Source organism: Paenibacillus qinlingensis (genome assembly GCF_013204845.1).
Classification (GTDB): Bacteria; Bacillota; Bacilli; order Paenibacillales; family NBRC-103111; genus Paenibacillus_E; species Paenibacillus_E qinlingensis.
Window position 1 is genome coordinate 519,044 of record NZ_JABMKY010000004.1, and the last position, 57,671, is coordinate 576,714.

53 protein-coding genes (2 of these 53 running past the window's edge) are annotated in these 57,671 nt (G+C 46.2%); 37 read left to right on the forward strand and 16 right to left on the reverse strand.

Annotation, left to right across the window (positions count from 1 at the left end; genetic code table 11):
• Positions 1-924, reverse strand: the 5' portion of a protein-coding gene (locus HQN88_RS11825) for a ThiF family adenylyltransferase (protein WP_274318805.1). It extends 141 nt beyond the left edge of the window; only the first 924 of its 1,065 coding nucleotides appear in the window; its start codon is at positions 922-924; the stop codon falls past the left edge of the window.
• A gap of 22 nt (positions 925-946) precedes the next feature.
• The gene (locus tag HQN88_RS11830) at positions 947-1,651 is read right to left on the reverse strand and encodes a molybdenum cofactor biosynthesis protein (protein WP_173111364.1); all 705 of its coding nucleotides are present in this window, start codon (positions 1,649-1,651) and stop codon (positions 947-949) included.
• Positions 1,652-1,775: 124 nt separating this feature from the next.
• Between HQN88_RS11830 and HQN88_RS11835 the strand changes: the two genes are divergently transcribed.
• The 11 genes from HQN88_RS11835 to HQN88_RS11885 all read left to right on the forward strand — a co-directional run bounded on the left by HQN88_RS11835 (position 1,776) and on the right by HQN88_RS11885 (position 13,197).
• The gene (locus HQN88_RS11835; protein WP_173111367.1) at positions 1,776-2,246 is read left to right on the forward strand and encodes a molybdopterin-binding protein; all 471 of its coding nucleotides are present in this window, start codon (positions 1,776-1,778) and stop codon (positions 2,244-2,246) included.
• A 67-nt stretch (positions 2,247-2,313) separates the two neighbouring features.
• Positions 2,314-3,780, forward strand: coding sequence for a bifunctional metallophosphatase/5'-nucleotidase (locus tag HQN88_RS11840; protein WP_173111371.1), 1,467 nt, complete (start codon positions 2,314-2,316; stop codon positions 3,778-3,780).
• An 87-nt stretch (positions 3,781-3,867) separates the two neighbouring features.
• The gene (locus HQN88_RS11845) at positions 3,868-4,686 is read left to right on the forward strand and encodes an undecaprenyl-diphosphate phosphatase (RefSeq protein ID WP_173111374.1); all 819 of its coding nucleotides are present in this window, start codon (positions 3,868-3,870) and stop codon (positions 4,684-4,686) included.
• Between the two features lie 118 nt (positions 4,687-4,804).
• Positions 4,805-5,938, forward strand: a complete 1,134-nt coding sequence (locus tag HQN88_RS11850; RefSeq protein ID WP_173111377.1) for an HD-GYP domain-containing protein — start codon at positions 4,805-4,807, stop codon at positions 5,936-5,938.
• Positions 5,939-6,010: 72 nt separating this feature from the next.
• A complete protein-coding gene (locus tag HQN88_RS11855; protein ID WP_173111380.1) occupies positions 6,011-8,236 on the forward strand; it encodes an MMPL family transporter in 2,226 nt (741 codons plus the stop codon).
• Between the two features lie 128 nt (positions 8,237-8,364).
• Entirely contained in the window at positions 8,365-9,492 is a 1,128-nt protein-coding gene (yfkAB, locus tag HQN88_RS11860; RefSeq protein ID WP_173111383.1) for a radical SAM/CxCxxxxC motif protein YfkAB, read from the forward strand.
• A 26-nt stretch (positions 9,493-9,518) separates the two neighbouring features.
• Positions 9,519-10,856 carry a hemolysin family protein gene (locus HQN88_RS11865; RefSeq protein ID WP_216855693.1) on the forward strand — a complete coding sequence of 446 codons (1,338 nt, stop codon included), beginning with the start codon at positions 9,519-9,521 and terminating at the stop codon, positions 10,854-10,856.
• A 14-nt stretch (positions 10,857-10,870) separates the two neighbouring features.
• Positions 10,871-11,917, forward strand: a complete 1,047-nt coding sequence (gene ytvI / locus HQN88_RS11870; RefSeq protein WP_173111386.1) for a sporulation integral membrane protein YtvI — start codon at positions 10,871-10,873, stop codon at positions 11,915-11,917.
• A 195-nt stretch (positions 11,918-12,112) separates the two neighbouring features.
• Entirely contained in the window at positions 12,113-12,349 is a 237-nt protein-coding gene (locus HQN88_RS11875; RefSeq protein WP_173111388.1) for a spore coat associated protein CotJA, read from the forward strand.
• The gene (locus HQN88_RS11880; protein ID WP_056624138.1) at positions 12,346-12,612 is read left to right on the forward strand and encodes a spore coat protein CotJB; all 267 of its coding nucleotides are present in this window, start codon (positions 12,346-12,348) and stop codon (positions 12,610-12,612) included. The genes HQN88_RS11875 and HQN88_RS11880 overlap by 4 nt, the downstream gene beginning before the upstream one ends.
• 15 nt (positions 12,613-12,627) lie before the next feature.
• The gene (locus tag HQN88_RS11885) at positions 12,628-13,197 is read left to right on the forward strand and encodes a manganese catalase family protein (RefSeq protein ID WP_173111391.1); all 570 of its coding nucleotides are present in this window, start codon (positions 12,628-12,630) and stop codon (positions 13,195-13,197) included.
• Positions 13,198-13,516: 319 nt separating this feature from the next.
• On the opposite strand, the gene nagA is transcribed toward HQN88_RS11885, so the two are convergent.
• Positions 13,517-14,689: an N-acetylglucosamine-6-phosphate deacetylase gene (gene nagA, locus HQN88_RS11890; RefSeq protein WP_173111395.1), complete on the reverse strand. Its 1,173-nt coding sequence runs from the start codon at positions 14,687-14,689 to the stop codon at positions 13,517-13,519.
• Positions 14,686-15,414, reverse strand: coding sequence for a glucosamine-6-phosphate deaminase (nagB, locus tag HQN88_RS11895; RefSeq protein ID WP_173111399.1), 729 nt, complete (start codon positions 15,412-15,414; stop codon positions 14,686-14,688). The genes nagA and nagB overlap by 4 nt, the downstream gene beginning before the upstream one ends.
• 258 nt (positions 15,415-15,672) lie before the next feature.
• On the opposite strand from nagB, the gene HQN88_RS11900 reads away from it, so the two are divergent.
• The 3 genes from HQN88_RS11900 (at position 15,673) to HQN88_RS11910 (ending at position 17,867) form a co-directional block, all read left to right on the forward strand.
• A complete protein-coding gene (locus HQN88_RS11900; RefSeq protein WP_173111402.1) occupies positions 15,673-16,344 on the forward strand; it encodes an HAD family hydrolase in 672 nt (223 codons plus the stop codon).
• A gap of 76 nt (positions 16,345-16,420) precedes the next feature.
• Positions 16,421-16,645 (forward strand): spore germination protein, encoded by a 225-nt coding sequence (locus HQN88_RS11905; protein ID WP_173111405.1) that lies wholly within the window; start codon positions 16,421-16,423, stop codon positions 16,643-16,645.
• Between the two features lie 181 nt (positions 16,646-16,826).
• Positions 16,827-17,867 (forward strand): cation diffusion facilitator family transporter, encoded by a 1,041-nt coding sequence (locus tag HQN88_RS11910; protein WP_173111408.1) that lies wholly within the window; start codon positions 16,827-16,829, stop codon positions 17,865-17,867.
• A 142-nt stretch (positions 17,868-18,009) separates the two neighbouring features.
• On the opposite strand, the gene HQN88_RS11915 is transcribed toward HQN88_RS11910, so the two are convergent.
• The 5 genes from HQN88_RS11915 to HQN88_RS11935 all read right to left on the reverse strand — a co-directional run bounded on the left by HQN88_RS11915 (position 18,010) and on the right by HQN88_RS11935 (position 24,235).
• Entirely contained in the window at positions 18,010-19,116 is a 1,107-nt protein-coding gene (locus HQN88_RS11915) for a YheC/YheD family endospore coat-associated protein (RefSeq protein WP_173111411.1), read from the reverse strand.
• A 6-nt stretch (positions 19,117-19,122) separates the two neighbouring features.
• Positions 19,123-20,250 (reverse strand): YheC/YheD family endospore coat-associated protein, encoded by a 1,128-nt coding sequence (locus HQN88_RS11920; RefSeq protein ID WP_173111414.1) that lies wholly within the window; start codon positions 20,248-20,250, stop codon positions 19,123-19,125.
• Positions 20,250-21,614: a YheC/YheD family endospore coat-associated protein gene (locus tag HQN88_RS11925; protein ID WP_173111417.1), complete on the reverse strand. Its 1,365-nt coding sequence runs from the start codon at positions 21,612-21,614 to the stop codon at positions 20,250-20,252. Before HQN88_RS11925 ends, HQN88_RS11920 begins: the two co-directional genes overlap by 1 nt.
• Positions 21,615-21,719: 105 nt before the next feature.
• The gene (locus HQN88_RS11930) at positions 21,720-22,826 is read right to left on the reverse strand and encodes a YheC/YheD family endospore coat-associated protein (protein ID WP_173111421.1); all 1,107 of its coding nucleotides are present in this window, start codon (positions 22,824-22,826) and stop codon (positions 21,720-21,722) included.
• A gap of 20 nt (positions 22,827-22,846) precedes the next feature.
• A complete protein-coding gene (locus HQN88_RS11935; protein WP_173111424.1) occupies positions 22,847-24,235 on the reverse strand; it encodes a YheC/YheD family endospore coat-associated protein in 1,389 nt (462 codons plus the stop codon).
• 502 nt (positions 24,236-24,737) lie between these two features.
• On the opposite strand from HQN88_RS11935, the gene HQN88_RS11940 reads away from it, so the two are divergent.
• The 8 genes from HQN88_RS11940 (at position 24,738) to HQN88_RS11975 (ending at position 31,815) form a co-directional block, all read left to right on the forward strand.
• Positions 24,738-25,073 carry a hypothetical protein gene (locus HQN88_RS11940; protein ID WP_173111427.1) on the forward strand — a complete coding sequence of 112 codons (336 nt, stop codon included), beginning with the start codon at positions 24,738-24,740 and terminating at the stop codon, positions 25,071-25,073.
• A 29-nt stretch (positions 25,074-25,102) separates the two neighbouring features.
• Positions 25,103-26,068 carry an FAD:protein FMN transferase gene (locus tag HQN88_RS11945; protein ID WP_173111430.1) on the forward strand — a complete coding sequence of 322 codons (966 nt, stop codon included), beginning with the start codon at positions 25,103-25,105 and terminating at the stop codon, positions 26,066-26,068.
• Positions 26,065-26,637, forward strand: a complete 573-nt coding sequence (locus HQN88_RS11950; RefSeq protein ID WP_246320173.1) for a ferric reductase-like transmembrane domain-containing protein — start codon at positions 26,065-26,067, stop codon at positions 26,635-26,637. The genes HQN88_RS11945 and HQN88_RS11950 overlap by 4 nt, the downstream gene beginning before the upstream one ends.
• A 186-nt stretch (positions 26,638-26,823) precedes the next feature.
• Positions 26,824-27,879 (forward strand): acyltransferase, encoded by a 1,056-nt coding sequence (locus HQN88_RS11955; RefSeq protein WP_173111433.1) that lies wholly within the window; start codon positions 26,824-26,826, stop codon positions 27,877-27,879.
• A 73-nt stretch (positions 27,880-27,952) separates the two neighbouring features.
• On the forward strand, positions 27,953-28,120 hold the full coding sequence (locus HQN88_RS11960; protein WP_173111436.1) for a hypothetical protein: 168 nt from the start codon (positions 27,953-27,955) through the stop codon (positions 28,118-28,120).
• A gap of 1,073 nt (positions 28,121-29,193) precedes the next feature.
• The gene (nfsA, locus tag HQN88_RS11965; protein WP_173111439.1) at positions 29,194-29,922 is read left to right on the forward strand and encodes an oxygen-insensitive NADPH nitroreductase; all 729 of its coding nucleotides are present in this window, start codon (positions 29,194-29,196) and stop codon (positions 29,920-29,922) included.
• Between the two features lie 100 nt (positions 29,923-30,022).
• Positions 30,023-30,310 carry a hypothetical protein gene (locus HQN88_RS11970; RefSeq protein ID WP_274318810.1) on the forward strand — a complete coding sequence of 96 codons (288 nt, stop codon included), beginning with the start codon at positions 30,023-30,025 and terminating at the stop codon, positions 30,308-30,310.
• Positions 30,311-30,486: 176 nt separating this feature from the next.
• Entirely contained in the window at positions 30,487-31,815 is a 1,329-nt protein-coding gene (locus HQN88_RS11975) for a DRTGG domain-containing protein (protein WP_173111445.1), read from the forward strand.
• Here the strand turns inward: HQN88_RS11975 and HQN88_RS11980 are convergent.
• The 3 genes from HQN88_RS11980 to HQN88_RS11990 all read right to left on the reverse strand — a co-directional run bounded on the left by HQN88_RS11980 (position 31,812) and on the right by HQN88_RS11990 (position 33,011).
• Positions 31,812-32,105 carry a YtpI family protein gene (locus tag HQN88_RS11980; protein WP_173111448.1) on the reverse strand — a complete coding sequence of 98 codons (294 nt, stop codon included), beginning with the start codon at positions 32,103-32,105 and terminating at the stop codon, positions 31,812-31,814. The genes HQN88_RS11975 and HQN88_RS11980 overlap by 4 nt on opposite strands.
• Positions 32,106-32,190: 85 nt before the next feature.
• The gene (locus tag HQN88_RS11985; protein ID WP_173111451.1) at positions 32,191-32,592 is read right to left on the reverse strand and encodes a sporulation membrane protein YtrI; all 402 of its coding nucleotides are present in this window, start codon (positions 32,590-32,592) and stop codon (positions 32,191-32,193) included.
• 86 nt (positions 32,593-32,678) lie between these two features.
• On the reverse strand, positions 32,679-33,011 hold the full coding sequence (locus tag HQN88_RS11990; protein WP_056624073.1) for a YtrH family sporulation protein: 333 nt from the start codon (positions 33,009-33,011) through the stop codon (positions 32,679-32,681).
• A 122-nt stretch (positions 33,012-33,133) separates the two neighbouring features.
• Between HQN88_RS11990 and HQN88_RS11995 the strand changes: the two genes are divergently transcribed.
• From HQN88_RS11995 to HQN88_RS12030, 8 genes are all read left to right on the forward strand, one after another.
• Complete coding sequence (locus HQN88_RS11995; protein ID WP_173111454.1) at positions 33,134-36,736, forward strand: DNA polymerase III subunit alpha; 3,603 nt, start codon at positions 33,134-33,136, stop codon at positions 36,734-36,736.
• Between the two features lie 401 nt (positions 36,737-37,137).
• On the forward strand, positions 37,138-37,638 hold the full coding sequence (locus HQN88_RS12000) for a phosphatidylglycerophosphatase A family protein (protein ID WP_173111457.1): 501 nt from the start codon (positions 37,138-37,140) through the stop codon (positions 37,636-37,638).
• Positions 37,639-37,808: 170 nt separating this feature from the next.
• Positions 37,809-37,997: a hypothetical protein gene (locus tag HQN88_RS12005; protein WP_028554922.1), complete on the forward strand. Its 189-nt coding sequence runs from the start codon at positions 37,809-37,811 to the stop codon at positions 37,995-37,997.
• 66 nt (positions 37,998-38,063) lie between these two features.
• The gene (accD, locus tag HQN88_RS12010) at positions 38,064-38,930 is read left to right on the forward strand and encodes an acetyl-CoA carboxylase, carboxyltransferase subunit beta (RefSeq protein ID WP_173111460.1); all 867 of its coding nucleotides are present in this window, start codon (positions 38,064-38,066) and stop codon (positions 38,928-38,930) included.
• Complete coding sequence (locus HQN88_RS12015) at positions 38,920-39,900, forward strand: acetyl-CoA carboxylase carboxyltransferase subunit alpha (protein WP_173111463.1); 981 nt, start codon at positions 38,920-38,922, stop codon at positions 39,898-39,900. Before accD ends, HQN88_RS12015 begins: the two co-directional genes overlap by 11 nt.
• Complete coding sequence (gene pyk / locus HQN88_RS12020; protein WP_173111466.1) at positions 39,893-41,647, forward strand: pyruvate kinase; 1,755 nt, start codon at positions 39,893-39,895, stop codon at positions 41,645-41,647. Before HQN88_RS12015 ends, pyk begins: the two co-directional genes overlap by 8 nt.
• Before the next feature lie 133 nt (positions 41,648-41,780).
• Positions 41,781-42,224 carry an acyl-CoA thioesterase gene (locus HQN88_RS12025; protein ID WP_173111468.1) on the forward strand — a complete coding sequence of 148 codons (444 nt, stop codon included), beginning with the start codon at positions 41,781-41,783 and terminating at the stop codon, positions 42,222-42,224.
• 4 nt (positions 42,225-42,228) lie between these two features.
• Positions 42,229-42,624: an FxsA family protein gene (locus tag HQN88_RS12030; protein ID WP_173111471.1), complete on the forward strand. Its 396-nt coding sequence runs from the start codon at positions 42,229-42,231 to the stop codon at positions 42,622-42,624.
• A 32-nt stretch (positions 42,625-42,656) separates the two neighbouring features.
• Here HQN88_RS12030 and ytvI (HQN88_RS12035) read toward each other — a convergent pair whose 3' ends face one another.
• A complete protein-coding gene (gene ytvI, locus HQN88_RS12035; protein WP_173111474.1) occupies positions 42,657-43,793 on the reverse strand; it encodes a sporulation integral membrane protein YtvI in 1,137 nt (378 codons plus the stop codon).
• A 186-nt stretch (positions 43,794-43,979) separates the two neighbouring features.
• On the opposite strand from ytvI (HQN88_RS12035), the gene HQN88_RS12040 reads away from it, so the two are divergent.
• Positions 43,980-46,121, forward strand: coding sequence for an RNA degradosome polyphosphate kinase (locus tag HQN88_RS12040; protein ID WP_173111477.1), 2,142 nt, complete (start codon positions 43,980-43,982; stop codon positions 46,119-46,121).
• Here the strand turns inward: HQN88_RS12040 and HQN88_RS12045 are convergent.
• Positions 46,087-47,628 carry a Ppx/GppA phosphatase family protein gene (locus HQN88_RS12045; protein ID WP_173111480.1) on the reverse strand — a complete coding sequence of 514 codons (1,542 nt, stop codon included), beginning with the start codon at positions 47,626-47,628 and terminating at the stop codon, positions 46,087-46,089. The genes HQN88_RS12040 and HQN88_RS12045 overlap by 35 nt on opposite strands.
• A 299-nt stretch (positions 47,629-47,927) precedes the next feature.
• On the opposite strand from HQN88_RS12045, the gene citZ reads away from it, so the two are divergent.
• The 4 genes from citZ to HQN88_RS12065 all read left to right on the forward strand — a co-directional run bounded on the left by citZ (position 47,928) and on the right by HQN88_RS12065 (position 52,198).
• Positions 47,928-49,040, forward strand: coding sequence for a citrate synthase (citZ, locus tag HQN88_RS12050; protein ID WP_056624039.1), 1,113 nt, complete (start codon positions 47,928-47,930; stop codon positions 49,038-49,040).
• 156 nt (positions 49,041-49,196) lie between these two features.
• A complete protein-coding gene (gene icd / locus HQN88_RS12055) occupies positions 49,197-50,495 on the forward strand; it encodes an NADP-dependent isocitrate dehydrogenase (RefSeq protein WP_056624036.1) in 1,299 nt (432 codons plus the stop codon).
• Positions 50,496-50,553: 58 nt separating this feature from the next.
• A complete protein-coding gene (gene mdh, locus HQN88_RS12060) occupies positions 50,554-51,495 on the forward strand; it encodes a malate dehydrogenase (RefSeq protein ID WP_173111483.1) in 942 nt (313 codons plus the stop codon).
• Positions 51,496-51,757: 262 nt separating this feature from the next.
• A complete protein-coding gene (locus tag HQN88_RS12065; RefSeq protein WP_173111487.1) occupies positions 51,758-52,198 on the forward strand; it encodes a hypothetical protein in 441 nt (146 codons plus the stop codon).
• A 372-nt stretch (positions 52,199-52,570) separates the two neighbouring features.
• On the opposite strand, the gene yfbR is transcribed toward HQN88_RS12065, so the two are convergent.
• Together yfbR and HQN88_RS12075 are read right to left on the reverse strand one after the other, a co-directional pair.
• Positions 52,571-53,167 carry a 5'-deoxynucleotidase gene (yfbR, locus tag HQN88_RS12070; RefSeq protein WP_173111490.1) on the reverse strand — a complete coding sequence of 199 codons (597 nt, stop codon included), beginning with the start codon at positions 53,165-53,167 and terminating at the stop codon, positions 52,571-52,573.
• Positions 53,168-53,750: 583 nt separating this feature from the next.
• Complete coding sequence (locus HQN88_RS12075) at positions 53,751-54,896, reverse strand: polysaccharide deacetylase family protein (RefSeq protein ID WP_173111493.1); 1,146 nt, start codon at positions 54,894-54,896, stop codon at positions 53,751-53,753.
• 117 nt (positions 54,897-55,013) lie between these two features.
• On the opposite strand from HQN88_RS12075, the gene HQN88_RS12080 reads away from it, so the two are divergent.
• Both HQN88_RS12080 and pnpS read left to right on the forward strand, forming a co-directional pair.
• Positions 55,014-56,564 carry a fumarate hydratase gene (locus HQN88_RS12080; protein WP_173111496.1) on the forward strand — a complete coding sequence of 517 codons (1,551 nt, stop codon included), beginning with the start codon at positions 55,014-55,016 and terminating at the stop codon, positions 56,562-56,564.
• A gap of 134 nt (positions 56,565-56,698) precedes the next feature.
• Positions 56,699-57,671: the 5' portion of a two-component system histidine kinase PnpS gene (pnpS, locus tag HQN88_RS12085; protein WP_173111499.1), read on the forward strand. Its footprint extends 824 nt past the window's final position; the window shows 973 of its 1,797 coding nt (coding positions 1-973); the start codon lies at positions 56,699-56,701; the stop codon falls past the right edge of the window.

Genomic DNA, 57,671 nt, shown 5'->3' on the forward strand with positions numbered 1-57,671 from the left:
AACTAGACCAAGCGGTTGTAGTCGTTCCTCCCAGTATTCCAGTGGTTGCGTGCTGGGAATAATCGGATGGATTTGCACCGAGTTGCGCCCACATAAGGATTGAATGGTATCACTTTCAAGATGGGCATCTAAGTACTCATATTGCTTTTGGGCACATGCAGGACAATCCGACTTCTTAGCTCCAGAGACCCGTATTGCGGAGTTCTGATTGAACCATAAGTCCCATTGCTGCATGCTAAGATTGAGCTGCTCCGTGGCGCCGACGAGCAACTTAAGAGCCTCTGTGGCTTGAAAAGAAGCAACAACATGGATAATCCCACCAATGACACCAGCAGTGTCACAAGTATCCGTGGTACCCGCAGCGGGCGCTTGCGGGAAGAGGCAGCGCAAACAAGGTGTTCGATCAGGGATAATCGTCAGTGAGACACCTCGCGAAGCCACAGCACCGCCATAGATCCATGGAATCCCTAATTTCATGCTGACATCGTTGAGCAGGAAACGAACGGCAAAGTTATCGGTTCCATCCAGAATCACATCGACATCATGAAGCAATTGTTCGGCATTCGTAGCATTAAGATCACAGACATGAGGATCAATAACGACATTGGAATTCACTAGCTGCAGACGTTTCGCAGCGGCGATTGATTTGGGAATCGTGGCAGCAGCGTCCTCTTCATCGTACAGCATTTGTCTTTGCAGATTGCTTTTATCAACAAAATCACGGTCAATGATCCGAACATATCCAACGCCTGCTCTCACCATATGATTGGCAAGAACGGTGCCTAAAGCACCCATACCAACAATAGCAACACGACCAAGGCCAAGTTTGCGTTGACCTTCCATACCAATTGGGGGGAAAAGAATTTGTCTCGAATAACGCGGGTCAACATCTGACGCAGTTTCTGTATGTAAATGCGGGTCCAAGTAAAGTCATCTCCGTTTCAAATCAGTTATCAGCTTGCGGTGCTTGTAGCGGGTTCCAGGGTCCTGTTTGATTGCCTTTCCATTCGGCCCCATCCTCCCATATTTCTTTTTTCCAAATGGGTACGATTTGTTTCAAACGCTCAATGGCATATCGACTAGCGTCATAGCAATCAGCGCGGTGAGGAGAAGATACAGCGATCACGACACTCGCTTCTGCAATTGCAACCTTACCCAATCGATGGGTGATGGCACATAAGGTGCCAGGCCACTTCGCATCGATTTCTTCGCCGATGCTTGCCATCGTTTTCAAGGCCATAGGAACATAAGCCTCATACTCCAATAGGACAGTTCGCTGTCCGTACGTCATTTCTCGCGTCGTGCCGATGAAGGCAAGTGATGCGCCATGGTTGGGGTGATTTACTTTAGAAGTCACGGAAACGACATCAATCGTTGAATCGGTGATTTCGTAAAGAGAAGGCTGTCCTCCAGAAACAGGTGGGATAAGCGCAAGCTCGTCAGAAGCGGAAATCGTGTCCTGATCACCGGCATATTCTTGATTTTTGGCGAAAAAGCATATAGGGAGCTGCGCAGAGGCAGCAGGATAATCGGTGATAATTTTATCCTTCAATTGTGCAATGGTAATCGAATCTTGTTCGACTGAAATCGTTAGAACCGAAGTACCGAATAGGTCTACAAGACCTGCGAAGAGTTGGATGTGTAAGTTCAATTTGTTTCTCCTTGCGATAGATGTTAGAATCCCTTACAGCATATCATATTTTGCCCTGAAAATGGTATAATGGAGTGATCCTTTGGCAGGAGATGGAATTTGAATTAACGGAGGAGATTTAAGTATGGAAACCAATTCACGCATAGAAGTGTCTGACTTACATAAGAACAAAGAAACCTTTACCGTTGATGAAATGGTGGCCTTAGCGGATCTGCGGTTGAATATTCAAGATCGCGTTCCGTCGGTGGTGGGGGAGGCATTTGATCTTAAATCGTGGTACCGAAACTGGCACAACAAAGGGCAGAATCGTACAAGTGAAGAGCCTACTCATGTGAGGGTGGAAGCAGTTGATGAGTTCCAAGCGCTAATTCCATGGGGGCAAGCGGATCTTGCTTTATTCCTATATGCACAAGAGGGACAAGCACTGAAGAAAGGATACCCCATTCGACTATACGTGCCTGATGGAAGCAGTGAGTGTCTTAATGTAAAGAGTATTGTAAAGGTATGGTTTCTGAACGATCCAGCTTTAGGTGAAGAAGCAACTTATGGGTTTAAGAACAAAGTTACCCCGGATGAGCTCAAATTCAAGAAATGAGGAAGGGGATACTTGCATAATATAGAGACATGCTAGGATCTACTTGTCATGAAGAGAGGTGAACGGGATGTCAGCCCCCTTGCAACGGCTAGTCATATTACATACGAATGACATTCATAGTCATTTTGAACAAATGCCCAAAATAAGTGCCTACTTTGATCGTGTCCGCCGCCTCTGGCCATCAGATCAAGTATTGACACTTGATATTGGCGACCATATGGATCGGATGTTTCCAGAAACAGAAGGAACGAATGCGATCGCCAATTTAGAAATCATGAATGCAACGGGCTACGAAGCCATGGTTCTAGGTAATAATGAAGGACTCACCTTCACACCGGATTGGCTCAGAGCTGTTGTGCTGGAGCATGCGAAATTTCCAATTATCGGAAGCAATATTACGGATGTTAACACGAAAGAAACGCCGGATTGGATGCTGCCGTCACTTACGCTTGTGAAATCTGGTCTTCGTATTGGTTTGATTGGGGTTACGGCTGCCTATCAAGATTACTATGAGTTGCTTGGTTGGGATGTAAGTGATCCTATGAAGGCTGTAAGCGCCCATGTGAGCCTATTGCGTCCTGAGGTGGATATTATAATCGTTATGTCGCATTTGGGCCTGAGAACGGATCAGCGGATGGCTGAGGAGTTGGATGGCATCGACATCATCCTTGGCGGTCACACCCATCATTTACTCGAAGAGCCGCTCCTACTCAGCGGCACTTATATTGGTGCGGCCGGCAAGTTCGGGCAGTATGCCGGCCATATTGAACTTGCCTACGACCCGGCGCAGCGCCGGATCGTAGAGCTGAACGGCCGCGTCGTCCCGATGACCGACGCGAGCGAAGAGGACAGCAGCGTGATGACGCTGCTGGAGCACTACCGCATCGCCAGCAGCACCTCGCTGGCGGTGGAAGTGGCGCAGCTGCGGCAGCCGCTGCGCCTGGATTGGTACGGCGAATCCCCGCTCGGCAACTTGCTTGCCGCGGGGATTCGCCGCTGGACCAGCGCCGAGATCGGGCTGGTCAATAGCGGGCAGCTCCTTCAGGGACTGAAGGAGGGGGGCTTGACCCGGGGCCGGCTGCTGGAAATCTGCCCCGGCCCGATCAATCCGTGCCGCATGCAGCTCAGCGGCGCGGATATTCGTCAAGCGCTCGAAGAGTCGCTGCTTGACGAGTTCATGGAGAAGCCGATACGCGGGTACGGCTTCCGCGGGGAGGTGCTAGGCGTCCTCTGTGTGGACGGGATAACCGTCCACGTGGATGCTACGCGCCCTCCCTACGAGCGTATCGTCGCCGTGTATGTCGGCGAAGAATTACTAGATCCAGAACGTTCCTACCTCGTGGGTACGATCGATATGTTTACGTTCGGCTCAGGCTATTTATCGCTGAGCCGAGGCAAGCAGATCGTTTACATGCTGCCGGAATTTATCCGTGACGTGCTAGCTGATCAACTGCAAGATGAGGCTGCGATTGCAAACAGCCACAACCTTCGATTCATAGATGTTGTCAGACCTAGTCCTAAACAGGTAGAATAAGTACCGGAGCAAGATTCCTGATAAATGTTGTCAAAAAGTCAATCGGACTTTTTGAACACGCAATGAATCAGAATATAGGGGGCAATTATGCATACAATTTTTGAGGCGATCATTATTGGGATCGTTGAAGGTTTGACTGAGTTTTTACCCGTATCCTCAACAGGGCATATGATTTTAACTGAAAGCTTGTTACACATTGATATGGAGAATGACCCAGTCATGAATACGTTCAATTTTGTCATTCAATTGGGCGCTATTCTGGCCGTTGTACTTATCTATTGGAAACGGATCCTTTCCTTATTTGGACTTGTGAATCGGAAAAGCGAAAGTAAAACAGGGAAAAAGCTGAATTTAATACACATTTTAATTGGTATCATTCCTGCTGGTGTGATCGGTGTTTTATTTAATGATCTTGTGGATGAAAAGCTATTCAATACAACAACCGTCTTAGTTGGACTCGTGCTCGGCGGTATTCTATTAATCATTGCCGAGAAGAAAAAGGAACAACCCAAAACGACCGTCCTTGATGATTTGACGTATCGACAAGCTTTCGCTATTGGATTGTGGCAGCTCGTATCGATTTGGCCTGGATTTTCGCGATCGGGTTCCACGATTGCCGGTGGTATGCTTTCTGGCGTAAGCCGTGCAGCTTCAGCGGATTTCACCTTCATTATGGCGATTCCAATTATGTTTGGAGCTTCAGGTGTCTACTTTTTGAAAAATTATGATGCACTGTCATCCGATGATTTGACTTTCTTTGTGGTAGGATTTCTAGTGGCTTTCGTTGTGGCCTTACTGGCTGTCGTAACCTTCATTAAACTTGTACAAAAAATGAAGCTCACTTACTTTGCGTATTATCGTTTTGCCGTCGCGATAATTTTCGCGCTTTATATGTTTTTAAAGTAAAATATTTATGGAACAATAGCGAATCGCGTCGAAAGACGCGGTTTTTTGTATTGAACTTTTCATTAAAATCTATTACATTTAAATAGAACGTAATGCTCACCTATGCGGGGGTTCTGAAATGCTGTTTATGCCGATCAACATGTGTCAACCTGGGATGAGGCTGGCTAAGAATATATACAACGATGATGGTATGGTCCTTCTGGCCGTTAATGTTGAGCTTACACAGAGACTCCTTGATCGCTTGTTTAGTTATGGGATTGATTATATTTACATAGAAGATGCTAGAACGAATGATATTATTCAAGAGGATGTCATTCAGGATGAAACAAGAAGCAAAGCGGTTATCGAAATTCGTAATACGTTTAAGAAGGTCATGGAAGATTCGAATAAACGCGGGGCAGTGAACTATTACGACATCGGTCGTAATTTTCGTGATGTCATGAAGATGATTATTGATGATCTGAGTGCTCATGAGGGTGCAATGGTCATGCTTAATAATATGAATGTGAAAGATAATTACTTATTTCAGCATTCAGTTAACGTGAGTATATATGCGATCATGCTTGGGATCAGTTATGGGTATAGTCGAGATAAGCTCGAGACTCTTGGTTTGGGTGCTTTACTGCATGATATTGGGAAAACAAAAGTGCCATTAGGTATTCTTCGCAAGCCTTCTCAGTTAACTCCGCAAGAGTTCAACGAGATGAAAAATCATACGACCTATGGCTTCAATCTATTGAAGGATGAGCCGAATATTCCACTTCTTTCCGCTCACTGTGCCTTGCAGCATCATGAGCGGATTAATGGCAGCGGATACCCACGGGGAATTCAAGGGGGCGAAATAAATGAGTTCGCCAGATGGATTGGACTTGTTGATTCCTATGATGCCATGACGACGACACGCGTGTATCGCAGACCATTATTGCCACATGAAGCCATGGAGCAGTTATTCGCGGGATCTGGTACGATGTATGATCAAAGTCAAATTGCCTTGTTTCGAGACAAAATTGCTATATACCCACTAGGAATTACAGTACGATTGAATACTGGCGAATATGGGCTCGTATCGAAATTGAACATGTCTGTTCCGCACAGACCGACTATCCGTGTGCTTCAAGATGAAGCAGGAACTGTACTTAAGGAACCTTACGAAATTGATCTTTCCAGCAAGCTATCGATATTAATTTCCGAAATTGGGGAAATTAAAGTAAATGATTCGATATTAGATGCAAGTATGCCTACAATTTTATAGAATAGATACAGCACATATGAGATAAAGAACCTGGGAAACCAGGTTCTTTTTGTAGATTAAGGAGGAAATACGATGCGGGAGTCCATGGATAAAGGTGTGTTTTGGAAATGGGGGCACGCCATGTTTCGGTTCCGATGGTTAGTGCTAACGATTGGGATTAGCTTGATGCTGATCTTTGCTATTTTCGCTCAAAAAGCGCCAGAGATGCTGAAAGACAACGGGTTTACTCCGAAAGGGAGCGAATCGGATCTCGGGTTGATTCAAATGAGAGATGAGCTTGGTGTACCTCGAACACAGCTGAATTTGGTATATTCGGGGCATAATGGGCTTGATATCTCCGTGAAAGATCAACAAGAGGCGATTATGGCCTCACTTACGAAACTGAAAGAACTGCCCTATGTGGAAGATGTGAAATTCGTAACTACGCCTCGTAATGAGGGACATCTAGATATTCAGGCTGTAAGTGTATCGCTCACGTTGGATACAGATCCCGCGCTAGAGGTATACCCAGAGCTTAAGTCGCTCGTACATCCGCCAGCAGGTATGGACGTGTATGTAACGGGGGGGCCTGCGATTCTATATGACATGCAAGTAGCCAGTAAACATGATATTGCCAAGTCGGAAGCGATTGGTTTACCAATTGCACTTCTCGTGTTGTTAATTGTTTTCGGTACATTGGTCGCAGCATTCCTACCCATGGTCGTGGGATTGATGAGTGTGACGCTCACTCTGGGAGTTACCTATTTTATCGCACAGCATCAATCATTATCGAATTTTTTGCCGAATATGGTTACGATGCTGGGGCTTGCTGTCGGGATTGACTACGCGCTCTTTCTGGTCAGCCGGTTTCGTGAGGAGCTCAAAGTACAGAGTAATGTTGCTGCTGCCGTGGCCATGACATGTCAAACCGCAGGAAGATCAATTTTCTTCTCGGGTATCGCTGTTCTCATTGGTTTGTTGGGGATGCTGTTTGTGGATTTGACCTTCTTCCGGTCTCTCTGTCTTGGGGGAGTTATCGTTGTTTCAATTTCCGTTATTGTGGCTAATACAGTGCTGTTAGCGCTTCTAGGTATTTTAGGTCATCGGATTAACTCCTTACAGGTCGTTCCGAAACGATTCCGCAAGCAAGAAACATCGAAATTTTGGGAGAAAATCGCTTATACGGTGATGAAACGTCCAGTCGTTTTAGTTGTGGTAGTAGGTGGTGTATTGATCTACAGTATGACGCCGATCTGGCATATGAAATTAGGTGTACCGAATGCGGAGGTCCTCCCTCCGAGCTATGAATCCCGTTATGGAGCGGAACTGCTCAAAACCGCCTATGACCCTCGCATGACAGGACCGATTCAGATTGTGATACATACGAAAGAAGAGATCTGGTCAGCAGGTTCGATTGGTGAAATTCAAGCCTACGGAGAACAGGTCAAAGCTGTCGCTGGTGTAAAAGAAGTGCAGAGCTATCTAACCGTCTTAGGGCAGCATTCGAATGCTGAGCTTGCGGGTATGTTTACAAAGTCTGATGTTCAAAAGCAGTTAGAGGAATCGCAATTAGCGAAAGGGCATACGGCTTTGATGGTTGTTATCCCTGAGAAGGACACGGATGATCCTGCGACGGATCAGTTAGTTCGCGAGCTCCGCAAGTTGAATAAAGAAGGATTAGAGACTGCCGTTACAGGCGGACCAGCCTATCGATTGGACATCATTGATCGCATTCAAAAGGAAATTCCTGAAGTTCTCATTTTCGTAATGGGAATTACCTATCTCGTTCTCTTATTGGCATTTCGCTCCGTCCTGCTGCCGCTTAAAGCTGTGCTGATGAATATGCTTAGTTTAGGCGCTAGTTTAGGTATCGTCGTTGTAGTATTCCAACATGGATATATGGCAGATATGCTGCACATTACGTCAATCGGATATGTGAGTGCAACGCTGCCAGTCATTATCTTCTGCGTCGTTTTTGGGATCTCCATGGATTACGAAGTGTTCCTCATTTCACGTATCATGGAAGAGTATGAGGCAAGTGGAGACAATGATCAGAGCACAGCGGAAGGTTTGAAAAAAACAGGAAGCTTAATTACAAGCGCAGCTTTCATTCTTGTTGTTGTGGTTGGCTCCTTTATTTTCACGGATATAGAAATTATGAAAGCATTGGGACTTGGCCTCGGACTCGCTGTATTGATTGATGCCACTATCGTACGGGTTATGCTTGTTCCTGCGCTTATGAAACTGCTCGGTGACGCAAATTGGTGGGCACCAAGGTGGCTGCGTGTGAAGCCTCAAGCAAAAGTGGAGAAGCGGTAGCGCCATCTGAAGTTCCTGTCTCTGTTTCCTTTTTTGTGAATCATAAGTTACAATAAAGGGCATAGGTATAGGCATAATAGGTAGTAACATGTTCTTGAATAGGAAATGATAGGTCAGGTGTAAACAGCATGAATAGGAATGTAACACACTCCATCTTACCGGAGTTAACTCCCCATTATGATCCTTGGGACCCCATTCGGTCGTATCGGAAATACGGGAAACATGTTTTAACCAGTATAGAGCTTACCATCACCAATCTGTGTAATATGCGTTGTGAGCATTGTGCAGTTGGGGATTCACTTACGATGTCAGAAGGACCCCGTATTCCATTGCCAGTCATTTTACAAAAGTTGGATGAGATTGAACATTTGGAAACGATCAGTTTAACAGGCGGCGAGCCCTCCTATCACATTAAGATTGTGAAGGACTATATGCTGCCCATTCTGAAGTATGCGCGGGAGCGGGGAATTCGCACTCAAATCAACTCGAATTTAACGTTAGATTTGGAGCGTTACGAGCTGCTTGCACCCTATCTTGATGTGATGCATATTTCGTTTAATTATTTGAATGCGGATGATTTCCATCAAGTAGGATTTGTTAATTCGCAGCGTCCTGTAGGTAAAACCACGGCTGCAGGGATGTATGAACGAATGGTGAATAATACGATTGCGCTAAGCAAGGGTGGTTTGTACGTTTCTGCGGAATCGATGATTAATACGCGAACCCATTTGAAATTGCCTGAGATTCATCAGCTAATTAACGAAATGGGGTGCAAGCGTCACGAGGTACATCCGATGTATGCAAGCTCTTTCGCCTCACACCTTCCGATGGTTACGCTAGACGAATTGCGCGCGAGTATCCATCGCTTGTTAGACCACCGCAATCCGGACATGTGGATGCTGTTCGGAACGCTGCCGTTCTTCGCATGTAATGAACTGGAAGCGGACCGTAAGTTAGTTAAGCGTCTACGTGAGGAGCCTAATGTGACAGTTCGTAACGACCCAGATGGGCGTAATCGATTGAACGTGAGTACGTTTACTGGCGAGGTTTTCGTCACCGATTTTGCTAATGAGCCTCCGCTTGGAAATATACACGATGATGGGCTTGATGATATCTTTGCACGTTGGGAGAACAATCCGCTGAACCAGCGGGTGAATTGTTTCTGTAGTGCTGCATCCTGTTGCGGACCCAATCTGCTTGTAGCTGACTCGTACTATCGCACTGTGGATTTCAAAAGCCGCAAAGCTATTATCTAATCATTTTTCTGAAGGAGAAATACATATTGCCACATACGTCGTTTGATTTCGGTTCCATCGCACTCAATCTTTTCCTGGTTATCTTACTCGTCCTGTTAAATGGATTTTTCGTAGCAGCTGAGTTTGCCCTTGTGAAGGTTCGACATTCTCGCATTCAGCAGCTTGTCAATGAAGGCAGTGGAAAAGCCAAATATGCGAGTATCGTAACGTCACAACTGGATAGGTATTTATCAGCCACACAGCTTGGCATTACACTTGCCTCCTTGGGACTGGGTTGGATTGGTGAACCTGCGATTCATGATCTGATTATGGAGCCTCTATTTCATACATTTGGTTTAGGGGAATCCGTGTATACAACGACTTTGTCTTTTGTTATTGCTTTCGGATTTATTACGTTTATGCACATTGTGCTGGGGGAATTGGCTCCTAAATCGTTTGCGATCCAAAAACCTGAATTGACCTCTTTGTGGCTCTCAGCTCCTTTATTGTTTTTTTACAAATTATTTCGTCCGATTATTTGGGTGTTGAATGGCGCAGCGAACAAATTTCTTGCGATGATCGGCGTAGAGCCAGCCAGTGAGAATGAAGCAGCACATACCGAGGAAGAAATTCGAATCCTGATGGATGAGAGCGTCAAAAGCGGTCATATCAATGAAGACGAGATGACGCTTTTCGATAACATTTTTGAATTCTCCGATCTCATTGCTCGTGAAGTGATGCTGCCGCGGACAGATATGGATTGTCTGTTTCTGGAAACAAGCTTTATCGATAATTTGCGATTCGTTCACGAAACCAAGCACACACGCTATCCTGTAGCTGATGGGCATAAAGATAACATTGTAGGTTTTGTACATATTGCTGACTTACTTACGGCGGATCCTGATATTGAGCAGGAGCTTAAGACGTTCATACGTCCTATTTTAAATGTGCCGGAGTCGATGGAAGTTAGCCGCGTACTTAAGCTCATGCAGAAAAAGCATTCCCAACTCGCGATCGTTGTTGATGAGTATGGAGGCACTGCGGGGTTATTGGCTTTAGAAGATATCATCGAGGAAATCGTGGGCGAATTACATGACGAATTCGATGTGAATGAACGACCTGGCGTGGAAGTGAAAGACAAATACACATCGGTCGATGGTCGTGTTTTACTGGAAGATCTGAACGACATGCTGGACCTCCAAATTGAAGACGATGACGTGGATTCGATTGGTGGTTGGCTGTTTAAGAAGGTGGAAGGCGCGCCTGTCAAAGGGAAGAAAGTGCCTTATGCTAATCATGTTTTCGAAGTGACCGAGGTAGATCGATTACGTATTGTTCGTATACATATAACGAATATCGACACTGTTAAACCGGGAAATGAATAATCGGAGGAGTCTCTATGTCACCCAGGACAGCTATAATCATGGCGATAGGAATACTGGTGTTATACGGGTTGTTCACCGTAGGGCTGCCATTTCTCTTAGCGTTGGTGACTGCTATTTTTTTAGACCCACTCACAACTCTTTTGATGCGTGTCGCGAAAATGAAACGTTTTGTCGCCGCAACAATTGTTAGTACGGCATTTACTTTTCTGATGTTGGCATTAGTCTATTTTATTGGGATGAATGTCGTTACTGAGTTAATCGATCTTGGTCGTAAAGCGCCTAATTACATGGAGGATGTCAATAATTACGTGGATCAAGCTGTGGTGCGAACCCAAGTATTCTACGATTCTTTATCCCCAGAGATGGCAGCGCAAGTACAGACTTGGGTAGAACGGGGTACAGAGACGTTAACCGGAGCATTGACGAGTATTTTGAGTGGTATTTCAGGCTTTTTCCTCAATATGGCTGGGAAAATCCCCAATTTATTCATGCTGTTGATCATCTATGTGATTACCCTGTATTTGTGCATGTACAACTTGCCTAGTTTGAAAGTTGCTTTTCTCTCGATGTTTGAAACGAAAACGAAGGATAAAATGGAGCATGTGCTGACTTATTTGCGCGAGGCTATCTTTGGCTTCATTCGCGCACAGTTGATCATGGCGATCTTTACGTATTTGTTGACTTTCATCGGGCTGCTCGTCCTTCGGGCAGAATACCCACTCGCAATTTCACTGTTAGTCATGGTGATGGAATTCGTGCCCGTGATCGGGACTGGAATTATCTTCATCCCATGGATCATTTATCAGCTGCTTGTAGGCTATACGGGTATGGGGATTGGCTTGTTCGTGCTCTTCTTGGTACTGATCATCCTCCGCCGGATTGTAGAGCCCAAAGTGCTTAGCGATGCGGTTGGGATCAACTCGTTAGCGGCGTTAATTTCCTTGTACATTGGCTTTGAGTGGCTAGGCTTTGCTGGCTTGTTCCTTGGCCCTCTGGTTGTTATTATTTATCAAGCGTTGCGCAAAGCGGGCGTGCTGAATTTGAATATTAAATTAGATTAAGAATGTATGGAAAAAGGAATCCTTTTTCGAATTGCGCGGTTGCAATCGGAGAGGGATTTTTTGCGTTTGGTGGGGGAAGAGTTAGGGCAACACTGCTGAAAAGTTTTTCTCATCGAAAAATATGGGGAATCGGTGATTTTGGTCAAGTTATAGCGCATATAACGAGTCATATAGGCTCTGAAAAGGAGGAGACGTATGTACACACAATTTAAAAGTTGGTACCCGTATATCGGACCGTGTGACCCTTGTCCACCGATTCGAGTGAAATGGTATAATACGCCGCCGCAATTATATATGAATTTTCAACCACCAGGATTACCACAGTTTAGCCCTTATGATGCTTTGAAAATGGGGACGCTCTGGCCAGCACTTTATGGGCCCTATCCGAATCCGTTACAGGAGACAAGAGGCGATGAAGGAGGATCTACATGAGCGAGCGAGTGCTGCCCGAAGCCTATTACACGCAACTTCGTGATTTGCAAGCCGTGGATTTTGTATTGGTGGAGTTGACCCTGTATTTGGATACGCACCCTGACGATCTGAGCGTGCTCCAGCAGTATAACCAATTTGCCCATAAGCGCATGCATATGGCTCAGCAGTTCGAAATGGAGTTTGGCCCCTTGATGCCCTTTGGACATAGCTTCACGAAAGCGCCATGGCAGTGGGTGGAGACTCCCTGGCCGTGGCAAGTTTAAGAAGGAGGATAGCCAATGTGGATATATGAGAAAAAGTTGCAATACCCGGTCAAGGTAAGCAAATGTGATCCGCGGATGGCCAAACTGCTTCTTGAGCAGTATGGAGGAGCAGATGGGGAACTCGCTGCAGCACTGCGCTATTTGAACCAGCGTTATTCGATTCCGGATAAGGTTGTGGGTTTGTTGACGGACATAGGCACGGAAGAATTTGCTCATCTCGAAATGATCGCTACAATGGTCTATAAGCTGACGAAGGACGCGACGCTAGAGCAAATGAAGGCGGCAGGATTGGATGATCACTACGTAGCCCATGATCGTGGGCTCTTCTATCAGAGCGCCGGAGGTATCCCCTGGACAGCAGCTTACATACAAGCCAAAGGAGATCCGATCGCTGATCTTTACGAGGATATAGCCGCAGAGGAAAAAGCGAGAGCGACTTACCAATGGTTAATTGATTTGACCGACGATGTGGATTTGCAGGATAGTTTGAAGTTCCTGCGGGAACGAGAGATTGTGCATTCCTTGCGGTTTAGAGAGGCAGTCGAGATACTGAAGGCGGATCGGGTGGAGAAGAAGATTTATTAAGGAGCGGCGGTACATGTACCGCATCCATAGAAAGAGGGCCACCTCAAAGTAGTTATCGCTACTTTGAGGTGGCCCTCTACTGCGTTAGTCAGATTTCTCCGAACTAAAACGAGGATTACGTATAGGAATGGACAAATAGTCCGAAATTACCGAACTATTTACCTATTTTTCTTGAAGCAGGGTTCTTTGTGGCGATTCAGTTAGGAAATTTCGGACTAAATATGACTGAATGATGTGGCTAATGAGATTAATTCGGCAAATTCGGACTAATCGGGTTGTCGTAAGTGTAAGGAGTCACAAACGAAGCAGACAACCACGATTAAGCTTCTTTTATCGCCACGCCGTGCACCCAAACCTGCTCGAGCTCAAGCTCTGAGCTGATCAGCAACAAGTCGGCGTGCTTGCCTTCGGCAATCGAGCCGTGCGTCGCTTCAAGGCCGAGCAGTCTCGCCGGATTGCCGCTCCCGTAGCGGCTCGCGTCTGCGACGCTGGCACCGACCTCACGCACCATAAACCGGAGCGCATCGATCATCGTCAGCGTACTGCCGGCGAGCGCGCCGCCCTCCGTCAGCCGGGCAACGCCCGCCTGAACGGTCACGGCTTGGCCGCCAAGGTCGTACTGCCCGTCGCCGAGCCCGGCGGCGGACATGGCGTCCGTGATCAGCAGCAAGCCATGCGGCTGCTTCACCATCGTCAGCAGCTTAATCGCTGCTGGATGCACGTGGATCCCATCGGCGATCACCTCGCCGCTGATGCGTGCGTCGGTGAGCACAGCACCGACGGTCCCTGGCTCGCGATGATGCAGCGGCTTCATCGCGTTGAAGGTGTGCACCGCATGCGAGAGCCCCACCGCCACTGCCGACTGAATGTCGGCGTAAGAGGCGTCCGTGTGGCCGCATGCGGCAACGATACCTTGATCGCGCAGCCACGCGATCATCTCATGGCCTCCCTCGCGCTCGGGGGCCAACGTCAACTGCTGCATGAGCTGAGGGAACCGCTCATGCCAATCTTTCAGCCAATCAAGCTGTGGCGTGACCATGAGGTTCGGATCTTGAGCGCCCGCCCACTTCGGCGAAATGAACGGACCTTCCAAATGCACACCAAGCAGCTGAGCATAAGGCATGCCCTGTTCCATATAGTTGTGCACTTCAACGAGCACACGATCTATGGCCTCACGCGTTGCTGTCATCGTCGTAGCCAGCATGCCCGTTGTGCCATGCGCAGCATGATAACGCGTAATCGTATCCAATGTTTCCGAATTGGCATCCATGAAATCAGCGCCGTATCCACCATGCACATGAACGTCAATGAAACCAGGCAGCAACCATTTACCATCTGCTTCTATGCGAACCACATTTGGACTAGCAGTGTCCTGCCAACCAGATGCTTCACCTACGTAAGCTAATTTGCCATCAACCACATGAACCAATCCATTTTCAATTATGCCTTGTTCCGTGACAACCTTGGCACCTGAGATGAGAAGTTCGCTCATTCGAACAACCTCCCAGCCTCAGCGTCAAGCAGAACAACTAGGTGAGGATGTGTCTGCAGTAGTGTGGCAGGAATTTCAGTAGTAATAGGTCCCGTTAGAGCACGATGTACGATTTCGGCTTTATCAGCGCCACGTACGATTAAGAGAATTGTTTTGGCTTTCAGAATGGTACCAACGCCCATCGTCAAGGCATGTGTAGGCACATCTTGAATGGAATCGAAGTATCGCGCATTGGCTTCACGTGTTTCTTCTTTTAATTCAACACGGTGTGTTCCACTAATTAAGGAATCGTCAGGCTCATTAAAGCCGATATGACCATTGTGGCCTAGGCCTAGAATTTGTAAATCAATTTGCTTCGCATCGTCGAGAAGTTGATTGAATCGCTCACACTCAGCTTCCAAATCAGATGCATTACCATTTGGGATATGAGCGGCTTCCGCAGGAAGATCAATATGAGCAAATAAATGCTGTTGCATGTATGCATGATAACTTTCAGAATGATCCTCAGGTAAGCCAACGTATTCATCCAGATTAAAAGTCGTAACTTGTTTAAAACTAACGCGGCCCTTCTCGTAGGCTTTCACGAGTTCTTCGTAAATACCAACCGGTGTGCCGCCTGTGGCTAAACCGAGAACAGCTTTGGGCTGCATTTGAACCAGGGAAGTTATAATACCTGCACCTGCTTCGTTAAGTTCTTGTTGATTCTGGAAAATATGAAGGTTCATATTCATTATTCCTCGCTTTCATGGATGTAAGTAGTTAAAGTGATAAGTAAGGTACAAGTGACTATTTACAAATAGTTCATTTTATTTTGCATGAAAATTACATTTTTTGATCAAATTATTCTCATTTCAATCATAACTGAAATTATTAAGATCGGCAATAACCATTTTTCCATCATTCTACATTGACTTACATGGGTATGTTTGCCATTCTTAACATAGATCATTACAACTATTTTATACATATAAAGGAGTAAGAACATGACCACTCGGGGACAACTGCCAGATGCGATGCTTTTTGATTTGGATGGGACGTTATTTCAAACAGAAACTTTACTATTACCAGCATACCATGCGACTTTCGACGAGCTTCGAGCCAAAGGAATATATGAAGGGGAGACACCGCCTGAAGAGCGAATTCTGGGTGCGTTAGGCATGCTCCTTGAACAAATTTGGATGCGTGTTATGCCAGAGTCAACTGTTGCTGTACATCAGGAAGCTGATAAGTTATTGATCAAATACCAGGTAGAGGGACTTCAAGAGGGCCGAGGCGTATTATACGAGGGTGTGGCAGAAACCTTGCAGACCTTGCATACCAAGGGCGTTCGTCTATTTGTAGCCAGTAATGGGTTAGAAGATTATGTCAAACAAGTCATCACGGAGATGGGGCTAGCTCATCTGTTCGAAGGCTTATACAGTGCAGGAGAGTACCAAACGCGATCCAAGGTTGATTTAGTCCAAATTTTGCTCGAAAAACACGGCATTCAGTCCGCTTGGATGGTTGGAGATCGCTCGTCAGACGTAGAAGCGGGACTTCGCAATAATCTTACAGTTGTGGCATGCGACTATGCTGGCTTTCGAGAAGCTGGTGAGCTTGAAGGTGCACATATCCGAATTGGACGATTTGCTGAGCTGCTGGACTACATTTCCTAATTCTCGCTGGCCTGTCGCAAAGCGAGACCCTTGGGCATACACTGTAGCACATTGAGAGATAAAGGTGCTGATCAGAATGCCTTCTTTTGTAGGGATATTCAATATTATAAGGAATGAAGGAAACCTGATTAACGGTGACACGTGTATCATTGCTCCGACGAGTGCCTCCAAAACATACACAGGTGCTGGCGGAGGAATCACTGGCGACTTCTCGATTTCTGGGACTGTATTCAGTGCGACAATAACAGTAGACCCTGACGTGATTGAAGCAGGGGCGAATAAGACAGCAACGGGGACCTAAGCGAGTCTAGTTGCACATGGAAATGGCCGATTCAATCTCACCATACGTGGAGAGATGAATCGGTCTTTTCTTTTTGGAGAAGCCTATTGACACTGGCAAGCATACTTATTTATTATTAACATATGAGCAATCATTCATATATAAATGTGAGTATCGAGTGTGCAACTGGGGAGGGAATGCCATGCATCAGCATGATTCGAAAAAGGAACACGCATGTGGACATGACCATGGGGAAGAGAAAGGTCATGAGCATCATGACCATGAGGACCACGCTCAGCATGAAGCTGGGCATCACGGACATCGCCACGACCATGATCATGGCCACGGGCATCACCATGGCCATCATCATGGGCATTCGGGCAATAAGCAAGGGTTGCTGATCGCACTGGGTATAACGGCAAGTATCATGGTGCTTGAACTGGTTGGCGGACTCTGGACGAATAGTTTGGCACTGCTATCGGACTCTGGTCACATGCTAAGCGATGCGGGTGCGTTAGCATTGAGCCTCTTAGCGCTATGGTTTACAGCGAAGCCTAGCTCAGCTCGTTTATCTTTTGGATTTCACCGTATTGAAATATTAGCAGCACTTTTTAACGCGGTGACGTTATTCGTCATTGCCGGACTTATTATATGGGAAGCGATTGAACGATTCCTCCATCCTGCTGCCGTTGCTAGCGGGTCCATGATGCTGATCGCGTGCATTGGACTTATCGCCAATTTGTTAAGTGCTTGGTCACTCATGCGTAAGGGCGATGTACATGGTAATCTGAATTTACGCAGTGCTTATCTGCATATCTTAGGCGATGCGTTAGGTTCTGTAGGCGCGATTATAGCGGGTGCTGTGATGCTGCTGTTTGGCTGGTATGTAGCAGATCCAATTATTAGCATCGTCGTGTCTCTACTTATTTTAAGAGGCGCCTGGGGCGTCCTGAAATCTACTCTTCATATCTTGATGGAAGGAACGCCAAGTTCTGTTTCGATGGACTCTGTTAAACAAGTTTTAGAAGGAATTGAGGGTGTTATTGACGTTCATGACTTGCATGTGTGGACGATTACTTCGGGTATAGAAGCCATGAGTTGTCATCTGCTGATTAAGGACGATCGAGATAGCCAAGATATTCTGCAGCAAGGAATTACCGTTATTGAGAAACAGTTTGGCATTACACACGCGACCATACAAATCGAGAAATCAACGATTAACCATCAAACTCTACCGGTATAAAATAGGTGAAATAGAGGATGAGCACATTGAGCAAATTTTTGTACAAACGATGGGGTATCTAGGGCAAGAATAAAGCGAAGTAAACCCAAAAAACAAGCGTTCACCCAGCAAGGTGATTCGCTTGTTTTTTCTTGATGATTTATTATTCAGGCTTATCATCGGGAACTTTTTTTTGCCGCAGCATCCATAGCGCATATTCTAGAGGCCGTGTTACGGCCTTCTGGTAGGTGGCGTGCTGACCGATCCTGCGAAATACTTCCCGTGAAGGCTTCGGATTCACTTCGAGAAGCCAGACATTGCCTTTGGGATCTACGGCGATGTCCATCCCCAATTCACACAGCTTGCCGAATTTGACCTCCAAATAGTCGGCTAGCTTATAGGCAAAATCGTTCATCTCATCTTTGATATTTGCAATTTTCTCTTGAGAGGAGAAGCGATATCCTAATAAGCGATCCTGCGTTACAGCCGTGCCGCCACCGTGAAGATTGGAGGTAATACTGCGATGAGGGCCAATTCTCCCTGCGCACCCCGTCACTTCCCATGCGCCTTGACCATTTTTCTGAATAAGCAGCCGATAGTCATGAACACGACCATCATTCAGTGTCAGATGGATCCCTTGCTGAACGACATAGTCGGGGCTCAAATTCAGCGTATGCAGCTTGATGGCCAACTGTTTTTCATTTGCTCTGAAGGGGGCTATGATTGAACGAAATTGATTTCTGCCTTGTAATAAATAGAGATCAGGTGAAATTTGTTCAATTCGAAGAATTCCTCTTCCTCCAGTGCCATTCTTCGGTTTCACATAGATGAGCTTATGTTTCTTTAGAAACCTCATCAGCTCGTGGATGGTGCTGTAGCGAACGGTTGATGGGAGATAAGGGCGAATGGCACTGCTTTGGGAGAGAGTCTGATGCATTGACCATTTATTAGCCAGCGGTTTGCTCAAATAAATGAGCTTGGCATGGCGGTTGCGGAAAGCTTGAAGCATATGATAATTCGCCGCGGCTCTATAGCGGCAGCGATCATAGATAATGGGAGGTAACGTTGTATACTTCCGAAGCCATCTTCCGCGACTGGAATCAAATGTGAGAGTTCGCACGGCATTTCCCTGTACATCCGCCGGAGTAAACACCTCGACTTGAACGCCTAGCCGTTGGCCTTCCTTGCTAAGCCTCTTGAAATAAGCCAGTTCCTCAAGTCGTGAGTTGTTTAAATAAATAGCGAGTACGCCTAGTCGTTCTTGAGCCAAGCATAATCACCTTCTTCTCCGAGTATTGATCAAATGCAGACTGTATTGAATAATCCGTTGGAGTGATTTCTGGCGGATTCGAGGTTCATCAAATTTCATTGGTTTCGAATTCGCTTCGAAAAACCAGATATGTCCTGACGTGTCAACTCCGATATCCATGGACATTTCACCAAGCGGATTTCCAGATGATTTCTCTATTTGTGTAGCTAATGTCACGACCGCTTGACGAACCCGTTTTAGAATATTTTTGGCTTCATTGGGCCCAAAAACATAGGCAAGCAACTTCCTTGGTTCGTCAATTGAGCCTCCGCGCGGAACGTGTGTAGTTATGCTGGCTTTACCAGCTACTCGGGCGCCAATCCCAGAGACACTCCATTCTCCTCTGGCAGTTTTCTGGACTAATGCGCGCAGATCGTAAGCACGTTCTTTGAATCTGGTTAGCGCTATCCCTTGTTGGACGATATAATCTTGGCCACCGCTATGACGCTCCCATTCCTGCCAGATGTCCTCCGAGCCGTTATGATAACTGTAGACCATTTTCTTGTCATGAAGGCGACTAAGACGGTATTGTCCATTGCTTCCCTTGGTACTAACACGATCTATACGCATAATGCCCATTCCGGCTTTACCTTTAACTGGCTTCAAATAGAGAACAGGGTGCTTCTGTAATAATTGGGTGAGATCAGATACCTCATTCATTTGCAGGGTGTCCGGCATGAACGCCTTACTTTCTTTGGCACTATTTAACCAACTGAATAATGTCCATTTGTTAAAAAAGGAAGGATTGAATAAATGAATGCTGGTGCTGCGTTTACAAGCCTGAATGGTTTGCTGGACTTCAGGTCTCATTTCCATTTTTCGGTAAGGGATGCGGTTGTAAACAACTTGCGGAGAGGGAACGAGTTCCCTGCTCCATTTGTTAGCACTTGGACGAAAGCGATATCCGTACATTTCAGAATTTGAAATGCTAAAGTCCTTGGTAGTCACGACATAAACGTCCAGACCATAGCGCTCACCTGTTTTAATCAGGTCTAGAAAGTTATCTAAATTTCCGCGAAATACACGGGAACTGTCTTTCACTGTAAGGATAGCGAGTGTTGGTTTAGGAGCTCTCTCATGAAGGGTAAAACCCATTAGTTTTCCCTCCTTGAGCGAAAACGGCTCAAATAAAGACAATGCTCATACACGCTTTGAAGGGTGGCCGTGTCTCCTTCTTTCAGCGAAGGATGCTTGAAAATAGATCGACCAGGCTTCGCATTAGCTTCAAACATCCACACTTTTTCATTTTGATCAATTCCAATATCGAAGCCTAACTCTCCGAGCAAATGATTATAATTATTTTCAATGCCTTGTGCGAGTTTAATCGCCGTTTCCTTGGCATTATCAAGAATTTGTTCCCCGCGTGACCCATAAACTAGTCGAAGAACCTGTTCAGGTGTCATGAGCTGCCCACCGTTTCGGATATGCGTTGTGACACTGCCTTTACCCGATTTCTTAGCCCCGATCGCTGCAACAACCCATTGGTTATTGCCGTTTTTCGTTAAGTGGAAGCGGAAGTCAATCGGACAATTATCAATTTCGATGAGTCGAATTCCTTGTTGGGCGACATAGCTTGCTAAACGACCGCGTCCTGTTCCCAGCATTTGCATCAAGCCTTCGAATTTGGAATAACGAATCAGGACATTTTTATTCCCTTTTCGGAAGCGGACGAAATAACCACGCTTCGGATTATAGGTAACACGATATATGCCAATACCTAGGCTGCCTGCTGTTGGTTTTAAGTAAATAAATTTATGTTTATCTAGCATTTCTTTAATTTGTTCGGCAGTGGGATTTATTCGGGATTCAGGTACGAAGCGAAAGGCTTCGTCACCATCTAACATTTTGTAAACATCCCATTTATCAAAGAAGCTCCAGTTAAAAATCGGAATGCCTCGTTGCACGAAGCGATTTTTAAATCCCTCCATGCCTGCGGATTTCTCAGCTTTACGGCTGGAAAGTCGATTGTAAATCACATCTGGAAGCGGGAAGGTTTTACGCATCCAACCGCCACCTTCTTTGGGAATAATGCCAGAAACGGTCTCTTGTATCCAATTGACACTCTTAGGGCTGAAAGCGAAGCTGAAAGAGCGTTGTGAGCCCGTGTTGATGACTTGACGTATGAAACCTGTTTTGGAACCGAATGGCGATGTACCGCTTTCCACATTGGTTAATACACCAATAAGTGGACCGATGCGAAGCTCTTTATTGTTGGTATTCACGACTAACACATTCCCAGTGCGAGGAATACGCAAGGAGGCCATTAGGGAAAGTGGGATGTACATATGCTGACCACTTTTTTTGATCAAACGGACCGGTAACGAAGTACCTTTACTCCCAACCTTTACAGTAATGGATTTAGTTCCGGTTAACCGTAAAGCTTTGGCGAGATCACTCGTTAAGTAGACCGATCTATCTGTTCGTTGTACGGCGTGGAGCATACACGATGTCAAACTCATTAGGTTACCCTCCTAAACTTGTTGCCCTACGGGGCTTTCCGTGTCAAAACAAGCAGATATGACGTTCTGCCCCCATGAGCACGTTCAAACAAAGCTTAGCTACTTTCAGCTCAGCTGTTTGTTCAACAAAAATCCAGCATAGTGGATTGGATTTGCAATTGATTTTGAACGAGCACGCTCGTTATGCAAACGGGTGAAAATCGTTCGACCCGGCTTTGAATTCACTTCAAGAATCCATACGCGTCCGCTGCTATCAATGCCGAAATCAATACCTAGCTCTGCTAGTCGACCATGATAGGACTCGAGGACAGTCGGAATACGTTTAGAGAGCTTGGCTATGGTGTCTATCAGCTGATCGGACTTCATCTCTCCAAATTCGCGAGTTAGATACGCATTGACATCTTCGGCAGTGCCTCCGCCATGCAGATTGGAAGTGATGCTTCCAGGCTTTCCGACGCGTACGGCCATGCCCGTATGTTCCCAGTTTCCTCGACCGTTTTTCTGGACAAGAGACCGTATGTCATAGGACATCCCGTTCATGGAATAGAGTTGTAAATACTGTTGAAGGAGGTATGGGCGGGAACCTATTCCTTGCTTCAGCCATTGCCAGCAAGCTGACCACTCCTGAAACTCTCCTGAAATGGGATGATTCCGTCCATCCCGTCCTTGTAGTTGATACAGGGAACCCTCTTTGTGAATGTGAATCGCACCTTTGCCTTGACTCCCGCCTTGAGGCTTTAAGAATGCGTCAGAATGGTTCTGCAACCAACTTTCAAGTTGATGTCCGCTTCGGAGTCGATTGGTCTCTGGCAAGTAGGGCAGTAAGGCAGGATCCTTCTGCAGAATCAGCCCCACTTCCCACTTTCCGCCAAGACCGTAGCCAAGGAAACGAATCGTAGGGATCTCACGCAGCTTGCGTACATGATATTGATAGGTGAGATAACTATGTTTATTGCTGAAGAAGCAGCGATCATAGATGAGAGAGGGAAGGGGGAACAGCTTGGTAATCCATGCTAACTGTACCCGATCATACATATAGCCTCTTACCATCTCTTGCATCCAATCGATGCGATTTGGTGAGAAAACAAACACATCGATCCCTTGGCTAGCGCCATGTGTCGTCAGATTCTGATAAAAACTCGAGCTTGCAAAGGGAAGATCTCGGTTCAGTTCGGTAACCATGATGCCTAGCAAGGGTCGCTGTGTTCGCAATCTCATATTTCACCTCAATCTCAATACTTCGCTAAATACCGAGCGTATTTAACTAAAGTTCTTACAGAAGGTCTAATTTTATTTTTATTGTTGTCAGTATTAAGTGCTGTATTATCATCCTTAGAGGGCTTGGAGTTAACTTCGAGCAGCCATACTCTACCTGATCGATCAACAGCAAGATCAATCCCTAATTCACCGAAATGACTTTGGATTTGGGTCTCGATCCCTTTGGCAATATCTAATGAGGATTTGCGTAGTTTCCGAATAATTGTGGCGCGCGTAGGAGAGGAGAAGCCAGCTTTGGCTAATGCTTCAGGAACCGTTGAGAGGGTTCCACCGCGTGCAAGGTTAGAGACAAAGTGCTGACTGCCTGCAATCCGACCTACAATCGATGTGATCTCCCATTCCCCTTTTTCTCCGCGTTGAACAAGTGCTCGGAAATCAATTGGATTTCCCTCAGCAGTAATCAGATCAAGTCCTTGCTGGATTTGATAACGTTGTGTCTTGAGTTTCCCGGAAATGGACTGAAAAACGGCAAGAAGAGAAGGGAACGTTTGTCTGCGGACTCCTGCAAGGCTAGTTGAATGAGCCGTATACGCTTCGCCAAGGCCTTCTTTGCGGATACGAATAATGCCATTGCCCAGACTTCCTGTAATTGGTTTAAGAAATAGCGCATTATGGCGTGCTGCCATAGATTTCAGCATTTGAAAGTTTTTGAAAAGATGAGACTCAGGCAAGTAGCTATGCAGCGTGCTATCTTTCCGTAAAGCATCGAAAACCTCTGTTTTATTCAAATATTTCTCGTTAAAAATTTCAGTGCCATATCGCGACTTGACATCCTTCATGAACTGTTGAACATTGGGCATGTTCTCGTACTTGCGTGAGGTGAGACGATTGTAGATGACATTTGGAATCGGGAACGTTTTTTTACTCCAAGTACCATTGGCATAAGAATAAGCAGAAAGTGATTGTGGGTTGGCATGCATTTCTTTGGGTGGAAAGAAACACACACTCGCTCCTACATGAACACAAGCATCGGTCAATTCTTTACAAAAAGTGGTGATAGGACCAAAAGGACGACTAGGGGAACTCGCGTTCACGCGGCTAATCATAACTCCAATTAAGGGTCCAATCGACATTGTATTCGAAGTTGGCTTATAGTTGATGGTAAGCCGAGCCCCTTGATGAAGACCGATCTTAGATGCAAGCGCAGGGTCGACACGGAGGCTATTCGGTACAGCAGCTGTGACCACTTTAACATCCTGCTGATAGGAGCCGAATCGCATGTTAATCATTTGATTGGATGGAACTTTCCATTTTCTTGCAATGGCTTCACTTAGAACAACGGTCCGATCATCCAAAAAGATGCTGGTGCTTTGAATGGTTACGCCAACTTTCGATCTGGTCAATAGTGAACACTCCTTCCAGCATGAGAAAATCCCTATCGAGGCCATTCAAGGACGATCGACCGCTATTCTCCCCTACAAAGTGACGAGAATCTTCGAAGCAAAGTCAGTCCGCACCGAGTGTGAGATCTCGGTCGGATTCAGCTTCTTCGATGAGAGTTATGCATTACTTTGTGGGGGCCCCGGGAAAGGAGAGATTTTGGCCTTGGACCAAAGATCCCTATATCTGGTAGATTTTATTTCCAACAAGAAAGCAGCTTCGTTAACCGAAAGCGAATACTTTCTTATCTGGTCACAACAGTATTGCTGTTTATGCAAAGTAAACTACTCCATCATATGAGGACATATTTCCCTTTGTGCCTAGGCTTCGGGAGGAAAGCGCCCATTCTTCAAACATAACTTCATGGAGTTTTCAGCTAATTTTTAGGGCTTACTCAGGAATTTAGGTCCTTAACCGCGTATAATGAGCTTAGATTCTTATTCATAGAGATAGGATGGGTTAGGTATGAAAGCATCCTCAAAATGGACCAAATGGCAGATTGGACTAGTTAGTGCGATGATTGTTGTCTATTTGTTTCAGGAAGTTAAAGAGAGCCCTGAATTTCTTACGGCTGTGCGAGAAGCATCGAATGCCAAGTTAAATACGACACCTGTGATTGCGCAGAAAAAGCAAGAGTTACAATCGTCAGATACGTTTAGTCGAAATTCAAATAATAGGACGGAGCGCAGTGAAAGCAGCCGAGACCAGATTAGTCGCACGGATGACTCTTCCTCGCAATCACTTCCACAATCGCAACAGCAGAATCAGACCAAGACCCACACGAGAAGTCACGCATCCTAGCGCGAGTCTGGACAGGAGAGGTTGGCTATATGTTACGTGATTTTGCATTTCGTGCGATGAATTCATACATACAAGTCTTACTGGAATCAGAAACACCATCTGCTGAGCTTGAAATCCCAGTGTTGGATGGATTTGCAATTGCGGAGCAACAGTTTAGTCGATTTCTTCCGGCAAGTGAGTGCTCATATCTCAATGCGAGAAGCGGGCAGCTAAGTTTTGTATCTGACAGCATGCTGGAAGTGCTTGAACTAGCAAGGCATTATCAGGAACAAACGGATGGTGCTTTCGATATTTGTGTTGGACAAGCGATGGAACGGGCTGGATATCGACAATCCTTTGAGAGCATACAGGAACGAATAATGGAGCTTGAGCAACCGGATCTTCCCCCACACGGAAGGTTGGCGTTGCAAGTGGATCCTTGGATGAAATCAATTCGCATTTTAGCTGGTCACAAAGTGGATTTTGGTGGAATTGTGAAAAGCTGGACGGCACAGCATGTTGCGAATCGTCTGCAAACAGATTGGCTAGTACGTAGAGGCTTCATTAATGCTGGTGGAGATGTTCGGGTATGGGGAGGGGCTGCAGAGAATGAGCCTTGGTGTATTGGGATTGCCAATCCCTTCGAAACGGATCCAACCAAGGAAGTTACACTTCAATTACGAACAGGTGCTGTAGCTACTTCCAGCATATTGCGTAGACGTTGGCTAACGAACGCAGGAGAAATGCATCACCTTATCGATACACGTACGATGCGGCCAAGCCTGTCATCCGTTGTGCAGTGCACAGTTGTTGGCCAAGACTTGGTAGCCTGTGAAGTGTGGGCCAAAGTGTTGTGCGTGCTCGGGATGGAGGAAGGAATCCCCCTCTTTCAACGTAGATCACAAGGCCTGGAAGCACTGATATATACCTCCGTTGGTGATGTGTTTCAAGTAAAGCCGCTACTCGGCAGCCTGGAGCATTCCTGGACAGGTTTGAAAGGAGAAGGAAGCTTATGATTCATTTCTTAATTGAACTGCCTACCTGGATGCTCATTCGAACGTTTGGTATTCTTTCTTACCTAACCTTGTTCATGGGTATGGCGGTCGGTATCACCTATAGCTATCCTCAGATCAAAGGGCACAAGAAAGGCCAACTGCTCCGCTGGCATACCTATGCGAATGTAACGGGAATGTGCTTCGCCCTCTTGCACACGGTTCTTCTCATTATAGATACTTTCATGCCTTTCGACTGGGCGGAACTGTTAATCCCTTTTTCAGCTAAAAATAATCCAGTACTGAACGGCTTGGGTACAATTGCCATGTATGGTCTACTCCTTGTACTATTTACAACAGATATTCGACATAAGTTGAAAAGAAAGCTATGGCTCGCCCTTCACATGTTGTCGTATCCCATATTTGCATTGTCCTTGCTGCATGGGATCTTCTTAGGGACAGATAGTAAACAAGGCTGGGCTGCCACGATGTACATCGCAACCGCGATCATTTTAGTCGGTTTAACGTTGGTTAGATTTCAATTGTTGTCACGTAAACGTCAAGTTAAGGTAAGGCAAACCAAACAGATGTAACACAGAGTTCCAATTCCATGCGATTGGGGCTCTTTTGCGTATTCCCATGTTGCGAAACATGTCGAAAATGTCTATAGTTAAAATGCGTGTTCAAAAAGTCTAGCTCTCAGCATTGAGAAGATTGAAAGAAGATTTTGAATAACCTCTTATATGGTATTTATGATGAAATGAGGATAGTAAACTCACATGGCAAAAGCAAAGATTACGGAGCTTGATATTGTCAGGGCCATTTCCATCTTGGCTGTAGTTCTGATTCATGTAACGGCAGACTGGACAGTGGATCCAGCTTTGAAAGGCAGCAGCACGCAGCTGTTTATTTTATTTCTGAACAAAATAAGTTATTTTGCTGTTCCCGTCTTTATTTTTTTGAGCGGCATCGTGCTGTTCTATATTTATGCAGATAATTGGAGCGCTAAGCAAGCAGGTATATTCTATTGGAAACGTGTTCGACAAGTGCTCGTCCCCTATATCGTTTGGTCCTTTTTCTACTATATATATAATCCATGGTTATGGACGCCTGGGCATCCAATTAAAGTAGATCTGAAGGTATTTCTCGAGCAGTTAAAATGGGCGGATTCCGGCTATCATTTATATTTTATGATCATTATTGTGCAGTTCTACCTGCTGTTTCCTTTGCTCGTATGGGCTGTTAGGAATGCAGCATGGTTTCGTAAAACACTGGCGTTGTGGGGGTTAGCGGTTCAGTTTGGTGTTTATATCTATAGTCACTGGATTGGTCCTATCAGTCATAAACCTGAGCTGTGTATTACCTATTTCGGTTACTTCCTTATTGGTGGAGCCATCGGGATGAATTACGGCAATTTCCGCGCTTGGCTAGATCGCAACAAAGGGTGGGTGATTCCATCCTCAATCTTGAGTGGTTTGGTGTACACGGGGCTATATTTGTTAGCTTCTAGAGGCTACTCCTTTGAAAATACGTGGTATGAGATCGCTTGGCTGTTGTATAACCTTGGCATCGGCGTGAGCATGATCTGGATGGCTAAGGAACTCTTAATGAGGTTGAAGCGCGTGGCGAAGTTTTTCGTCTCGCTGGGGTTGGTTTCCTTCGGCGTGTACCTCATGCATCCCGCCTTACTTTCCTTATGGAAATATAAAGTTCACATGCCGGGATCCATTCTACTATTTAATGTCTATAATGGCATCGTGTTTGTCTTGATTGTGGCGATACCTTGGATCTTAACTTTGCTGTATCGGAAGGGAAGAAAGATACTGTTGAAGTGAGGTAGGAGTAACTCTGAGCACCTGCTCCTATGAGCAAAACCTTGCAACAGCATTAGGAAACTAACCCGGCAAAATGGCTCCCGCTAAACTGCGTAAAATGCAGCTATGGTGGGAGTTTTTTCGTGGTAAGGGGAGAGGCGTGCTAGAACTGGCATCAGGAGCATTAGGAGCATTAGGAGCATTAGGAGCATTAGGAGCATTAGGAACTGGCAGAGGTTCTGGGCTGCGCAGAATCCGTTGAGCACGCGAGGGAGTATCATTAGTGGGGACCAATTGCCGAGCCTCCCGGACGAGTACCATGAACTAGCATAGCTTCCACGTCGCGAATTACCGCCGAGCGCTGACTTCACGAAACTGCACCTGCTTCAGGTTTCACAAATAAACAAGCAAAATTGCGAAAAGGCATCTTTGATAAGTGTTTTTCCTTGGCAATAGGAGATAAGTGCAAATAGGCACTTATTTTTGGTTATCTCGTAAAAAAATCATGTTTTTATGCGAAAAGGATGCTTATTTGCAACAATTTACTAGTTTTGAGCAGGAATGCGCTGAAAAGGTTGCTCTATTGCATTTTTGGTCTGCATTTTATCTATTTCTTCAGCCTCCCCGCGCCAATCCAGGCCCGTAATATTAGATACAGCCTCGCATCCCAACAATCTCGAACACTAGCTACATGCCCGCATCCCAACAATCTCGAACACTAGCTACATGCCCGCATCCCAACAATCTCCAACATTAGCTACATCCTCGTATCCCAAGAATCTCAAACACTAGCTAAAGCCCAGCACCACAACAATCCCAAGCACTAGCTAAAGCCCAGCACCACAACAATCCCAAACACTAGCTAAAGCCCAGCACCACAACAATTCCGAACACTAGCTAAAGCCCGGCACCACAACAATCCCAAGCACTAGCTAGATGCCCCGCATCCCAACAATCTCAAGCACTAGCTAAAGCCCAGCACCACAACAATCCCGAACTTCCGAACACTAGCTATATGCCCCGCATCTCAACAATCTCGAAACACTAGCTAAAGCCCAGCACCACAACAATCCCGAGCACTAGCTACATGTCTGCATCCCAACAATCCCGAACACTAGCTACATGCCCGCACTACAATAATCCCGAACACAAGCCCCAGCCCCATTAGTTACAAGCCAATGTCTACATGAGCATCCTCCTCCTCACCCGACCTCAGTTTCTGCTACCACCCCAACGCCAGCCTCAGCTTCTGAAAGCCAAAACTGATTAGCAATTGAATATCACGCCATTTTCAAGGATACTAAGAGAAAATAGATAGAGGAGTGGACACCATTCATGAATGCAATCATTAATCTACTAAAAAGTCATCGTTCCATTCGTAAATTTACGAATGAGCCCGTAAGTGTCGAGCAACGCGAGGCGATTATTCAGGCTGCTCAAGCTGCCTCCACTTCGAGCAATATGCAAGCTTACAGCATCATCCATGTAACGGATGCTGACCTCAAGAGCCAGCTAGCCGAGCTAGCTGGCAATCAAGCTTACGTCAGCGAGTGCCCGCTGTTCCTCGTGTGGTGCGCAGACCTGCACCGCTACGCGGAGGCGGTCCACCAACACGTGGACACGCCAATCACTGGCAATGCTGAGAATCTCATCATTGCCACGGTCGAGGCTGCATTAGCTGCGCAAAATGCAGCGATCGCCGCCGAGTCTCTCGGCCTCGGCGTCTGCTACATCGGCGGGCTGCGCAATAAGCCCGCGGAAGTATCCGAGCTGCTGGGCCTGCCCCAGCTCGTGTACCCGATCTTCGGCATGTGCATTGGCATGCCGGATCAAGAGCCGCTGCTACGCCCGCGGCTCCCGCTTGAAGCCGTGTACCACGAGAATCGGTACACGCTCAACCAAGCCGCGGTCGAGGCCTACGACGAGACGCTCCGCGACTACATGAACGTGCGTACTGACGGCAAAGTCGATACGACTTGGTCCAAGGAAATGGTTGCGAAAGCACAGCGTCCAAGGAAGCATATGAAAGCCTTTCTGAGCAGCCAAGGATACGAAGTCGAATAAACTTGGCCGTACGGCGTCCACGCATTCATAACTCGACGACTTGTCTCATACAATGGAAGCAGGTAGAGGTAGGTTCGAGGTTATTTTGAATGAAAGGCGTGTGATTCCGTTGAAAGGTTTCAAAAATGTGGTGTACATGAGTTTGGCAGTCGGCATGTTATTTTATTCCATTCCCCAATTAAATTTTCGTGAAGTGGGCTCCTTACCGATGATTTTTAGTGTCATCTGGCTTGTCATGGCCTTGCTCATCATTGCCTCACATTTGCATCAAATCCTTGGTGTAGACGAAGAGAAACGCAAGCAACAAATCCGAATCAACCGGATGAAGAAATGGCAGATGGAACAGCTTGTACAAGGCAGACGCAAGCTTCTTCAATTCCGCAAGTAAGCGAAGAATGAGCTAAACTTTGACTTCGAACATATGTTTGGTATAATGACTATGAAGCATCCAATCCAATAGGGTTGGATGCTTTTCCATCTTCCAAACCCTCATTGTCCTTACCCAGTAGAACGATTATACTAGTAGTACAGACTAATACAGGATCTAATAATGAGGTGTAACAGTTGGATACACAATCCGTCGATACATTAACGAAGCATGAGCAGATTTTGCGGCATATTGAGGACTTGAAGCTAGGAAGTCGGATTTCCGTACGCAAAATTGCCAAAAATATGGAAGTCAGCGAAGGCACAGCATACCGCGCCATTAAAGAGGCCGAGAATCAGGGACTCGTTTCAACGAAAGAACGGATCGGAACCGTTCGTGTGGAAAAGAAGCTTCGCCAGAACATTGATAAGCTGACTTTTGCCGAGGTTGTGAACATGGTGGATGGCCAGGTGCTAGGCGGAGCGAAGGGGCTGCATAAGACGCTGCATAAGTTCGTCATCGGCGCTATGGAGCAAGACGCCATGATGCGCTACATTGAGGCAGGCAGCTTACTTATTGTAGGTAACCGTAATAAAGCTCATTTGTGTGCGCTGGAGCAAGGTGCTGGCGTTCTCATTACAGGTGGATTTAACACGAGCCCAGAGGTCAAGGTTCTGGCGGATGAACTGGAACTGCCGATTATTTCAAGCAGCTATGATACTTTTACTGTCGCATCTATGATTAACCGGGCCATCTACGATCGTTTGATCAAAAAGAAAATCATGCTCGTGGAAGATATTCTCGCGTCTGGTGCAGCGCTCTTCGCCTTGAAGGCGAACAGTACATTGAAAGATTGGCAGCGCATGTCCGAGGATACGGGCTACAGCCGCTTTCCTGTTGTCGATGAGTGGAATCGGATTATCGGTGTTGTCACGTCCAAAGATATGGTTGGCGCGAGCATCCAGCAATCTGTTGATAAATTGATGACGCGCAATCCTTTAACCGTTTCGCCGCAGACATCGGTCGCATCGGCCGCCCACATGATGGTGTGGGAAGGCATTGAGCTTTTACCAGTTGTGGATACGAACCGCAAAATCGTCGGCGTGCTCAACCGCAGCGATATCTTGAAAGCTATGCAATCGATTCAGAAACAGCCGCAGAACGGTGAAACCTTTGAAGATTTGATCTGGTCAGGAATGGAAGAAGTCAGAGATGAGAAGGGCAAGCTGCAATTCCATGGGGTAATCACACCGCAGATGACGAATCATTTAGGAACAGTCTCGGAAGGGGTCCTTACGACACTTATGACGCAGGCGGCTTACCGTATCGTGCAGGAGCATAAGAAGGGGGATCTCGTCATGGATAACATGTCGACCTATTTTCTGAAGCCGCTTCAGATTGATTCCAAAATAGAAATACGACCCACCATCATTGAGGTGAGCCGTAAATTTGGCAAGATCGATGTAGAGATTTATCATGCAGGAGCGCTGGTTTCCAAGGCGATGCTAACCGCACAAGTAATTTAGCGAAGTAGACGATCAAAGTGACCATGATTGCGGATGCCAACGAAAACATTGAACACGCCGATTAATACGAGCACAGTACCGAAAATGCGTCGGAAGCTGGATTCGCTGAAGAAGAAGATCTGCGTAACCGCAATGAGTACGAGCATCAAGCCCATGCAAATGTTCATGCGTGCAGTATACAAACCCCTTTTAGCAGCATCTGGTTCACGACGTGAGCGAATGCTATAAAACAAAGTAAGCCCGAGGAATAGGCAAATAAGAATGAATAACGTCAATTGTATGGCGTACATAACGACAATCCGTCCCTTTTCGTTGAATTTACAATTAACTTTAGCGATTTTAAGAGGGGATTGCAAGATACGAGTCTATTTCATGCTATGTTTTTTTCTCTTGTGCTGTAATCCAGAGGGTTAGTTCCGTTTGAATGAGAACGATGGATTTGACCTCGACGACATATTTTTTATCATGCAGAAAGTACGTTCTTTGTGTGATGAGACGTTCGTAGAGGGGTTGAGAGTCCCGCACGAAGGTTGCCTTTTGACCGATGACGAGCTTGAGCTCCGCTTTCACATCGCCTTCGATTTCCTTTTGAATATCTTCACTGATCAGATCATCTTCATTTTTGGGCAGCCGATGAACATTGATAACATTAACTAAGGTTTGATTATTTTTGGTCTTATTCAAGCTGGCGATATCATCTTGGAGATTATCATTCTCCTCCAAAACTTTATGCAATTGCACATATAACTCGTTATAGGTGTGTTGATGAATACTCATGTACACGGCACTCCCAATGATCGCTCCCGACAACAATAATCCGAAGCTCGCAAGCAGTCTTTGGTATCGGGCAAAAGGAGGGATTCTCAAGGCTGATGCCCACCTTTGCAGATCATTTGAATAAGCGCAGTCCCGAATTGTGCCCCTGTAAATGCAACGACGATATAGACAATCTGCTTGATTGCCGGATTGAGATGGCCGATGGCCACATGACTTTCAATATAACGGATAGGATCAATGGTTCCGCCCACCGCAGCGACCATCGCCCAAATCTTGATATTTTCCGAAATGGTCAGCATTTTCTCTGTTGGAGATTGCAAGGTCAAAACGGCTGCGATGCCGCTCAACATACTGCCTCCGAATACAACCCCAAACGCAATACAGAAATACATGATAATACTTGCCCAAAAGCCAGCCATGTGCCAATCGCTTCCTTTCTACTGAGTTGGAGGACAAACTCTCTCTACTACTGTATGGGACTGGCTAGCTCCAATATGATAAAATGTAAGGAATAAATCACGAAAGAAGGGGGGAACCAGCGATGAGTTCGTTTGTACATCTGCATGTGCATAGTGAATATAGCTTATTAGACGGTGCAGCACGGATGGAGGAGCTTGTTACACAAGCGGCCAATCTGGGTATGACATCTTTAGCGTTGACAGATCATGGCGTCATGTACGGGGTGATCGCATTCTACAAAGCTTGCAAACAGCGGGGCATCAAACCAATTATTGGCTGTGAGGTTTACTTCACTTCGAGTTCCATTCGTGAAAAAGGATCGCGGCAGGAACAGCCGATTTATCACCTTATTTTGCTTGCCAAAAATTTCAAAGGTTATCAAAACTTAATGAAGCTCACGTCGATTGCACATCTACAGGGCTTTCACTATAAACCACGAATTGATTTAGAGCATTTATCCCAACACTCGGAAGGGTTGATTTGCCTCAGTTCCTGTTTAGGAAGTGAAGTTTCCCAGCATTTGCTGCATAACCGATATGACGAGGCTCGCAAAGCGGCAGAGCGTTATCGCGACATATTCGGTGACGATTTCTTTCTAGAGATTCAAGATCACGGCATGATTGAGCAGAAAAAAGTGATGGTCTCCATGCTTGAATTGAGCAAAGAGACCGGGATTCCTCTGATCGCAACGAATGATGTGCATTATGTAACAGAGCCAGATCACGTGATGCAGGACATTCTTATTTGTATAGGTACTGGCAAAACGGTAGAGGATACCGATCGGCTAAAGATGGGTACGAGTCAGATGTATTTGAAAAGTGAAGAGGAAATGCGACGCTTATTCGTCCATGTCCCAGAAGCGCTTACGAATACAGCTGTGGTCGCTTCGCGCTGTGAATTAGAACTGACATTCGGTAAGTCGATTTTACCGAGCTTCCGTCCGATCCCAGAGCAACTAACAGCTGGGGCTTATTTGGAAGAGCTGTGCAGACAAGGGCTGGAACAGCGTTACAGCAGCAAGCCAGAATGGCATGATGCAAGCCATCCGATGAAAAAACAGGCCGAGGACCGACTCGCTTACGAGCTTGGTGTCATTGCGAACATGGGCTTCTCCGATTATTTCTTAATCGTATGGGACTTTATTCGGTTCGCTCATGAGAAGCGGATTATGACAGGACCAGGCCGTGGATCCTCCGCAGGAAGCTTAGTTGCGTATGTGCTGCGTATTACGAATGTTGATCCGCTGCAATACAAGCTGCTATTCGAACGGTTTTTGAACCCCGAACGGATATCTATGCCCGATATTGATATTGATTTTAGCGATGAACGCAGGGATGAAGTTATTGATTATGTCGTTGCCAAATATGGACATGAACACGTTGCGCAGATTATTACCTTCGGAACGATGGCAGCGAAGGCTGCTGTTCGAGATGTAGGGCGAGTCCTCAATGTGCCTTATGGAGATGTGGATCGGGCGGCGAAAGCCATTCCGAATCAGCTTGGGATGACACTGAAGGAAGCACTTCAGGTTAGCTCCGATTTGAAAGGGATGGTAGCTAGACAGCCGAAGACCGCAGAATTGCTAGAGATGGCTATGCGGGTTGAGGGTATGCCGCGCCATGCTTCTACGCACGCTGCTGGTGTCGTCATTTCTCGAGAGCCACTGACGCATTACGTGCCATTGCAAGAAGGGACAACACAGACGGCGCTTACCCAATATACGATGGAGCATTTAGAGGCGATCGGGCTCCTCAAGATGGATTTCTTGGGTCTACGAACGCTTTCCATTATTGAACGAACAGTCGATTGGCTTTCTCAAATGGAAGAGGTTCAGATTAACTTCGATCTCCTTGATATGGATTCGGATGATATTACTTATGAGATGCTCAGCAGAGGGGAAACAACAGGCGTATTCCAATTGGAGTCAACAGGCTGTCGCAAGGTTCTCAAGGACTTGAAGCCTTCTGAATTCGAAGATATTATTTCCGTCTTAGCCTTGTATCGTCCGGGCCCGATGGAGTTTATTCCCAAATATATCGCAGGTAAGCACGGACAAGTGGACGTTGTTTATCCGCATCCAACGCTCGAACCCATTCTACGAGATACTTACGGCATTATCGTGTACCAAGAGCAAATCATGCAAATTGCCTCGTCAATGGCAGGTTTTAGCTTAGGAGAAGCGGATCTATTACGTAGGGCTGTTTCCAAAAAGAAGCGGGAAGTCCTCGATGAAGAACGGACACATTTCGTTTCGGGAAGTTTACGTCAAGGCTTTAACGCGGATGAGGCGAACCATGTATATGATATGATCGTACGTTTTGCCGATTACGGCTTTCCGCGTGCGCATGCAACAGCCTATGGCGTCCTTGCTTTCCAAACAGCGTATCTTAAAGCACATTATCCGATTTATTTCATGGCTTCGATGCTAACCGCCGTCATGGGGAATCATCGCAAGGTTGCTGAGTATGTGGACGAATGCAGACGAGTGAAGTTAGCTGTCTTGCCACCAGATGTGAACGGCAGTGGAACGGTGTTTACGCCGGATTCGAAAGCTGGAGCTATCCGTTTTGGATTAGCTGCTATCAAAAATGTAGGAACACAAGCCATAGATGCCATTCTTAGCGAGAGAAAGAAAGCTCCGTTTGAGAGTTTGCTTGATTTCTGTCGCAGGGTCGACCTTCGCGTAGTTAATAAAAGAGTCGTTGAATCGCTTATTCAAGGTGGAGCCTTCGATTCGCTTGGTGGTCACCGCGCCCAACATCTAGCAATTCTCGACGAAACCATCGCTTCCGCTACGAAATGGCGCAAGGAACGGGACGATCTGCAACTTCACCTTTTCGGATTCGTTGAAGAACCGAACTGGGAAGTGGAGGTGCCGAATATCCCTCCGATGCCGCAATCCAAGCAACTTGAGCTCGAGAAAGAGCTGCTCGGCATGTACATCTCTGGTCATCCTCTGGATGCCTATACGGAACAGCTGGCAGAGCTGGATGCCGTGATGCTGCATCAGTTAGCAGAGCTTCCAGATAACAGCGATGTCTTAGTAGCTGGGATGATCCTCTCGAACAAGACGATCGTCACCAAAAAAGGTGATCCGATGGCGTTCATGGAGCTCGAGGATCGTATTGATAAGGTTGAGGTGGTCTTGTTCCCCGAGACCTGGAAGAAATCGGCTCCGCTCGTGCAAAAGGGCAGACTCGTCCTCGTCCGTGCGAAGCTGCAGCTTCAGGACGAGGACCCGCCCAAGCTGCTCGCGGAGCAGCTAGCCGCGCTGGACGACCCAGAGGCCGTCCAGCGACTGCGCAGGCAGCCTGCGGCGCCAAGACGATCCCCAGACGACGTTAGGGATCGTGCCCCGCGCCCGGCTGCCCCGCAGAGCGGCGCGCGTAGCGCCGCTCCAGCACCGCAAGCGGCCCCTGCAGCGGGCCGCCCACAATCCGTCGCTGCGGAGGCGAAGCCGCAGCGCGTGTTCGTCAAGATCACGGCTGACTGTGAGCAGCCGGATAAGCTCTTGCAGCTGAAGGCGCTGCTGAAGCTGCATAAGGGCCAGCTCGCGGTTGCGCTTTTCTATGAAAGCAGCAACAAGCTCTTGGCCTTGAGCGACCAGTACCGGGTCGATCCGACCAAGGATCTTACACGGATGATCGAGACGATTATGGGCAAAGACTCTGTTCGAGTGAAATGAGAAAGTCTCAATCGAGGCCTTTCAACCACTTTGAAAAATATGAAAATATGCAATCCCCCATTTAGCTGGTGGGGTACTGCCCTAGTGCACAACTGTTGTGCGCAAGCGAGCGCAATCCGACGTGAGCACTGCCTAGCGCACAATTCTTGTGTGCAAGCGAGCGCTGCCCGACGGTGGAACTGCCCTAGCGCACAATTGTTGTGCGCAAGCGAGCGCTGCCCGACGGTGGCACTGCCCTAGCGCACAATTGTTGTGCGCAAGCGAGCGCTGCCCGACGGTGGCACTGCCCCAGCGCACAATTGTTGTGCGCAAGCGAGTGGTAAACATGACTTCCTCTGCATATGAATAGGAACCCGGCTTTTCTAATTCATATAGGCATCCCATTGCTAGGAGGAGGATTTATGACCGAACAACACATGATCCAGCTACTCCAGAAACGCGGCGTGTCCGTGGATCAAGTCTCAGAAATCGTATACAAGCTGCAGAAGCCGTATAATGATCAACTCACGATTGAAGAATGTGCAGACAGTGTTATGGCAGTACTTTCCAAACGCGAAGTGCAATATACCCTCTATACAGGGATTGCACTGGATGAATTAGCCGAGAAGAAAATGCTGCCAGAGCCGCTGCAATCGATTCTTGAGGTAGATGAACCGCTCTACGGGGTAGACGAGACGTTAGCTCTAGGGATTGTTCATGTATATGGGATGATTGGTTTAACCAGCTTCGGCTACTTAGATAAGGAAAAAATAGGAATTATTCGCGCTTTGAACGATGATCGCAACGCTGTACATGTGTTTTTAGATGATTTAATATGCGGATTAGCGGCCGCAGCCTCAGCCAGAATCGCTCACCAAAATGAGCATGCGCCTGATTATAGCTCTAAACTCCGTCTGGACTAAGCCCAAATAGTTCAGGCTTTACTTTTTTCAAGAATGTGCTCTGTTGCGGGCAAAAGTGGAATTATGCTATCATTATTGCATTGTGTGTTCCTATGCGTATAAAGGATGTTGTTATCGTCATTGCTTAGTTGCCTTAGTGGTTGTAGTTGCACGTCATAGGAGGTTTATTCATGTGGACGGTGATCTATATAGCTCCTACTGCGAAAATTGCAGAGCGGATTAAACAGAGGCTGACGGAAGAAGGTTTTCTGGTTCAGGTACGAGGCATCTCTTTATCCAAGAATCAGTTTGAAATTGTTGTTCCCGAAGGGGAGCTAGAAGAAGTACAAGAAGTGCTCAATTCTATTTTACATAGATAGTTAAAGTAGAACTAAGAAACGTGGCTTATCAGGGAATATAGATCATAGCCAAGTAGAGGTGGAAATGTGCTAAAGGATTTATTTCAAAAGCGAAAATATGCAACGATTCCTTCCGAGAGAACGAAAAGGGAGATTCCTGAGGGTTTAATGAATAAATGTCCGAAGTGTGGCACGATTCAGACGAGCAAAGAGCTTGAGAAGAATCTAAAAGTGTGTACGTCTTGCGGTTATCATTATCGTTTAAGCGCATCCGAACGAATCCAACTTACGCTCGATGAAGGTCAATTTGTAGAATTTGATGCGGATATGATCTCCGAAGATCCATTGCAGTTTCCTGATTATGTCGAGAAATTGGACAAAGCCAAGAACACAACGAAACTTCAGGACGCCATTATGACGGGTCAAGGAACAATTGGCGGATATCCGGTTATCGTTGCTGCGATGAGCTTCGATTTTATGGGAGGCTCGCTAGGTTCCGTTGTCGGTGAGAAAATGACGAGAGCCGTCGAAATTGCGATTGAGAAAAAGCTTCCGATTCTCATTTATTCCACATCTGGTGGCGCACGTATGCAAGAAAGTATTCTTAGCCTTATGCAAATGGCCAAAACAAGTGCAGCATTGTCCAAGCTCAGCGAAGATGGCGGATTATTCATATCTATTATTACAGATCCGACATTCGGCGGGGTTTCGGCGAGCTTTGCAATGCTTGGCGATATTATTATTGCAGAGCCGGCTGCTTCGTTTGGTTTTACGGGCCGTCGTGTTATCGAGCAAACGATTAAGCAAAAGCTTCCAGATAATTTCCAAACATCTGAATTCAATCTCGAGCATGGTCAGCTCGACAAGGTCGTCTGCCGTAAGGATATGAGACCGACCTTAATTAAGCTGCTCGACATGCACGGTACGAAGGAGGAGGCGACTTATGGCGGGTGAAATGCCGTTTGAACAGCCACTGGCGGAACTAAAAAGCAAAATTGCCGAACTGCGTAAATTTGGGGCAGAGAAGCAAATCGACTTTTCAGAGGAGATTCGCCGTTTGGAAGAAAGATATGCGCAATTAGAGGATGAATTGTATACAACGATGACGTCTGCGGAGAAAATGCAATTAGCACGTCATCCGCAAAGACCGACGACGATCGATTATATTCATACGATTTTTACGGATTTCATTGAGTTTCATGGTGACCGTTTATATGGTGATGATCTAGCCATCGTTGGTGGACTGGCGAAGCTGAACGGGGTACCCGTGACGGTTGTTGGTCACCAAAAAGGGAAAGATACGAAAGATAATATCGCGCGTAATTTCGGATGTCCACACCCAGAAGGGTTCCGCAAAGCGCTTCGTTTGATGCGTCAAGCTAATAAATTTAAGCGTCCCATTGTAACATTTATTGATACCAAAGGGGCATTCCCAGGGAATGCTGCGGAAGAACGCGGTCAAGGAGAAGCGATTGCCAGAAATCTACTGGAAATGGCCTCTTTTCGTGTCCCGATCATCTGTATCGTTATCGGAGAGGGCGGCAGTGGCGGCGCTCTTGCATTAGGTTTAGGCAATAAGGTGTTAATGTTGGAGAACGCGATCTATTCGGTTATTAGTCCCGAAGGCGCGGCTTCGATTCTTTATAAAGATGCTTCTAAAGCATTACACGCGGCAGAAGCTATGAAAATTACGGCTGATCACATCCTTGAACTCGGTGTCATCGATGGGATCATACCGGAGCCCAAGGGCGGCGCTCACCGGGATTTAGCAACACAAGCCGAACATATTAAATCAGCGATCTGGGAACAGCTTCAGCAACTGCTAAGTTTGAACGAACAGGAGCTGCTCGAGGACCGTTACCGGAAATTTAGAGATATCGGTCGGTTCACATTCACTCAGGAGGGTAACAGTAACCATGCGTAAAACGAAAATTGTCTGTACGATTGGACCAGCAAGCGAATCACAAGAAAATCTTAAAAAGCTTCTAGAAGCGGGCATGAACGTAGCTCGTCTTAATTTCTCCCATGGAGATTTTGAAGAGCACGGTGCACGTATCCGCAACCTTCGCGCTGCATCCGCCGAGACTGGTAAAATAGCTGCTATCTTGCTAGATACCAAAGGACCGGAAATCCGTACAGGTAAGCTAAAAGAAGAGCCAATTGAGCTTGTGCAGGACAAGCATATTATTTTGACAACAGAAGAAATTCTAGGGGACACAGACCGTATCTCCGTTACGTATTCAGATCTGCCGCGTGACGTTAAAGTGGGGTCCACAATTCTGATCGATGATGGCTTGATTGGTCTTACAGTTGTTGATATTCGTGGAACAGAGATCGAGTGCCGTATCGTCAATGGCGGAACGATTAAAAGTAAAAAAGGTGTTAACGTACCAGGCGTGAAAATCAGCCTTCCAGGTATCACAGAAAAAGATGCGAATGATATCGTGTTCGGTATCGAACAAGGTGTAGATTTCATCGCAGCTTCTTTCGTGCGTAAAGCAAGTGATGTCATGGAAATTCGTGAGTTGCTGGAGCGTCACAACGCTTCGCATATCCAAATCATCTCCAAAATCGAAAACCAAGAAGGCGTTGACAACCTTGACGAAATTCTTGAAGTTTCCGACGGTTTGATGGTTGCTCGTGGAGATCTTGGTGTTGAGATTCCAGCTGAAGACGTACCAGTTGTTCAAAAGCAAATGATCAAAAAGTGTAACATCGTTGGTAAACCCGTTATTACGGCTACAATGATGCTCGATTCCATGCAACGTAACCCGCGTCCTACACGTGCTGAAGCAAGTGACGTAGCGAATGCGGTATTCGATGGAACGGATGCAGTGATGTTGTCCGGTGAGACAGCAGCTGGGAAATACCCAGTTGAATCCGTTGAAACGATGGCTCGTATTGCTGAGCGTGCAGAAGCGGCTTTGGAATATAAAGAAATTTTCCTTCGTCAAGCACAAGCGCAACAAGTAACGGTCACAGAAGCGATCTCACAAGCAGTAGCGAACTCCGCGCTAGAGCTTGGTGCAAAAGCGATTCTGACGGCAACAGAAAGTGGTTACACAGCGCGTATGGTATCCAAATACCGTCCGAAATCTCCAATTATCGCGGTTACGCCAAGTGAGCAAGTGATTCGTCGTTTATCCCTCGTTTGGGGTGTTATTCCAGTGTTGGGTACACAAGCGAAAACAACGGATGAGCTATTTAACCTAGCGGTAGACAGCTCCATCAAAACAGGTATCGTTTCCCTTGGCGATATCGTTGTCATCACAGCAGGTGTGCCAGTTGGGCGCTCTGGAACAACGAACCTAATCAAGGTTCATCACGTTGGAGAGATGATTGCCAAAGGAACAGGCATCGGGATGCAAACTGCTACAGGTACTGTTGTAACGGCACGTACACCTGAAGAAGCTCTAGCGAAGATGGTAGATGGAGCTGTGCTTGTTACAGTTTCAACAGACAAAGAGTACATGCCGGCTGTTCAAAGAGCAGCTGCCTTGATTACCGAAGTGGGCGGCATCACGTCTCACGCGGCAGTCGTTGCACTTAGCCTTGGGATTCCAGTCATCGTAGGTGTGGAAAATGCAGTAGAACTTATTAAAGACGGTACAGAAGTTTCCATTTACCCAGAAGTAGGCGTTATCTACTCAGGTCAAGCGAGCGTTCTGTAAGTGAATTAATAACGAAGAGTGAAGCGAGAGTACGACCTTGCTTCACTCTTTTTTTGCGTCTGCAGCGCCAAATTTAAAGCTGTGCACGACCTATGATATAATGAAGGTACAAATGGTTATCAGGAGGAACAGCATGACTCAGGAACGGTGGCATCAACAACAGCTGCGTGTGCGATATCAAGAGACGGACCAAATGGGGGTTGTGTACCATGCCAATTATTTGACTTGGTTCGAAATCGGCCGTACAGAGCTTATACGATCCTTAGGTTATCCCTATCGTAAAATTGAGGAAATGGGCCTCTTGCTCCCCGTTACAGAAGCGGATCTCAAGTTCAAAAAGCCAGCGAGATACGATGATCTCGTGGGAATTTACACACGAGTGTCACAAACAAGCAGCGTAAGGCTACAATTCACGTATGAAATTCGTAGAATAAACGACAATTCCACCGAAGAATTACTGGTAACTGGCACATCTGGTCATGTTTGGGTGAATCCTTCTTGGAGGCCAGTACGTATAGAGAAGGAAGCTCCAGAATTGTGGCAGCTTATTGCGAAGTATACTGATGACGGAGGCTAAACTTATGTTTCGATGGATTATTGCTATTCTTATTCTTGTACCTGCCGTAGAAATAACGATGTTGATTATGCTTGGACATCTGGTCGGAGGTTGGATGACCTTCCTGTTAATCATAGCGAGTGGTTTCTTAGGTGCTTATTTTGCGAAACGCGAGGGACGCAAGGTGATGGAGTATGCGAAGTTCGAGTGGTCGCAGGGGCAGCTGCCAGCGCAGCAAATCCTCGATGGAATATGTATTTTCCTAGGAGGAGTTTTGCTCATTACACCTGGATTCATTACGGATATTCTAGGTTTCCTACTCGTCTTTCCGTACACAAGACCGATTTTCAAGGTGCTATTGCTGGCCATTATTCGCAAACAAATCGGCAAAGGCAACATGCACATTATCAATCGCAGATAAGCAAAAAGTAGACGAAAGGCTCGGTCATCCTCCTATTCAGGAGGTGCCGAGCCTTTGTGTATGTATGCTGCGATATCATGGAAAATTCGTGCCCGATAGAAGGCGGTAATTAGAATAAGGGATACAGGTCCAACGATGAGTCCCAGTAGCCCGAATAGTTTTAACCCTACGAACATGGCAATCAATGTAGCAAGTGGATCTAGGCCTACTGAGGAGGCTAATACCTTAGGCTCCATAATTTGCCGCGCGATCACGATAACGCCATACAGGACACTGAGACCAATACCAAGCATGATATTACCTTGAGCGAAGAAAACGTAGAGGATCCATGGCACCATCACTGCGCCTGTTCCCAGATAGGGCATCAGGTCAGCTAAACCTGTTAATAAGCCGATGGTAATTGCATAATCAACTCGGAGAATTAGCAAGCCGATAATCACGACAAGTGCAGTAAGTGAAACGAGAATCAACTGAGCCCTCATATAACCGAACAAGGCTTTCTGTAGATCCGTTCGGATCAATTTAGTCGTTTTAACAATCACGTCAGAGAAGATGCCCTTATAGCGTTTGATGAGACCGTACCAGTCTTTACTGATGAAAAAAGTGGCTAACATGACGATAATCGTGATCGTCGCGATATTAGGTAGTGATGTCAGGAAAGCTTTGAGTGCGGCAAACGTATAGGTGATGACCAATTTACTAACGTCGGCAATAGAACCGGCAGTCGAGGAGAGATTGGTGTTAACAGTCTCCTGATATTTTGGATTATTCTCAAAAAACTCATTCACGCGTTCAATCCATTGCTGGAAAGTGACTGAATTAATGAATACATTAAATTCTTCGACCCACCGGTTGATTTGAAGTTGAATCGTATCCGCGAGGGAGCCAAGTTCCACGACAATATTGGCGACAAGCAAGGTGATGATCGTCACCATCGCACCTAAGAATAGGAGCATGGATAACGAAACGGAGAGCCACCTCGGCAGCTTTAATTTGAATTGAAAGAAATTAACTAACGGATTAAGCATAAGCGCGATAATCCAGCCAAAAATAAAAGGGTAAATGAGTGGAATGATATAGTAAAAGGCAATGGCTACTACAAAGAGAATTATGGCCACCCATATGCCTCTGAAAATTTGGTGAACCAGTCGCGGATTTAGGATACCCATGGTAGGAAACACTCCTTGTTTCAAGTCAATTATATTGTAACATGAACATGGATAAATACGGAAATATCATGATCTTTACAAAATCTTAATATATTGAAATGCGGGGAATTGGATTGTCGCCTCCCTAATACGCATAGTACAATGAAGATATTAGATCACTAAAAATGGAAAAATACTGGAGGATTTATGAGTATTGCGCGCGAACCAGAACTGAAAGATGTTAAAGAACTCAAGGAACTCAAAGAAGTCAAAGAAGTCAAAGAGATTTCAACCAAGTACTTAAATCGTGATTTGAGCTGGATCGAGTTCAATTGGCGTGTGCTTGAGGAAGCGCAGGATGCGAGTACACCACTGCTAGAGCGTGTGAAATTTCTGTCGATCGTATCGAGCAACCTCGATGAATTCATGAGTGTTCGTGTCGCAGGACTCAAGGATCAGATTAAGGCTGGCTATACCAAAAAAGATTTCACCGGCTACACACCGGCAGGACTCATCAAACGCATTATGAAGCGCACGGCGAAAATGGTGACAGAGCAGTATAAAACATATCGAGAAGTGACGCGGCTTTTGATGAAGGAAGGCATTGTATTTACCGAGTATGAGGATCTAAACACGTCTCAGAAAAAAGCTATGGATGCCTACTATCATGACATTATATTCCCTGTATTGACGCCGATGGCAGTCGATCAGAGCCGTCCTTTTCCACTTGTACATAATCAGTCTTTATACTTGGCCGTTCTACTAGTGCGTGAGGGAGAAGACTTGGATGAGGAGCCTTATTTCGCAATCGTACAAATTCCTAGTAACTTAGCTCGCTGCATACCTGTTCCAACCCGTTCCAATAGTAAAAAGACAGAATTTATTCTGCTGGAGGAACTAATTGAGCATCACATTCAGTCGCTATTCAGCGGGTATACTCCGATTTCTGTGCATGGCTTCCGTGTCACGCGAAATGCGGATCTAACGCTTAACGAAGAAGGCGCGGAGGATTTGCTGGAAGAGATCGAAAAGGAGCTTAGACGCAGACGCTGGGGCTCTCCTGTGAGGTTAGAGGTACAAGAGGGAATTCATCCCTACGCGCTTGCCCAATTGCAGGATGAGTTTGAGATTGAAGAGCAAATTTTTGAAATCGACGGTCCTTTAGATATTACTTATTTTATGAAGCTCGCAAGTTCGTTGAATGGCTTTGAAAATCTGCGTTACCCGCGCGTGGTGGCCAAATACCCGATTGAGTTTGAGGATGAAACTGACTTTTTCAGCATTCTCAAAATGAAAGATGTCCTCGTTCACCATCCGTACGAGACCTTTGATGCTGTGACAGACTTTATCGTCCATGCCGCTTATGATCCGCACGTATTAGCCATCAAGATGACCTTGTACAGGGCGAGTGGTAAATCGCCGATTATTCAGGCATTGGCTAGAGCGGCTGAATCCGGTAAACAGGTGACGGTAGTTGTCGAACTGAAAGCAAGATTCGATGAAGAACGAAATATTGCTTGGGCTAGAATGCTGGAGAAATCGGGTTGCCACGTTGTTTACGGGCTAGTCGGACTCAAAACGCATGCCAAAATCACACTTGTCGTTCGACAGGAAGAGCATACGCTTCGTCGTTATGTTCATGTCGGAACAGGTAACTACAATGACAGTACGGCGCGGCTCTATACGGATGTAGGCTTGTTCACGTCCAACAGTGTGATTGGAGAAGATGCTTCTGCGCTTTTCAACGAAATTACGGGCTATTCTGCCCCTCATGATTGGCAATCCTTCGCTGTCGCTCCAACGGACTTGAAAGATAAATTGTTTGAGCTCATCGCACGTGAATCGGAGCATGCCAGAGCTGGTCGTCCAGCTCGGATTATTGCCAAAATGAACTCGCTATCGAATCAAGAAATGGTGGATGCGTTATACGCGGCGTCACAAGCTGGCGTGAAGATCGAACTCATCATTCGAGGTGTCTGTTGCTTGAGGCCAGGTGTGCCTGGTCTAAGTGAGAATATTACCGTTCGGAGTATTGTAGACCGATTCCTGGAACATTCGCGGATTTATTATTTCGAAAATGGGGGACATGTCGATGTCTATCTGTCTTCGGCAGATTGGATGACGCGTAATTTAACTCGGCGAATTGAGTTGATGTGCCCGGTTTTGGACCGAGATATGAAGAAAATGATGATTCAAATTCTAAACGTGACACTTCATGATAATGTCAAAGCGAGAGAGCTCATGCCCAATGGGATGTATACGCGCATAAAAAATGAACTGACCCCTTATCGGAGCCAGTTCGAGGCGATGCGGATTACTTCATGGAAAAAACTTCGGTTTGAATCTTAAGTTTAATGCCCCAGATTTTATCGAAATCTTTGGTGAATGTGTTCAGCTCCTTGAGTTCCAAAAAAGGGTTGTGCGCACAAAGCAGATTAAGATTCATTGACGAATCATTGAGCTGGATACGGATGTCCGTTTGAATGGGCTGTGTTTCGCTGGCATCCATGGCCATGGCCAGCTTAAGGATGGCACCTAGCTTGATGATTAAAGTAACATCGGATTCCAGTAATAGGTCCTTGTAAACAAGTGCCTGCTGCTGGGTCCGATTTTTTGTTTTAAATGTGGCGATAAGAGAAGCGATGACAATCTCCCGATGACTGAGGCCGTCAATATGTGCTTCTTGAATCATATATTCGGTGTGCTTCAAGTACTGGTAATAATGGACGCTCACACCAATTCGGTACAAAAGAGCAGCTGTGTGCAGCAACAGTCTGCCGCGTGCTTCTAAATCTGTCGATGGCGCTAGCGAATCGTAAAGTTGCATGGCTAAGTTATCAACATGCCGAACATGTGCGACAGCTGCATTTGGGTGGAGTGTCAGTATATTCTGAATGCTGGCTTCCAAAACGTTTGCTTTCACCGGTTGCTTCGGATTATAAGTTGCAAAGAAAAGTCCGTCGCGTAAGCCAGATCCACTGATGAAACAAGATGAGGATTTCGCGGCTTCGAAGATCGTCTCTAGAATAAGCAGGCCAGGCACAATAATATCGACTCGTTCTTTGGCGAGGCCATCGATTTTTTTCCTTTTTTCAATAGTTAATGTGGATAAAAGTATCGAAAATTCTTGAAGCTCACCGGGCTTCATGACGTAATTGTGAGCCAGTTGGAGCGGGTAATTATTTCGCTTTCGGCTCATTTTGCCAAGTGTACGGATGGTCCCACCTAGTCCAACCATAGGAAGATTGGGGGATTGCATAATCCATGGCTGAGAAGCGATGGCCTCATGTACCATTTTGCGTATATCAGCCATCTCTTGATCTGTTAAATTAGTGCCCTTCATAAATTGACGAGTGGTATTCACCGCTCCGAAAGGAAAAGAAACACTTTGGACTAACTCCCGATCCCTTACTAAAGAGACTTCCGTGCTTCCGCCACCAATGTCAATAATCATGCCATTGCGGATATCCATGGAGTTAATGACCCCTAAATAACCGTAACGAGCCTCCTCATAGCCGCTAAGAACCTCGATCGTGAGCCCTGTTTGTTCCTCTAGAATACGTACGATTTCTGACGTGTTGACAGCGTTTCGAACTGCGGCAGTAGCAACGGCTCGAACGGTCGTAACAAATTGAGACTGGCATAACCTGGCATAGTGGGTTAAGATAGGAACGATTGAAATAATATCTTTGTTATGTAAGATGCCATCAGGACCCATTCGTTCGCTAAGTCTTGCGGAATCTTTATGTTCACTTACGACCCGATAAGCTCCATGGGCATTTATTTCATAAATGACAAGTCGGATGGAGTTGGATCCGATATCGATGATGCCAATCCTAGTTGCAAGGTTGCTCATTGTGTCGCTCCTTTTTAACTTAATTCACGGATTCATTCCTTACATTGTATCAATCTCGCACAAGGTCTACAAATTTTTCCGCGCACACTGCATAATTCGAGGAAATTAACAAAAACTTGTATCGTGCGTTTGGAAATAGTGTACGAAAAATGGTGTGAAAATTCCGCCAAAAAGAATTTCTATGGTAGTGATAATTTACTTCTATGACCTCTTTTGTTCACTTACCAAGTAAAATACTTTATTATTAAGAGTAGAAAACAGCAATATTATGCTAATAGAGTAGCTAAGGAGAGATTCCCATGTCTGCAACCAAAGGTTTAGAAGGAATTGTAGCCACAACCTCGTCGATCAGCTCCATTGTAGATGGTGTGCTTACGTATCGCGGGATTGATATTGATGACCTCGCAGAAAATGCGACTTTTGAAGAAGTTATTTACTTACTTTGGTTCGGTAAATTGCCTACTCAAGCTGAACTTGAGAAATTGCAAAGCGACCTGAACGCATACAGCAAAGTACCAGACGCGGTAATTGATCTTATTCGTGCATTCCCGAAAGATGTGAATTCCATGGCTGCGCTTCGTACAGCAGTTTCTGCACTTGCCCTGTACGATGCCGAAGCAAATGATTCAAGTTCGGAATCCAATGTGCGTAAAGCTATCAAATTGCAAGCACAAATTCCTGCTATTATCGCGGCATTCGCACGCATTCGTGAAGGCAAAGAGCCAGTAGCTTCCCCAGGATATTCTTCTGTAGCTGCTAACTTCTTGTTCCAATTGACGGGTAACGAGCCAGATAAAGTTGCAATCGAAGCGTTGGACAAAGCATTAGTACTGCATGCTGACCACGAGTTGAATGCATCGACATTTGCTGCGCGTGTAACTGTTGCAACGCTGACAGATATCTACTCGGGTATTACTTCCGCAATCGGCACACTCAAAGGACCTCTTCACGGTGGTGCTAACGAAGCGGTAATGGTAATGCTAGAAGAGATCGGTACTGTTGAGAACGTTGTTCCTTACATTAACGGTAAATTAGAGCGCAAGGACAAAATCATGGGCTTCGGTCACCGCGTATACAAAAACGGCGATCCTCGTGCAAAGCACTTGCAAAAAATGTCTTATGAGCTTGGCAAATTGACAGGTAACCTGAAATGGTACGAAATGTCCATTAAAGCAGACGAGTTGGTAACAGGTCTTAAAGGTTTGAAACCAAACGTTGACTTCTACTCGGCATCCGTATACACGACGCTAGAAATCCCGCGTGACTTGTTTACGCCGATCTTCGCGATCTCCCGTACATCCGGTTGGGCAGCTCATATTCTTGAGCAGTACGAAAACAACCGCTTGATCCGCCCTCGCGCAGAGTACACAGGTCCAGTTAACCAAAAATATATCCCAATTGGCCAACGCTAATTGTTAGTTCATTAAGCTCAAGGTGCGGGCGTTTGGTACTGAGCCCCAGTTAATTGGGGGAGTACTGTAACTCCCGTCACTTTTTGTGTGCCTAGCTATGCACAGCATATAGAAAAGAAATCATTTTCATACAAATTTGAGGAGGAACTATTAATCATGCCACAATTCGAAAACTACGAGCTACCAACAGAAGGACAAAAAATCACGATCGAAAACGGTGTACTTCAAGTCCCTAACAACCCAATTATCCCTTTCATCGAGGGTGACGGTACAGGTCCTGACATCTGGGCAGCTTCCGTACGCGTTCTAGATGCTGCTGTTGAGAAAGCATACAAAGGCGAAAAGAAAATCGCTTGGTACGAAGTATACGCTGGTGAGAAAGCATTCAACAAATTCAACAGCTGGTTGCCTAACGATACGTTAACAGCTATGAAAGAATATATCGTGTCCATCAAAGGACCTCTAACTACACCAATCGGTGGCGGTATCCGTTCCCTGAACGTGGCACTTCGTCAAGAGCTTGATCTTTACGTATGTTCCCGTCCAGTTCGTTACTTCGATGGCGTTCCATCCCCAGTTAAACGTCCTGAGCTGGTTGACATGGTTATTTTCCGTGAAAACACAGAAGATATCTACGCAGGTATCGAGTGGGAAGCTGGTTCTGAAGCAGTTAAGAAAGTAATCTCCTTCTTGCAAAACGAAATGGGCGTTAACAAAATCCGTTTCCCAGAAACTTCAGGTATCGGTGTTAAACCAGTATCCTCCGAAGGTACAGAGCGTTTGGTTCGCGCAGCTATCGAGTACGCAATCAAACATGGCCGCAAAACGTTAACATTGGTTCACAAAGGTAACATCATGAAGTTCACAGAAGGCGCGTTCAAAAACTGGGGTTATGAGTTGGCAGAGCGTGAATATGCTGATAAAACATTTACATGGGCACAATATGACCGTATCAAAGAAGCAGAAGGCGCAGAAGCTGCAAACAAAGCACAAAAAGACGCTGAAGCTGCTGGCAAAATCATCGTAAAAGATGCGATCGCTGACATCGCGCTTCAACAAGTATTGACTCGTCCTACTGATTTCGACGTAATCGCTACATTGAACTTGAACGGTGACTACCTGTCTGATGCACTAGCTGCACAAGTTGGTGGTATCGGTATCGCTCCAGGAGCTAACATCAACTACTTGACTGGTCATGCAATCTTCGAAGCAACTCACGGTACAGCTCCTAAGTACGCTGGTCTTGATGTTGTTAACCCAGGTTCCGTAATCCTTTCCGGCGTTATGTTGCTTGAGCACCTTGGTTGGTTGGAAGCAGCTGAGCTGATCTACAAAGGCTTGGAAACATCCATCAATAACAAAACAGTTACTTATGACTTCGCACGTTTGATGGAAGGCGCGAAAGAAATTAAGTGCTCCGAGTTCGCAAACGAAATCATCAAAAACATGGCTTAATTCGTAATTCGTACCTATCGTTGAGTTAGACAAAAGATTATGAGGAGGTACATTTTAAATGGCTATTCGTCGTAATAAAATTACCGTTGTTGGCGCGGGTTTCACAGGTGCTACTACTGCTCTAATGCTAGCTCAAAAAGAACTTGGTGACGTTGTTCTACTCGATATTCCGCAATTAGAAAACCCTACAAAGGGGAAAGCACTTGATATGCTTGAAGCAGGTCCTGTGCAAGGCTTTGACGCTCAAATCACAGGTACATCCAATTATGCGGATGCAGCGGGTTCTGACATTGTTATCATCACGGCAGGGATTGCTCGAAAACCGGGGATGAGCCGCGACGATCTTGTTAACACAAATGCGGGTATCGTGAAATCCGTTTGTGAGAACGTGAAGGAAGTTGCGCCTGATTCCATCGTAATCATTTTGAGTAACCCTGTTGATGCGATGACTTACGTCGCTTACCAGGCGCTTGGTTTCCCGAAAAATCGCGTTATCGGTCAATCCGGTGTACTTGATACAGCCCGTTATCTAACGTTCATCTCGCAAGAGTTAAACGTATCCGTTGAGGATGTCAAAGGGGTTGTTATCGGTGGGCACGGTGATGACATGGTACCACTCGTACGTTACACTTACGCTGGCGGCGTACCAATTGAGAAGCTGATATCAGCTGATCGCATCGAAGCCATCGTTCAGCGTACACGTACTGGCGGCGGCGAAATCGTTAACCTGCTTGGTAACGGTAGTGCATACTACGCACCAGCGGCTTCCCTTGTGCAAATGACGGAAGCTATCTTGAAAGATAAAAAGCGAATCATTCCAACAATCGCACTACTTGAAGGTGAGTACGGCTACAATAATCTGTTCATGGGTGTTCTGACGGTTCTCGGTGCTAACGGCATCGAGAAAATTATGGACATCGAATTGACAGAAGCTGAGCGATCAGCTTTGGACAAAACAGCAGAATCCGTACGCAATGTCATTAAAGTAGTCGCCGGTTAATAAATGAATGGCCAGTCTCCTAGGTTTTAGGGGCTGGTCGTTTTTTTATGTTTTGGGTCTAGTCGGGGACACTGATATTGGTGAAAGGGAACCACGTTCCACTATTCGCGGAGATCAGGGGTTGTTTTCTACTTATTTAGTCACAGTTTTATGGAGATATGGTGAATTTGTAGGAATTTTGACATCGCTTTCTTGTTACCCACATTCCGATTCTGTATACTAAAAGAGAACGATTCTAATTAAAATTGCGGAGGTCGACTCAATGCCCGAATCAGTACAACATGTTATGCTTTTTTTACACGTAATTAGTGCTTTATTGCTTGGATCTTATGTTGTTTTCCCTTTCATTGTAGGACGAGCTGCTAGCTTATCCGGTGCAGGACAAGAAAGCTTCATGGGATTATTGTCCACGCTCAATCGAATTGGTCAGTTTTCTTTGATCGTTACCTTCATCTCTGGAGGAGCAATGGTCAGCGAAGGCAGTTTCTCAGGTTTATGGATGGCACTCGCTATCATTTTACTTGTAATTGTGGGGGCAGTTACAGGAATGATCGGTGGTCGCATCAAGAAATTGAGAGCGAACAGTGCAGCAGGTAAAAGTACAGCAGGAGATGCTGCGAAAATTAAAACATTCAGCTGGATCGCTGCTATCGCGGTTATCCTGGCAATTGTGATTATGACAAATCCTCAGATTTTGGCATAGGTATAGAGATGTAGAGAACCTCCTTTCCAAGTGGAAAGGAGGTTCTTTTGCGTTGGTTCGATGGAGTTTCAGGCCAGCTAGTTGCTGGGTATGAACTGAATGTGAATAGGTGGATTATATCCAGCTAATTGTATTGAATTGGATGAGTTTATTGGAATAGATGGATTTTGTACAGCTAAACTCAGGCTAATCGTCTTAACTGGCGAAAAAAGCCTAAATTAGCTTCATGAAATCCATCTATTTTGAAAATTGAGGTGAATAAGGCTGAAATAGCTGTAGTTTTTCCAGTTAGTCAGATTCGGGACGGAATGTGGAGCGTCGTATTGGAACCATGACAGGATGGACGATGAATGGGAATGAAATAAGGTGAGATTAGTTCGGATCCGCGATATCCAAGGTAATCTCATCTAATGTTTTCTCGAAGGAGGCGCTCATATGCTCCAAGAAGTAATCGACTTCCGGCATGTTCATCTTCTTCAAACTATCGAGCACTTGCTGCTTAGCAACGACAAACTCACGGTTGCCGGTTGAGAGTTCGGTTAAGCATTTGATATATGCTTCAATCAGATCAGCAGCCTTCACCCAGCGGTAGAGCTCAGGGTCAGGATCTTGAATGAGTCCGCGGTAGATGTTGCTAAGCGCAGGTGGTATTGTGCCGATAAGTCGTTCTACGGCGACGTCTTCGATCTCGCGGAAATTCCGCAGAATTTGCTCGTTGTTGTGTTTCACGGGCTGCGGGATGTCACCCGTTAGCACTTCTGAAGCGTCGTGAAACAAAGCGATAGAGACGACGCGGTCGGTCGGAACATTCCCACCATAGACTTCGTTGGAGATGGTGCACAGCATATGCGCAATCGAAGCTACGTAGAAGGAATGCTCAGCTACATTCTCACGGCGCATGTTCCACATGAGGCTCCAGCGGTCGATATATTTGAGACGATATAAGTAGGCAAAAAAGTGATGATTCATATGTTCCTCCTGAAGACGGACCGTAAACATTCCGCAATTTATGGTACCTAACAGGTATATCATTTCGTCTATTTGAAGTCAACAAATCAAAGGGCAAATTCGAGGGCGAGACCTTCCATTAGCTTCCTAACTGAAGGGTGCACATGCCAATTTCTAAGTGAAAGGTAATCGTTGTGTTGCGCTAGCATCGATCGTCATGTTATACCCCTTTTTACAACGGTATCTAGTGAATGGGTTATATCTGTAAGGGAAGTGTAGGGATGATGATTGGATAATGAATAGAAGGGACTGTTCCGACAAATCTCATATGAGGGGAACGAGGATTCCTTATTTGCGGTTGAATAGCTGAAAGCCGAGTTGAAGGGGAACTATAGTGTCTTATTTGGCCGAATATCGCTATTAATTACGAGAATCAACCCAATAGAGCACCTACGTTCCTCTCGCATGCTAGTTTCAATCAGTTTCAACCCAATAAGGTACCTACGTTCCCTCTGAGACCTGTCTTAAAAGCTAAAAGATGACACAAATAAAAATGCTGTCCTAAAGTAGAAGAATCTACTTAAGTGACAGCATCTATTTGTGTTTAGGGCTGCTTCACGCTCGGCGCCACCCGTACAGCCACCTTACCGGTGGCTGGGGTGTAGACGAGCGGCTGCCCGATCAGCGCTTGCAGATCGTCAAGCGCGATCGTGATCTGCCCGTGCTCGCGCAGCACGGGCTGCTGCAGCCGGACGCGCGCGCCATCGCCGCGCGTCGCGGACTTGGCATTCACCTCCAGGGTGAATGCCGCATCACCCAGGCGGAGGCGAAGCTCTCCGCCATCAGCACTGGCGCTGCCGCCAAGCTGCGCGGCGGCAGCGGCCGCATCCAGGCGCAGCGGCGAGCTGCCCGGCTGCGCCTCGGCCCGGCGCTGGATCGAGCGCAGCAGCAGCTCCGGTGTGATGTTCGGGCTGCCCGCGTTGATCCGCGGGATCAGCATGTGATCGGCGCTGCGCGTCGCCATCTCGGGCGAGATCGTGAAGGCGTAGCGGATGCCCGCCTTCTTTACTTGCTCCGTCGCAGCAGGCGACGTGATGCCGTATGGGTACGCCATCGCGTCGAGCGGCTTATCCGTCAGCGGAGCAAGCTTGCCGATGCAGGCCCCCGCATCTGTGAACACGCGCTGCTGATAAGCAGCGCTATCCTCGCCGTCAAGCTTGCCCACAAGCGCGGCTTCTCCACTTGGGAGCTTGTGGTGAAGGTTGTCTGTGTGGCAGCCGATGTCGATGAAATTCGTAGCATGCGTCATTTCACTAATCTGATCCTTGGACATCGACGGAATGTACGATGCTAACGGATCTGCTAAATCTGTCGTGATGACGAAGTTGACAGCGGGTATGCGCAAGCTTTTGAGAACCGGATATGCTCCTGTAAAAAAGCTTTGATACCCATCATCAAAAGTGACTAGCACCGCGTTGGAGGGAACCGATGCGCCTGCCAAGTACATTTTAAACTCATCTAAAGAAATAAAATGATAGCCTTTGCTGAGCAGGGTTGTTAGCTGATTCTGAAACAGGGCACTTGTGATCGTGCTTGAGCTTGTATCTGTGTCATGGATGTGATGATACATCAGAACGGCAACCTGATCTTGATAGTAAATGGTCTCGGAACGTTCAGCCTGCAAGGGGGTTAGCAAAAGCGTAAGCCCCAAGAGGCTAACAAGAATCGAAATTGCAATCCTTTTATACATGTCAGCGAATCTCCTTGTTTTGCTCACAAGAACCGTCGAACTGTTCCTATGAGGTATGGTATAATGGTAGATATTCTTTAAGATTATGCGGGTAATTGAGAGGAGCTAGAAAGCGTTATGCAACATTTTTATCAAAGTGTGTATGATTTAATTGTAGAAACATCCACGAATCTTCCCGGTGATGTTCGTCGTGCCGTACAAGCTGCGCAAATCAAAGAGGATAATGGTACGCGTTCTGCGTTATCACTTTCTCGAATTGCCGATAACATTCATATGGCGGAAACGAATGTGTCCCCGATTTGTCAGGATACAGGAATGCCAACGTTTATTATACACTGTCCAGTTGGGGCAAACCAAATTGTAATGAAGAAACATATTCTTGAAGCTGTTGCGAACGCAACGAAAGCTTCTAAACTTCGGACGAATTCCGTAGATTCGCTTACGGGTGCTAATAGCGGGGATAACCTCGGACCAGGAACACCAGTGATTCATTTTGAGCAATGGGAACAGGGCGATGTAGAGGTGAAGCTCATTCTCAAAGGCGGCGGCTGCGAAAACAAAAATATTCAATACAGCCTTCCAGCTGATCTGGAGGGTGTAGGTAAAGCAGGTCGTGACCTCGACGGGATTCGCAAGTGCGTTATGCACGCGGTATATCAAGCACAAGGTCAAGGTTGCAGCGCAGGCTTTATCGGTGTTGGCATCGGCGGTGATCGGACAAGCGGCTATGAGCTGGCGAAGCATCAATTGTTCCGTCATGTTGACGATGTAAATCCACATCCGGACCTTCGTAAGGTCGAGGAGTACGTGATGGAGCACGCGAATACGCTCGGGATTGGGACGATGGGCTTTGGCGGACAAGTAACTTTGCTGGGATGTAAAGTGGGCGTGATGAACCGTTTGCCAGCTAGTTTCTTCGTATCTGTGGCGTATAACTGTTGGGCGTTCCGTCGTCAAGGCGTAATTCTTAATGCTGAAACGGGCGAAATCAATGGTTGGTCTTATCCGAGAGGTGTTGAGGTTTCCTTCCAAGAGGCTTTCGAAGCCAGTGCGGAAGAAGCTAGAAACACGCCGCAAGAAGAACGTCGCGAGATCGTATTGACGACGCCAATTTCGGAAGAGCAAATTCGCAGCTTGAAGGTCGGTGATGTCGTCGTTATTAATGGAACGATGCACACTGGACGCGATGCCTTACACAAATATTTGATGGATCACGATGCACCAATCGATCTGAACGGCGCAGCTATTTATCATTGCGGTCCGGTTATGGCCAAGGATGATGAAGGTGAGTGGCACGTGAAGGCGGCAGGACCGACAACGAGTATTCGTGAGGAGCCTTACCAAGGCGATATTATTAAAAAATTCGGTATTCGCGCTGTAATTGGTAAAGGCGGCATGGGGCCCAAAACGTTGGCAGCTTTGAAAGATCACGGCGGTGTGTATTTGAATGCCATCGGTGGTGCTGCACAGTACTACGCACAATGCTTCAAAAAGGTTGAAGGCGTTGACTATCTGGAATTCGGTATTCCTGAAGCGATGTGGCATTTGGAGACAGAAGGCTTCGCGGCGATTGTGACGATGGATTCGCACGGAAACAGTCTGCATGCAGATGTGGAAAAGAACTCTTTAGAAAAATTGGCTGCTCTGAAAGAGCCAGTATTTAAATAAAAGATCCTCGGGATTACCTTTACAAAAAAAATACTGGATTAGCAATAGAAATTAGGGTTACTATTTAGAGTAGCCCTTTTTCTATATGGTATAGACTACATCGGCACACAACCCTGTTGGAGGTTCATGCATCCATGACCAAATTTCGTGCAAAACTAACCCTGATTTTAATCTTATTAATTGGATGCTCGATGTTGGTTGCCGGCATTTTCATGGCAAAGGTTCTCGAGAGTTCGCATGTGAATTCATTACAAGAAAATATGGAGCGAGAGCTTCATGTGATTGCTTCCAGTGGTGTATGGGATTATAAAGGGACGGACGCTGAGTTGTATACGTATTATACGGCGCAAGCCCACCGGCTCAAAGACGCGACAACCGAACGATTGACTTATGTACGTGCGGACGGCAAGGTTCTAGGTGACTCTGATCAAATGCCAGAGCAGATGGACAATCATTTGACAAGGCCGGAAATCGAGGCTGCAGCTAAAGATGGTATCGGTTATACGACACGGTATAGTGACACATTGAAGGAGAACATGTTGTATGCCGCTATTCCAGTTAAAAATGAAGCCAAGGTAACAATCGGGTATTTACGCATTTCATTGAGCTTAGCTCAAGTGGATAAATCCATTCGCAGTCTATGGTATTTTCTTATTTCAGGACTCGCGATCCTCTTTGTTATTGCAGGTATTGTCAGTTATCGCATTGCCAAAGGGATTACACGCCCGATTGAGCGAATGACCAAGGTTGCACAGCAAATCACAAATTTGAATTATGAATCTCGTGTCCCTGCTTATCGGAATGATGAGGTGGGTCAGCTTGGGCAAGCGATTAATCGCATGTCCGAAAGTTTGCAAGGGCAAATGGCGCGGATACAAGAAAATGAACGTAGGCTGCAAGGCGTCATGGAAAATATGATGAGCGGGATCATGATGATTGATCGCGAAGAGCGAATTATACTGCTCAATCCTTCGGCTGAAGCGATTCTGGGCTTCTCATCCCAAGAATTATTAGGAAAGAAATATAATGAAGCGAAGCAACAATATGATTTTACTAAGATGATTCAAGAATGCATTGAGCTTCAGGAACCAATTTCGGATGAGATGA

Bases quoted from the DNA above. Each gene is read 5' to 3' on its own strand.
- HQN88_RS11835 (WP_173111367.1), top strand. From the start codon at position 1,776: ATGGAAACCAATTCACGCATAGAAGTGTCTGACTTACATAAGAACAAA.
- HQN88_RS11840 (WP_173111371.1), top strand. From the start codon at position 2,314: ATGTCAGCCCCCTTGCAACGGCTAGTCATATTACATACGAATGACATT.
- HQN88_RS11845 (WP_173111374.1), top strand. From the start codon at position 3,868: ATGCATACAATTTTTGAGGCGATCATTATTGGGATCGTTGAAGGTTTG.
- HQN88_RS11850 (WP_173111377.1), top strand. From the start codon at position 4,805: ATGCTGTTTATGCCGATCAACATGTGTCAACCTGGGATGAGGCTGGCT.
- HQN88_RS11855 (WP_173111380.1), top strand. From the start codon at position 6,011: ATGCGGGAGTCCATGGATAAAGGTGTGTTTTGGAAATGGGGGCACGCC.
- yfkAB (WP_173111383.1), top strand. From the start codon at position 8,365: ATGAATAGGAATGTAACACACTCCATCTTACCGGAGTTAACTCCCCAT.
- ytvI (WP_173111386.1), top strand. From the start codon at position 10,871: ATGTCACCCAGGACAGCTATAATCATGGCGATAGGAATACTGGTGTTA.
- HQN88_RS11875 (WP_173111388.1), top strand. From the start codon at position 12,113: ATGTACACACAATTTAAAAGTTGGTACCCGTATATCGGACCGTGTGAC.
- HQN88_RS11880 (WP_056624138.1), top strand. From the start codon at position 12,346: ATGAGCGAGCGAGTGCTGCCCGAAGCCTATTACACGCAACTTCGTGAT.
- HQN88_RS11885 (WP_173111391.1), top strand. From the start codon at position 12,628: ATGTGGATATATGAGAAAAAGTTGCAATACCCGGTCAAGGTAAGCAAA.
- nagA (WP_173111395.1), bottom strand. From the start codon at position 14,689: ATGAGCGAACTTCTCATCTCAGGTGCCAAGGTTGTCACGGAACAAGGC.
- nagB (WP_173111399.1), bottom strand. From the start codon at position 15,414: ATGAACCTTCATATTTTCCAGAATCAACAAGAACTTAACGAAGCAGGT.
- HQN88_RS11900 (WP_173111402.1), top strand. From the start codon at position 15,673: ATGACCACTCGGGGACAACTGCCAGATGCGATGCTTTTTGATTTGGAT.
- HQN88_RS11905 (WP_173111405.1), top strand. From the start codon at position 16,421: ATGCCTTCTTTTGTAGGGATATTCAATATTATAAGGAATGAAGGAAAC.
- HQN88_RS11910 (WP_173111408.1), top strand. From the start codon at position 16,827: ATGCATCAGCATGATTCGAAAAAGGAACACGCATGTGGACATGACCAT.
- HQN88_RS11920 (WP_173111414.1), bottom strand. From the start codon at position 20,250: ATGGGTTTTACCCTTCATGAGAGAGCTCCTAAACCAACACTCGCTATC.
- HQN88_RS11925 (WP_173111417.1), bottom strand. From the start codon at position 21,614: ATGAGTTTGACATCGTGTATGCTCCACGCCGTACAACGAACAGATAGA.
- HQN88_RS11940 (WP_173111427.1), top strand. From the start codon at position 24,738: ATGAAAGCATCCTCAAAATGGACCAAATGGCAGATTGGACTAGTTAGT.
- HQN88_RS11945 (WP_173111430.1), top strand. From the start codon at position 25,103: ATGTTACGTGATTTTGCATTTCGTGCGATGAATTCATACATACAAGTC.
- HQN88_RS11950 (WP_246320173.1), top strand. From the start codon at position 26,065: ATGATTCATTTCTTAATTGAACTGCCTACCTGGATGCTCATTCGAACG.
- HQN88_RS11955 (WP_173111433.1), top strand. From the start codon at position 26,824: ATGGCAAAAGCAAAGATTACGGAGCTTGATATTGTCAGGGCCATTTCC.
- HQN88_RS11960 (WP_173111436.1), top strand. From the start codon at position 27,953: ATGGCTCCCGCTAAACTGCGTAAAATGCAGCTATGGTGGGAGTTTTTT.
- nfsA (WP_173111439.1), top strand. From the start codon at position 29,194: ATGAATGCAATCATTAATCTACTAAAAAGTCATCGTTCCATTCGTAAA.
- HQN88_RS11980 (WP_173111448.1), bottom strand. From the start codon at position 32,105: ATGTACGCCATACAATTGACGTTATTCATTCTTATTTGCCTATTCCTC.
- HQN88_RS11985 (WP_173111451.1), bottom strand. From the start codon at position 32,592: ATGAGTATTCATCAACACACCTATAACGAGTTATATGTGCAATTGCAT.
- HQN88_RS11990 (WP_056624073.1), bottom strand. From the start codon at position 33,011: ATGGCTGGCTTTTGGGCAAGTATTATCATGTATTTCTGTATTGCGTTT.
- HQN88_RS11995 (WP_173111454.1), top strand. From the start codon at position 33,134: ATGAGTTCGTTTGTACATCTGCATGTGCATAGTGAATATAGCTTATTA.
- HQN88_RS12000 (WP_173111457.1), top strand. From the start codon at position 37,138: ATGACCGAACAACACATGATCCAGCTACTCCAGAAACGCGGCGTGTCC.
- HQN88_RS12005 (WP_028554922.1), top strand. From the start codon at position 37,809: ATGTGGACGGTGATCTATATAGCTCCTACTGCGAAAATTGCAGAGCGG.
- HQN88_RS12015 (WP_173111463.1), top strand. From the start codon at position 38,920: ATGGCGGGTGAAATGCCGTTTGAACAGCCACTGGCGGAACTAAAAAGC.
- pyk (WP_173111466.1), top strand. From the start codon at position 39,893: ATGCGTAAAACGAAAATTGTCTGTACGATTGGACCAGCAAGCGAATCA.
- HQN88_RS12025 (WP_173111468.1), top strand. From the start codon at position 41,781: ATGACTCAGGAACGGTGGCATCAACAACAGCTGCGTGTGCGATATCAA.
- HQN88_RS12030 (WP_173111471.1), top strand. From the start codon at position 42,229: ATGTTTCGATGGATTATTGCTATTCTTATTCTTGTACCTGCCGTAGAA.
- ytvI (WP_173111474.1), bottom strand. From the start codon at position 43,793: ATGGGTATCCTAAATCCGCGACTGGTTCACCAAATTTTCAGAGGCATA.
- HQN88_RS12040 (WP_173111477.1), top strand. From the start codon at position 43,980: ATGAGTATTGCGCGCGAACCAGAACTGAAAGATGTTAAAGAACTCAAG.
- HQN88_RS12045 (WP_173111480.1), bottom strand. From the start codon at position 47,628: ATGAGCAACCTTGCAACTAGGATTGGCATCATCGATATCGGATCCAAC.
- citZ (WP_056624039.1), top strand. From the start codon at position 47,928: ATGTCTGCAACCAAAGGTTTAGAAGGAATTGTAGCCACAACCTCGTCG.
- icd (WP_056624036.1), top strand. From the start codon at position 49,197: ATGCCACAATTCGAAAACTACGAGCTACCAACAGAAGGACAAAAAATC.
- mdh (WP_173111483.1), top strand. From the start codon at position 50,554: ATGGCTATTCGTCGTAATAAAATTACCGTTGTTGGCGCGGGTTTCACA.
- HQN88_RS12065 (WP_173111487.1), top strand. From the start codon at position 51,758: ATGCCCGAATCAGTACAACATGTTATGCTTTTTTTACACGTAATTAGT.
- yfbR (WP_173111490.1), bottom strand. From the start codon at position 53,167: ATGAATCATCACTTTTTTGCCTACTTATATCGTCTCAAATATATCGAC.
- HQN88_RS12075 (WP_173111493.1), bottom strand. From the start codon at position 54,896: ATGTATAAAAGGATTGCAATTTCGATTCTTGTTAGCCTCTTGGGGCTT.
- HQN88_RS12080 (WP_173111496.1), top strand. From the start codon at position 55,014: ATGCAACATTTTTATCAAAGTGTGTATGATTTAATTGTAGAAACATCC.